We start from the raw sequence: 57671 nt of genomic DNA on the forward strand, positions 1-57671 counted from the left end.
AGACATTGAAGAAGGTATCGTAAAACTACGCCTTATGGGTGCATGCGGAAGCTGCCCAAGTTCTACAATCACACTAAAAGCTGGTATCGAGCGCGCGTTACTTGAAGAAGTACCAGGCGTTATCGAAGTAGAACAAGTATTTTAATTAAAAGCGGAAGCGGCTCGTTCAGAACAGGAGGTCATTGGAGCTCCTGACGAAGAGGCGCTTTTTGCCTCACAGGAAGGCGCGAAATGGCCGACTGTTCTAGCCGCTGGAGCTAGATACTAATCTAAAAGCGGAAGCGGCTCGTTCAAAATGTGAGGGGGATGGAGCTTCTGACATAGAGGCGTTTTTTGCCTCACAGGAAGAAGCGAAGCCACCGAACATTTTAGCCGCTGGAGCTGGATATTATCTAGCGGCTCGTTCAAAGTCACTTGCTAAAAGGAGACCAAATTTGGTCTCCTTTTTTTATTCAAATCACATTTATCCGTTAACATCATAAAACAAAATTGGAAATCCCTCTCAAAAAATGCGATAATTAATACTATATAGTGAATCGTTCACACATATAAAGTAAAAAACATAGGGGGACGACACATGCCAAAAATGGGGAACACTTTTTTAACAATTCAAGAACTAGAAAAGAAAAAAGAGTATTTATTAGGCCTTTCATCCGCTATACCAACGTGGAATACAAGCTATCAATTTTTATTTAAAGAAATCCAGCAAGAATTATTGGGTAAAGTAAATGAAAAGCTCGAAAAGCATCAATTCGTTTTAAATATATGTACAGATCAGCAGGTAGGGGCATAATGTATTACATAAAATTGTGGTATATAAAAAAGAGACCTCACTCGGTCTCTTTTTTATATTTTTAAGATAACCAATCTAATTTTCTAATCCCAAGCTTATCTACTGGTAAACGAAGCGAACCATAAAAATGCTTCATAAATTGCTCTGAGCGGTTCACATCGTGTAAAATGGCTTCTAAGCGATCTCTATATATGCTTTTTTGTTCTTCGTTTCCAGTTTGGTAATATCGTTCGACCGTTTCAAAATAGTGCAGCGGGAACAGGAGCCTTGCAAATAATAAGCGCCAGCCAAATGAGGATAGCGAATAATTCCGTTCATAATCCGTAACAAATTGAACGATTGTTTGCTCCCAGTCTTTCTTTTTTTCTATCGTCATATGGCGGATCCATTCTGCAATATCTCGACTCGGGTGATCATACACCCAATCAAAAGGAAGTTTGAGACGCTTCGTTTGATGCCATAATAAAGGTGTGAATCGTTCTTGGCAAATTGTTGCTGCATCCGTTAGTTGCGGCGTATCATCCATTTCTGTATCGACAACATATTGAATGGCATTTTCTGCAACTCCTAAGTAATACGGGAAGGATTCAATAAACAATTGATCGAATACATCTGAAGGGTGGTTCATCACTTGTGATTGCCAAAACTTTTCTAATTGATCGAGCCTTTTTTCCCATAACGCTTTCCATTCACCAATTCGGCTTAATTGCTCAATTTCTTCTGGAAAGAATGCACCTCGTTTATGGAATATAGAAAGCTCACTTCCTAATGACATAGCATGTCGTTCTAACGTGCGCATACCTTTTAATAAGCAATAATTTTGTTCTTCTATCTCACTTACATAGTAGCCGTGTATAGTCGGAACGAAAGTCGCTACAGTTATATCCCCTTGCTGGTTCATATAATCACTGAGCTTTTTCATCTCTACAAGTACTTCTTCCTCCATTTCTCCAATTGGAACAAGTACATAAATTTTGTTGCGAATCCAAAAGCTTTTATAGGGGCCAAGGGGGATTAATTCTTTAACATGCATGTGATAATGCTCATAAATATGCTGAATCATCGCAGTCGCCACCTATGGTTTTTCTTTATATATATGAGCTTGTGCTCGCCTTTCATTCCTATGCACATGATAAAGCAACGAAACGTATACAAATACTAAAAAGAAAAAAAGGTGATAAACATGAAAGAATCAAATCAACTACAAGAAAGAGCATTAAAACTATTACAAGAACGCGGTGTAACAATTGACGATATTGCTGAACTTGTTCATTTTCTTCAAAAAAAATATCATCCAAATTTAGAGATGTCAGAATGCCGTTACAATGTAGAACGTGTACTATCAAAACGTGAAGTACAAAACGCACTGATTACTGGTATCGAGCTTGATGTCCTTGCTGAAAAGGGAATGCTAAGTGAACCGTTACAAGATATTGTAAAACGTGACGAAGGCTTATACGGAATTGATGAAGTTATCGCACTTTCTATCGTGAATGTGTACGGCTCTATCGGTTTCACGAACTTTGGATATATTGATAAATTAAAACCTGGTATTTTAGAATACTTAAATGATAAATCAACTGGAAAGGTGCATACATTCCTTGATGATATCGTTGGCGGAATCGCTGCCGCTGCTTCAAGCCGTTTAGCGCACCGAGCTGAGCACTCAGAATAATAGTGTTTTCTAGGCCGTCAGGTTCATGCTGACGGTCTTTCATATTCCATCAGCATAAATTCTCTTCCGCGACTCAAAAAAATAGGCCCTTGCTTAAATCCGATATTTTTATATAACGTAATCGCTCTTGTATTAAATGTCGCTACGCTTAATCGAAACATTTTTGCATTAAACTCTTTCGTGGCAAACGCTATTCCAGCTTGGAAGAATTCTTTCCCCATTCCTTTCCCGGTTAACGCCGGCTTCATGCCAAGTCCGATATCAATCACATCTTCTCCACCATATAAATGAGCATCTCTTCCACCTGGTACTTGTGCATTTGCTCCAAAACAAAAATAACCGATGAAGTCTCCTTGATCATCACAACAGCCATAATACGTTCCATCTAATAGCTCTTCCATTACTTCTTTCTCGCCTGAAAAACTATATAAATTATATGGTTCCTCGTACGTCCAAGTATTTATCTCATTTGCTTCTACCTCTGTTAATTTATGTATATCCACTTTCTCTTTCCCCCTATTATATTTCTATTAACAATATTCGATATTCATCTTATAATTCATCTTTCTCAATATATTTTTTTAATTTCTTGCTTCATTTTTATGGAAGATTTTTCTTATTATGTTACGATTAAACAGAATCATTATAAATAAGGTGGTGACAATTTGAATTACTTTTCTTATCTCTCCTCAGAAGAACGGCAAAATTTTTTCTATAAAGAACCTCTTAGTTTTTCAAAAAATATAGGAAAAGAACAACTAGCTTACGCACTAGGCGCTACACTATATACTCCTGGCACGAAAGAAACGATTGCGGAAGATATAATTAGAAGGAAACATGTGGATGCTATCTCAATTATTCTTTGTCTAGAGGACGCTATAAGCGATGAGGAAGTAAAACTTGCAGAGCAAAACATCGTCGTTCAAATACAGCAAATCGCTAACTTAGTCAGTGCCAACATACTAAATCAAGCAGACATCCCACTCCTTTTTATTAGAGTTCGACAGCCAAGTCAAATGAAGAAAATTGTTACTGAATTAGGTAGTGCCGTTCATTGTTTATGTGGTTTTGTCTTTCCAAAATTCACACCGATTAACGGAAAGACTTATATCGATCAGCTTGCATATATAAACGAGTTATACTCATTATCGCTATATGGCATGCCGATTTTAGAATCACCCGAAATTATGTATAAGGAAACACGGGCAGAATCATTATTACAAATAAAGGATTTACTAGATTCTTATCACGATTACATCTTAAATGTACGTATTGGTGCTACTGATTTTTCAAGTATATTTAGTATTCGGCGTAATAAATACACACCTATCTATCATATTACTGTTGTCCGTGATTGTATTTCAGACATTATTAACGTTTTCTCAAGGGCAACAAATGAATATATTATTTCAGGATGTGTATGGGAATATTTTTCTAATGATCATGAAGAAGGGCTTATTCAAGAGGTATCACTTGACCATGCAAATGGCTTAATCGGAAAGACAGTTATTCACCCATCTCATATTAAAGTTGTACAGGCAATGCACATTGTCACAATGGAAGATTATTTAGATGCGAGATTAATTTTACAAAATGCAGATACGTATAATGGAGTGCTAAAAAGCAGTTTTTCTAACAAAATGAATGAAGTAAAACCTCATTATGGGTGGGCTCGCAAAACCATTTTAAAATCTAATATTTACGGGGTGCTACATGAAAACAAACAATTCACCGATCTCCTTATTACAAACGCAAAGCAACACGTATAACGTTTTAAATACTATACAAGTTCATGTAGAAGTACGTGATAATCCATATAATTTAGCGCTAGACAATCTTTTTCAAATGGCTGCGAGAATAAATAAGAAACGTAGTTTTTTATTTGTGAGTACAATCCTTGGAAAGCATCTTCCTATTAAACCTACAGTCTCTCTATCAAGTGGAGTTGCTCTCGCTGCAAGATATATGGAAATACTACATAATATTTCTCATCCATTTCAAAAAGAAATTTTAAATCTCATTTCATTAGAAATTGATGAAATCCCAGAGGAAGTATTTCGTTATCAATATCCTCTGCAAGAAGAAGTTTTGTTCATCGGATTCGCTGAAACAGCGACATCACTTGGTCATTCTATGTTTCAATGCTTTCAAAATGCAAAGTATGTACATACAACTAGGGAATCGATACCCCACCTAGAATCTGTCATTACATTTGAGGAAGAACATTCTCATGCAACATCACACCGTTGTTATGTAGATGAAAGCTTTTTTCAAAACAACAATCCAATTGTTCTCGTAGATGATGAGATGACAACAGGAAAAACAGCATTAAATATTATTAGATCTATTCAAAATAAGTTCCCACGAGAAGAATATATAATTGCTTCTTTGTTAGACTGGCGTTCTCATACTAATAGAAAACAATTTAAACAATTAGAAGAAGAACTTCAAATTAAGGTTCATGTTATTTCTTTATTAGAAGGCAGTATTCATACAACTGGCCAACCATTAAATATTGCAAAAAAAGAGATTCAAATTGAAGAAACAAAACCTGATTTCAAAAAGCATACCCTTACCTGCCTAAAATCACCCTATACATCAAATTATATAAAATATACTGGGCGATTTGGCATTTCAGCATATGAACAAAAGCACATTCATTCTTTCGCCCAAGAAGCAGGAAAAACTTTAAAAAGAGAAAGAATTGGAAAACGAACACTCTGTCTCGGAACGGGTGAATTTATGTATATCCCAATGAAAATTGCTGCTGAAATGGGTGAAAATATTTTATATCAATCTACAACAAGAAGCCCTATCCATCCTGTTTCAAATGATGTGAACTACGCCATTCATAATCATTTCTCATATCCAAGTCCTGAAGATCCTACTATAACAAATTACTTTTATAATATTTCACCTCATGATTACGATGAAGTATTTGTTTTCATTGAGCGTGATTTAGGGGAAGAAGCCCTATCTCCTCTTCTACAGCAGTTACAAACAGTTATTCCTTTTATTCATATCGTCTCATTTTCAAATAGCATAGAAAAGGAAGGTTGATAATTATGGTAAAAGTAAATTCTCATATTAGTAGTTACAATCCAAATGATGCTATTTTTCTATTAAAAGATATTAGTGATTTAATGAAAGAAAGTTCCACGGAAACTAGAGAACAAGCAATTCAAGCTGGCACACATTATTCCGAAATGTTACCAATGGAATATAAACCCTCTAAAGCGTATATGGATTTATTCTTTTCTTCCCTGCAACAATACAAACACAAACTAGCCATCGCTGTTGGAGTTGTCGCCGAACAGATTATACAAACTAAAGGAACTAACCTTGTCCTCGTTTCATTAGCTCGTGCTGGTACACCTATTGGCATTCTTATCAAACGCTACATACGCTATCAATACAACCTTGATGTACCTCACTATTGTATTTCTATTGTTCGCGGACGCGGTATTGATGAAAATGCACTCCATTATATTTTGGAACATCACCCTAAAGAAACAATTCAATTCATTGATGGGTGGACTGGAAAAGGTGCAATAAAAAAAGAATTAGAATATGCAGTACACACATTTAACGAACGAAATAATACACACATTTCTCATTGTATGGCTGTGCTTGCTGATCCCGGTTACTGTACTTCAATTTACGGTACACGTGAAGATTTTCTTATTCCTAGCGCTTGCTTAAATGCAACAGTCTCTGGACTCATTAGCCGCACTGTACTAAATGACACCTATATCGGTCCAAATGATTTTCATGGTGTTAAATATTATAAAGAGCTAGAGCAAGAAGACTTATCAAATTTCTTCGTTGATGAGGTAACAGATTTATTCCCTTCTGTTCATTCTCATATAGATAATCAATTACGTTATATTACTTCAACTTACACTGATCCCTCTTGGCAAGGATTAAAAGATATACAGTCTATCCAAAATCACTTTGAAATTGACGATATTAACTTAATTAAACCAGGAGTCGGTGAAACAACTCGCGTATTACTCCGGAGAATACCGTGGAAAATTTTAATACGTAAGCAAAACAATCCCGATTTAAAGCATATTTTACTTCTTGCTAAAGAAAAGAATGTCCCTATTGAAATCTATGAGAATATGGCTTATTCATGTTGCGGGCTCATTAAGCCTCTTAAGAGGGAAACGATATGATTTTCGCCAGTGATCTTGATCAGACGCTTATTTATTCCCGGAAATCGTTTCGTGCCCCTATAGAAGATGAATCAATTCAACTCATTGAAACTTTAGATGGGAAAGAAATTTCTTTCATATCACATAAAACCATTTCACTACTAAAAAAATTGCAACTGCACTCACATTTCATCCCAGTTACAACAAGAACTATTGAGCAGTTTCAGCGTATTTCTTTATTCCAAGACGAAATCATTCCCGAATACGCCATTACAAGTAACGGCGGTAATATCCTTCATAACGGTAAACAAGATGGTACTTGGAACAGGATAGTAAAAGAAAGACTATCGTTTGAATGTATAGAGGGAAACGACATACTAAAGGAATTTGGACAAATAGCTCATAAAGATTGGGTTATATCACAAAAAACAGCTGATGATCTATTCCATTATTGCATTATTAAACGGGAGAACATTCCTTATGATGAATTATCATCCTTCACTTCCTGGTTAGACAAACAAGGCTGGAATCATTCACTTCAAGGTAGAAAGCTATACTTTGTACCAAAACCAATTAACAAATGGGACGCCGTGCAATATATAAAAGAAATTTTGCAAATAGATACGATTATTACAGCTGGGGATTCTTTACTTGATTTATGCATGCTTGAAAAGGCGAACCATGCCTTTGCACCACTTCATGGTGAGTTAGGGGCAATGCATGATAACTTACAACCTCATATTTTAAAAACAGACGCAATCGGCATATATGCCGCAGAAGAAATCGTAAATAAATCACTTCAAATTATTCACAGTTCATTACCTACCTCATGATCATAATATGCACAATTGCATACGCACCACAATTAAACAAATGGTACAATCTATTTGAATCGCTGTTGCTACACTTCTTGATTAAAGAAAAGGCGTTAACACGGAAATTAGCGTCTTATCAACCTCAAGCAATTGGCACATTTTGTCATCTTAAAAGACACTCCACGAGTGTCTTTTTTTCTATATCCAACAAGGACTTACTCATTTCAAAGTATAAATACATAAAATAATGTAAATCATTACACGCATGAATCACTTTCTAAAAGTTATAAAGTAGATTCAAAATAAAAAAGCACTCTAGTTAAGAGTGCTTTTTACTTTCAAACAAGGAGGCTACATATATGGATAGTACTCTCGTATTTAACTTCGGCATTGGTATTGTCATTATTTTATTTGTCTTTTTTGTACTTTGTATGAGCGGGGTATAAAAAGGCGATTTTCGGGCGTCTTTTTATACATACATATGTATTACTTGACTTCTATAAAGGTAGTAACCATAATAGTTACAGATATACAAATAACTATTCACATATCCACAAATAGGAGGAAGAAAAATGAAACATGTAATCGTTTATGCACACCCGAATACAGAAAGCTTCAACCATGCGATTTTAGAAACGGTAAAAAGTGAATTAGAAGGAAAAGGTCACGAAGTACGCGTTCGCGATCTATACGAATTAAACTTTAATCCAGTATTAGGCGCTTCCGATTTCATCTCATTTTCTAAAGGAAATACACCAGAAGATATTAAAGAAGAACAAGAGCATATCTCTTGGGCTGACAGCATTACATTTATTTATCCAGTTTGGTGGGCGGGACTTCCTGCTATTTTAAAAGGATACGTTGACCGTGTGTTTAGCCATGGATTTGCTTATGCTTACGGTGAAAACGGTATTGAAAAGTTATTAAGCGGTAAAAAAGGATTGTTATTATCTACAATGGGTAATACGAAAGAGGCATACACAGCAGGCGGCATGTTTGATGCAATGAAGAAAACAGCGGATGTTGGTATTTTTGAATTTACAGGCATTGAAACAATTGAGCATACATTCTATACAAGTGTTCCTTCTGTGGATGACAGTGTGCGTAAACAATATCTTGAAGAGGTTAAAGACGTTGTGAATCGTGCGTTCTAATAAAAAACTCCGGTTGTTAAAACCGGAGTTTTTTTATTTCATCATTAATTTCGGAATATATCTTTGAAGAATGCTTTCTAATTCATTCATATCTTCCTGTCTAATAAGTAAATTCACATTGTCATTCATTTTTTCTCGCCCACGATATAAAAATATATTTTCTTTTGGATTTTCCCATGTTGATGTTTTATAGCCTTTCAATTCTTCATATGAATAAAAGTTTAATCCATCTATTACACCTTTTTCATATATTTGTACACTTTTAATAAGGTGTATAGCTATTAAAGTCATAAAACAACTTGCTACAGCATGAATACCTAGCTGAATAAAAAACTGTTCAACTGTATCAATATCGCCACTTACGTACTGAGCATATATATACATACATTGTCCAATGAAATATGCTGGTCCAAGTAATGCAATCCAACGTCTTTTCACCCGAGGATACATTGCAATAAGTTTTCCTGCGCTTTTTTTCATTTCATTTATTTTATATATTTTCCATAGAACAAAGAACAAAACACATAATGTAAAAACAAGCATAATACATGACATCCAGTACATTCTTATCCCTCCTTTATATCAATACATTTAAATTTTACATTCTATATACCTATAGTACATATGCAATTATGCATAAAAAAACAGGTAACCTCTTCGGTTACCTGCATTTCATTACATCTTCTCAATCCACTCCGTCAAGTTATGCACAACTTGCGTTGGTTGTACTTCGTATTCTGTTAACTTCTCCACAGTTGTGACTCCAGTGTGGACAAGAAGGGTATGCATGCCAGCATTTATTCCTGCTAAAATGTCTGTATCGTAGTTATCCCCAACCATTAATGCTTCATTTTTTTCTATGCCAAGTACTTTTAAAGCTTGTTCCATAATGATTGATTCTGGTTTTCCGATAAAGATTGGATCCACACCTGTTGATACTGCTACAACTGATGTTAATGAACCATTACCTGGTAATAATCCGCGCTCAGTTGGGATGGCAATATCCCCATTTGTAGAAATAAACGTCGCGCCATTACGCACAGCAAGACACGCTTTTGCTAACTTTTCATATGTGATGTCACGATCTAAACCAACAACAACGAAATCAGGATTTTCATCCACAAGTTCAAATCCTTTTTCCACAAGTGCATCGTGTAAGCCTTCTTCACCAATCATATATACAGTTGCGTCTTGTTTACGTTCATAAATGAAGTTCGCAGTCGCCATACTCGTTGTGAATACTTGCTCTGCTTTCGCTGGAATATCGAAACGAACAAGTTTTTCTGCCACTTGTTCTGGTTTACGCGTTGAGTTATTCGTAACGAATAAATAAGGAATGCCGCGCTCTCCTAATGCTTTTACGAAGTCGCTTGCCTCTTCAATTTGTTCTTCTCCGCGATACATCGTACCGTCTAAGTCAATTAAGTAACCTTTATACATCGATTATGTCTCTCCTTCTATGCTAACGTTCTCACCTTATCATACCACTCTTATATTACCCGCTTTTTCCAAAGAAAAAAACGCTTTACCTAAAAGCGCCCCATAACGTTCATTTTTTCTCTTTTACTTGGTAAGAACAACTACAATCGCCCTCACACATATTTGCTAACGTCTTTACATCTGCTCCTGCAAATAAACGCTTATACATCTCTTTTTCATCTTTACATACTTGCGGGAATCTCTCTGCAATTTCCTTTAACGGACAGTTTTGTTTTTCAATTACGAAAGAATTCTCTCCATCTCTCTTTATTTGAACCATATAACCGTTTTTCTCTTGCATAGCTGCTATCTCTTGCACTTTATATGCTAAATTCTTTTGATTACTCACTCTCTTTTGTAACTGTTCTTCCATTCGCTTCGTTCTCTCTTTTAAAACGTAACGAAGTATTTTTTCATCACCCATTCGAGCTAAATCTTCTAGCATATCAATCGCAAATTGCTTATACTCTTTCGGGAATGTATCTTCTCCCTTTTCACTTAATCCATACAAATAAGTTGGTCTTCCGACATGTTGCCTTACCATCTTAGAATAAATAAGTCCGTCTTTCTCAAGATTACTTAAATGTCTTCGGATCGCCATTTCTGTAATCTCTAAAACGTCAGCTAGTTCCGCTACCGTGTGCTCTCCCTTTACTTTCAACAATTGTACAATTTCGTCTTTTGTCGTACGTGCTTCCCCCATACTTCACCCTTCTCCCTTTTCTTTCTCACATACAATATAAGATCCCCAAAAGGCATTCTCTGGGGATCTTATAAGCATAATTATTCTGGTACAAATGCAGATACAGGTCCTAATTCCTTTTCTAAATAACTGCGAACATTTGCTGGGTATTTCTCTACCACTGCAATATGTTTTTGAATCGTCTTATATAATTCATCATGATTCATTTGAATATAGTCTTGCGTAAGCATTTTTCGAAGAAGGATAATTTCTTTCATCCCTTGTCCATCTTCTTCACTTATCACTCGCTCGTCCATTAAAATATCAATAATATCTTCATAGCTTCCTGGATCGCGCATAATAAATCCATCAATCATCGCATTCCCGGCATCTAATACACAATCAATAATAAGATGGGCTATGCGCTCTAATGCGTAAAATTCAAACTCGGTTTCATATATCTTTTTCTCTTGAAATGTACTTGTTGCTCGTTCTAAACATACTAGCATTTGTTCTATTTTCTTTCTGTCTACAAAATACATGAATGTCACCTACCTGGAAATTAAAGCATTTACATTTTAATTGTAACGCTTTCTTCTGAAAAAATCGACAATTTTTCGAATTCACCTTTTCTCCGTTATTTGTTATAGTTATATTTGTATGATTTTTGAAATTGGAGGAATGAAATCTTGGAACGTGAACTCGCACTAGAAATTGTCCGTGTAACAGAAGCAGCAGCATTAGCATCCGCACAGTGGATGGGCCGCGGAAAGAAAAATGAAGCAGATGATGCAGCAACTACAGCAATGCGTGATATGTTCGATTCAGTAAACATGGCAGGTACAGTTGTAATTGGTGAAGGAGAACTTGATGAAGCACCGATGCTGTATATTGGTGAAGAACTAGGAACAGGTAACGGTCCAGAAGTAGACATCGCCGTTGACCCATTAGAAGGTACAAACATCGTTGCAAAAGGTCTTGCAAATGCAATGGCAGTTATTGCAATCGCAGACAAAGGGAACCTTCTTCATGCTCCTGATATGTACATGGAAAAAATCGCGGTTGGTCCAAAAGCAGCTGGTAAAATTAGCTTAGATGATCCAATTGAAAAAACAATTGAAATTGTAGCAGAAGCTAACAATAAAAAGATTCGCGATCTAACAGTTATCGTTCAAGAACGTGAACGTCATCAAGATATTATTGACCGTGTTCGTGCAAAAGGTGCACGCGTAAAATTATTTGGTGACGGTGATGTTGGTGCGTCAATCGCAACAGCACTACCTGGAACGGGTATCGACTTATTCGTAGGTATTGGCGGAGCTCCAGAAGGTGTTATTTCTGCAGCAGCATTAAAATGCCTTGAAGGTGAAATGCAAGCTCGTTTAGTTCCAATGAACGAAGAAGAAGAAGCTCGTTGTCGTGAAATGGGATTAGAAGATCCTCGTCAACTTCTTATGTTAGATGACTTAGTATCTGGGGATGATGCAATCTTCTCAGCAACTGGTGTATCTGCTGGTGAGTTATTAGACGGTGTTAAATTCCTTGGTGGAGATTTAGCTGAAACATATTCTATCGTAATGCGTTACAAAACAAGAACAGTACGATTCATTAAAACGCATCACCATTTAGATCATAAGCCACACTTAAACTTAGATATTTAATAAAGGAGCCATGTGTATGGAAGAACGTTTCTTTCTGTACGACGATACTGTCGCTACAAAAACGCGTTTCGTTAGCTTTATGGGAGAAAATGAGCGTCACGATTTAGCGCTTTTATACTCTGATCGTCATTACGGTAAAACAATTGTCCTTGATATGCAGCGCAATAAATTTGCAATCATCGGCGCTGACGATTTAAACGAACCAGGCTACTTAGAGCACGCATTTTCTATGACTGAAGAAATTGCAGAAGAACTACGCTCATTTTTATTTGAACTTATATAATTTATCTTAGGCACCAGCTGTTTTAGCTGGTGTTTTTTCATTGCGAGTATTTTTAATTTTCAAACTAATATGTTATAATTAAGAATAAATCTATTTGGATAGAAAGGACGTTATCTACGTATGCCAACATTTACTTTGTAATGGACCAGCAATTGGATAGCATTACTCTCAAAAAAGCACCACGCTTTTTCAAGGGAGTAGTCTGCCCATTCCCATTACAAAGGAACGTAACGCATCTGTAGTATGATGTTTACGGAGGTTCCTAAGGGAACCTCCTTTTATTTTTGTCTTTTTCTCATGTCTTCATACTACAAGACATCCAAATAGCTGTATTACGTTCCTTTGCCACTACTATAAGAGGTGAAGGAAAATGCAGAAAGTACAACTTTCTTGGAGTTTATATGAAAATGAACAAAACACAATCGAAAAGTATTGTAAAAATTGCAGACGCACTACCCTATTTACCGACACAAATATTCGTAGGCATAACGCCAACGGAAAAAACATATATCGCTTTGCCATTTATAAATGTCCGAAAGATCATACGTGGAATCAAAAACTTCGTATTTATAAATCATTTACTGATCATGTGGAAACAGTCGATATGCCTCAGCAAGATCAAACGGAAACAACTACTACCATTTCCATTACACAGCATATAGAAAGTGGCGTAGCTGAAATTACAATTGTATTAGATATCGTTTTCGGTTCCCACCGAATGGATAAAGCCTTATCCACATATATTTCCGACTGGAGCCGTACACGCATTGTGGATAAAATTAAAAACGGAGATATTCAATTGAACGGACAACAAATGAAACCAAATACAATACTATCTGAAGGAGATTATATCTCGATTTGTTTATAATGCAAAAAATCCTCTTACAATCGTAAGAGGATTTTTTTATTTCTTCATTTTTCGTAATACGAAGTGTGCGCAACCGAAGTTACAGTACTCGTATAAATACTCCGTTAACGTACTAATTTTCGTATCATATGTCGCACGCTGGTTACTATCATCAAAGAATCCGCGCAGTCTAAGTTGCTCATATCCCCAGTCTCCAACGATATAATCATATTTATTTAAAATTTCTGCATAGCGCTCTTTAAATGCTTCTTCACTAAAACCGTCACGAAAGTTTTTAATTACTTCGTACTGCACATTATTAATGCTCACCGTAGCATGAATCTCTTGCTTTTGCTCCATCATTAACTTCCTCTCTAAGCATTCTTCTTTTTATCGTATCACAAAGCATAACAACCAACAATTTCAAATACAAAAAATTGCAAATTAGTACATGCTATGGAGAAGGAGGTGATACATCGTGAAAAAACAAATTTTACTTTCCCTTCTCACTATTTCCTTATTTGCAGGCTGCCAATCAGCGAACAAAGCTGAAATGGAACGTGAAGAAGGAAGCCGTGTTCTTGTTTCCAATAAAAACGACATGTATCATACGGAAAATACAAATACACGGCTCACAAGGGTCGGCTATTCATCTAAACAAAAGCATGAAGTATCTAACAAACAAGTAGGAGCCATTAACCGTGAGAAAGTTGCTGAAATGATTACAAGTATGACAGTCAAACTTCCTGACGTTACAAACGCTGCTACGCTCGTTACCGATGATGAAGTATTTGTTGTATACCGTGCAAACACAACGGATCCAAAACTCGTAGCAGATCAAGTATATAGAGCTGCTTTGTCCATCGTCCCTCGCTATTATAAAGGATATGTATCAACAGACCAAAAGTTGATTTCCCAAATTCAAGGTCTTCAATCTGGCGCATTAAATGATACAGAATATACGCAAAGCCTCGATATGCTAAAACGTGAAATGAGTAAAAATCCTCATTTGAACAATACGGGAGATCAGACTTTGAATGATATGATTAAAAAGTAAAACAGGTGGAGAAAATCTCCACCTGTTTTACTTTTTAATTTTATTACGATCCGCATAAACCTCCATCGCATCACACATAAATTGCGCTAACCCCTCACCAAACTTATCGATATTTTTCGTGAAGCGCTCATCAGCGACGTACATTTGACCGAGTCCTTTAAAAGCATCTAATGAATATGCACCGAAGTTTTGCAAGTAATCGTACCACACTCCAATTGCTTCTTGTGCCTCTTTAGAATCTGGTGCTCCGTGTCTAAGCGCTGCTAACTTTCTATAAATAGCATTAAACTCCTCTTGGTTCTCTTTTGACATACCTTTTGCATATTCGTTCGCTTTATCTACAGCTGCGTCTCCCCATTTTTCACGTGCTTCTTCTTCATATGGGTTATGGCTGAAATCGAATCCTTCAAATTTCTCTTTGTTCGTCATTTCAATCTCTCCTTTTGTATGCTGAATTGTTTTATCAATCGTCGCAATCACTTTATCTAATCTAGCACGCTTTTCAAGAAGCATTTTCTTATGAAGCTCTAGTGCCTCTTCGCGATCAAATGATGGACTCATGATAATCTCTTTAATTTTTTTCAAAGGGAAGCCAAGCTCTTTAAAAAACAAAATTTGCTGCAATGTCTCTAAATTTTCATTGGAATACAGACGATATCCAGACTCTGTCGTCTCGTCTGGGGTTAACAACCCAATTTCATCGTAATGATGCAGTGTGCGCACACTAATTCCAACTAAATCAGCTACTTCTTTTACTCTCATTGTCATTTGTATCTCCCCCTTAGTACATACGATAAAGTATGACGCAACGTTAGAGTCAATAAGTAAATTCATTTTATCTTAAAAAGTTTCATCTCTCCTATATTTGATGCATAATAGTTATGTACATATATTAGAAAGCGGTGAAAGTATGGTTTCAAATACTGTAATTGCCAGCATCATCTTTCAACTCATTGTCTCGATTCTGGTCCCAATTATTGTACTCGTTTATTTCCGTAAAAAATATAATATGAATTGGAAAGTAGTCGGCATTGGTGTTCTTATCTTTATCGGATTTACCCAAATTCTTGAAACACCATTCCACCTATTTATGCGCGGTAATCCAACAATCGCTCCATTTTTAGAAAATCCGTTTGTCTTCGCAATTTATGGCGGATTGACTGCTGGTATTTTTGAAGAATTAGGACGCTTCGTTGCCTTCTTCTTCTTACTAAAAAAATATCTAGAATATAAAGATGGCTTCGCTTATGGAATTGGTCACGGCGGAATTGAATCTATTTTAATTGGCGGTTTTTCTGCATTACAAGCATTAATCTTTGCTAATTCTATTAACGATGGTAGCTTCGCTCGACTGATTGAACAAAAACCCGAGCTGAGCATTTTACAGGACATGTTAATTCAGCAACCTGCCTACTTATACTTCCTTGGTAGCTTAGAAAGAATTATGGCACTCGTGCTTCAAATTGCCTTTACAATGCTTGTTTTATACGCAGTAAAACAGAAGAAATATATCTTCCTAGTATACGCTATACTATTCCACGCATTTGTAGACTTTTTCGCGGCACTTTACCAAACAAAAACAATCAATATCTTCGTTGCAGAAGGAATTACACTTCTTTGTACAATTGGCGCTGTCGTTCTTATTCGCAAAATGAAAGCGAAATTAATGAGTGTACCGGAGTAAAAAATAAACCACCGATTGGTGGTTTATTTTTTATGGATTGTCGCAATGATGATAGCTTTTTCCTTCTTGCAGCTCCCTCTTTGTTTCTGCATCTATAACGATATATTTATGAAACTCTTCTACTTCATTTTGAGAAAAGGAAGCAAAAAAATAAACTTGGCGATCAGGATGAACAAAAAAATCTTGAAGCATCACACTACTCCGACAACCCACGGCTGTTTTTTGTAGGAAATAAAATTCTTCATCGGGCACTTCTTTAAATAAGATTTTTTTTCGAACACTATATGCTGCATTATTGTATTCTTTATAGATTTTCTTATCTAACTGTTTATAAAAAATATCCTCACTCACAAATGACTTATTTCGATTGCTTGGATAATTTACTTTTTGATTCGACTCTGCATAAGTTGTGGACAAGTGTATAAAAAAACAAAGACTAACTACAATACATATCATTTTATTCATGATTGCACCTCAAATGTTCATTATCCACATTACTTTTCCACATATTTAAATCCATATGCCGTTTTACAAGAAAAAGGAATTATTTCCACATTTGTCGAAGTATATAGCGTCAACTTGAAAGATGGGGATGAATTATGAAGAAAATTATTGTAATACGACATTGTTCAGCAACTGGGCAAAAACGTGATGCTGAATTAACGACCGATGGAAAAGACCAAGCAAATACCCTTGCTACATTCCTCTTAGAAAATCATCTACAAATCGATCATATTATTTCAAGCCCGTTTGTCCGAGCTATCGATTCCATTCGGCCCTATGCGCTCCAAGCTAACTTATCTATCCAAGAAGATGAACGATTAACTGAACGCATATTGAGCAACGTTCCAATGGATGATTGGATGCAAAAACTAGAATCTACTTTTACAAATATAGATATTGCCTTTTCAGGCGGAGAGTCAACAAAACAAGCAACAGACCGTGCCATATCGCTTATTCAAGACGTTTTACAATTAAACCATACAACAACACTACTTGTTACACATGGCAATTTACTTACGCTCATTTTAAAGCATTTTGATCATACGATTGGCTTTAATGAATGGAGAACTTTAACGAATCCTGATATTTACGAAATTACAATCGACGAACAATGTATCATAAAACGCTTATGGGAAGCATCATCTAAGTAATATCCCTTTCCAAAACATTCAGTTGACGCCACGAGAAGAAACTGTACTAATAATAGAAAGGGGTATCACTCCATATGTACGAAGATGTACTTGCTCTACTACATAAAACAAATGTTTCTTATGAAAAATTTGAACACGAACCAGTACTCGATTATGAGACAGATAGGATTGTACGTGAGAGACTCGGCTTACAAGGCACTCCAAGTAAAAGCTTATTTTTAAAATCAAAGTCTGGAGATTATTACGTATTTTTTACGTTAGAGGGCACAAGACTCAACCGGGGAGAAATGAAAGAACTAACAGGAGAACGGTTATCTCTCTGTTCTCCTGATGAACTGCGAGACAAAACTGGTTGTACGCCGGGATGTGTGGCTCCTTTCGGATATTCACACGATGTAACAATTATTGTGGATAACGCTATTTATACGTACGATAAAATTTTAATTACACCTGGTGTACCTGAATTTACAATTGAATTATCCACAGAAGAATTAAAAAAGATTTTATTAACATGTCCAAATACCGTTTTAGAGTATAAACAAAAAGAGAGCTAATCGTTAGCTCTCTTTTTTCATTATTTAGCTTCTGCTGTTTTTTCTTTTGCAGAACGTACTTGCTCGTCCGCATGGTAAGAAGAACGCACAAGTGGGCCAGCTTCACAGTGGCTAAATCCTTTGCTAAGTGCAATTTCTTTAAGCTCTGCAAATTCTGCTGGTGGGTAATATTTAAGAACTGGTAAGTGCTTCTTAGATGGTTGTAGGTATTGCCCAAGAGTTAAAATATCCACATTGTTTGCACGTAAGTCATCCATTGCTTCAATTAAATCTTCTCTCGTTTCACCTAAGCCCACCATAATGCTCGATTTAGTTGGAATATCAGGCTGCATTTCTTTCGCTCGACGTAAAAACTCTAATGAACGTTCATATTTTGCTCTAGCGCGAACTCGGTCAGATAATCGACGTACTGTTTCAATGTTATGGTTTAAAATATCTGGTTTTGCATCCATTAACATTTTTAAGTTTTCTTCTACTCCACCCATATCAGATGGTAATACTTCGATTGACGTAAATGGATTTTTACGACGTACAGCGCGTACTGTTTCAGCAAAAACAGCTGCTCCGCCGTCTTTTAAATCATCACGTGCAACCGCTGTTATAACAACGTGCTTTAAGCCCATTTGTACTACTGAATCTGCCACGCGTTCTGGTTCTTGTAAATCAAGCTCAGTTGGTAAGCCTGTTTTAACCGCACAAAAACGACAAGCACGTGTACAAACCGCACCTAAAATCATAAATGTTGCTGTTTTTCTTACAGCCCAGCATTCATGAATATTCGGACATTTTGCTTCCTCACAAACGGTATGAAGATTTTTAGAACGCATCATTTTCTTTAAGCCTGTATAGTTTTCATTCGTGTTTAACTTAATTTTCAACCATTCGGGCTTGCGCTTATATTCTGTTTGTTTTGTCATGGTTATCAACTCCGCACAATATGAAATAGTTTACCGTGTTCGCTTCTTTCAATGTAACATATCTATTCTAACGTATGAAAGCGATTTGCTCAAATGAAGATTCTAAGATTTTTTCCAATCGTTCCCTATAATGAAATACTCCGTATATCCCACACTAAAAAGAGTGATGTTGTGAAAGGAGTCTATTTCATGCTTCGAAAAATTTCTCTTTTGCTTTCTATTTGTTTTCTTCTCCACCAAAACATCGCTTACGGTGAAGATAATCAGCAAAGCATATACGAAAAGCGCATGGCACTATATAAAGAAACCGAGCAGTCTTCAGGCATTCCATGGTATTACTTAGCTGCAATGGATCAATATGAAAGAAATATACGGAGCGTAAGAAAAGATATTCCGAAAAAACCAGATGCCATCATTTCCCTTTATTTCAAACCAGAAATATGGGCTGGACCTATTAATAGTAACGATACTCTTCCCCATACAATTTCTCTATTTGGCGGAATAGGTTTAGATGGTGACAAAGATGGATTTGCAAATGCAAATAGCGACCGTGATCTTCTGCATACCGCAGCGACTATTTTAAGGAAACAAGGAACGTCAGAAGACCGTATTAAAATTATGCTCTGGGAATATTATAGACGTGCCAAAACAGTTGATTTAATTAGCGAATACGCCCAAATTTATAAACATTATGGACGTATTAATTTAGAAGGAAATGCTTTTCCTCTTCCGATCCGTAGTGACCATAGCTACCGTAGTACTTTCGGCGCTGGAAGAAGTTTTGGCGGCAGAAGGATTCATGAAGGAACCGATATTTTTGCCGGATATGGCGTGCCAGTAAGATCGACTTGCTATGGCATTATTGAAACGAAAGGTTGGAACCGCCTTGGTGGATGGCGCATTGGTATTCGCGACCTTCATAACAATTACCATTATTACGCTCATTTAGGCGGGTTTTCAAAAGAAATACAGCTTGGACAAATTGTTGAGCCAGGAAAAGTACTGGGATTTGTTGGTAGCACTGGTTATGGACCTCCTGGTACAGCCGGAAAATTTCCGCCCCACTTACATTTTGGCATGTATAAAGACAATGGCTATACAGAATGGGCCTTCGATCCATACATGCATTTAAGCCTTTGGGAGCGCAAAGAACGAGCAAATACAAAACGATAACCGTAGCTGCATTGCTACGGTTATTTTTTATCCAGTAAAAGCCTGACTGAACCGAGTTTCACTTTATATGCGACTAACTATCTGTTTTCTTTTTATCAGGTACAGCAACACTTCCGCTTCCATAATACGTAGGCACTTCCCCTTGAACGATACGCGTCGCAATCGGAACATTTTGTTTCACCTTTATCTCTTTCGTATGAAATGGAATAATCACTTGCAATGTTACTTCCATTTCCATAACAATTTGAATCGCTGTAGTATTAATCCCATGCGGCTCAATTTTTTGTTTAATATCTGTATTCACATGTCCAACTGGCGTGAAATGAATCGGAATATCTGGTCCTATATTACCAAGAAGTGCATTATCAGTTACACGCCCAAAAGGAACTGCCATAGTCGCGCCGTTTTTTTCAGCAATACCTAGCTCCTTCAACTTCCCTTGTTCTACTTGCTGTAAATATTTTTCTATGTACGTGGTCGTTGATGTTACAATTTCATTTACTTGCTTTGTATTTAAATTAATTGTGGATACTTTTCCGTTTTTATCATTCTGTACTTTCATTAATGAATCTACATCGAATCCTTCATTAATTCGATCCTTTACTGCCTTCGTCATAATTGCCGTCGCCATTTTATGTGTCTCTACTTCCCCATATTTAATTAAGGTCGGCTGAATATTATTATTCACAATCCACAACCCTTGCGTAAGTAATATAACAAAAAGAATAAACGACATAAGCAGTATATACCGAAAGGCAATAGGTCCCCTTCGAAACCGCGAGTTTTTCGAGCGAAATATACTCATAAAAAAACCTCCTTCTTATATCATTTCTATGCAAGAAGGAGGGACGATATATGCTTATCTCATTTTTAATAATGCTTCTTTTCCAATCGTACCTGCTGGAATGCCTAATGCTTCAGCTCCAGTCGTTACCGATTCTAGTGGCGCTTCAAGAAGTTGTTCAATCGTTCTTACACCAACCGCACGGCCAGCAATAATTCCGCGATCACCTAACTTCTCATTTAAAAGACCTACATCTAATGCACCACACATAATATATCCTTTATCGCTCATTACAGCTAGCAAATTCGTCTTTGGAAGTTTCACGCTAACTGCAATAAACGTATAATTATCAATTATAATTGGCTCCACATTAACCATAGTTCACACTCCTCTCTTTCTTATCTGTATGACAAGAGAAAAATGAGTGTTACAAGTTAACTAGCCTATAGTTTAACGGAAGATGTATAAGTTATTAACATATCTGTTAACACATCTCTAAGTAGTTCTGGCATATAATATTGTTTGTCAGAAAGTGTGGATAGCTCTGGGTATAAGTAGCCAAATGTAAACATATCAATCGTTCCTACTGTATATATACGATCTAATTCCAGCGATTCCCCGTTAATTAATACATCTTCGAGTAAAATTTTATTCCCGGGAATCGTATCTGGAATGACTTCTACACCAGCGTAAATCATTTTCCCCATCACTTTTCCCCGAAATCCGAATCCTTTCACCTCAAGATTCTCCATATTCGGCTTACGTGCTTTCAAAATAACTTCTCTTAATATCTTTCCTGGAACTTTCAAAGCACACGGATTAATTGGATGTGGACAAATTCTGTGAATATCTCCGCGCGTTACAACACCCTCTTCTAACCCTTCAAGAAGTACACCAGCGTTCACCATGCCAATCTCTGCATTGCACCATGTTTTCAGCGCACTTGCTAACATGTGAGAAAACGGCGTCTCATGAAACCAATCAACCGGTAATGACTCTTTTAAATGAACGACAGACTCTGCCATTATATGCTCACTTTCTTCCTGCAGTATTTCAATTGTGGATAACGGCTCGCTATAAGCACCTAAACGTTCCGTCTTAATCGCCCTACCGTCTTTTTTCAGCAATTTCTTCATCTCTATATCCACAGTAAGCTGTACGTGACCAACGTAACGCCCCCACTTTTCACAACAACAAAGTAAAGTATTATTCAGTAGAATACCACGCTCAAATAAATGATGCGTATGTGCTCCTAAAATAACATCTATATCATAATGCTCTGCCATATACTCATCCATACTTTTTCCAAGGTGAGAGAGGACAACCGTAATATGAGCCTCATCTTTCACTTCTTCTAAAATAGACTCTAAATGAATAATGGGATCTTCAATATGCCAATCGAGCATCTGATAAAACTCTGGATAAGCTACCGTTAATCCGATAAAAGCAATGGTAATCCCATCCGTCGTTGTATGCAATTTATAAGGCCTTGCCCATGACGGACGTACCCCTTCTTTTTCAAATAAATTTGCGACAAGTATTTCAAATCCAGCATCATCATAGAGCCGATTCAAATGCTCCTTCGCTAACGTAATTCCTTCATTATTTCCGATCGTTACATAATCATATAACGCCTCATTCAAAAGCTTCGTATTCCCAAGTCCATTCGTCGCTTCCGAAATACTATGAAAACGATCCACATGATCGCCGATATCAACCGTCAAAACAGTCTCTCCCGCTTCCTGTCTTCGCTTTTTCTCCCCTAGAACAAACCGAGAAATTTGCGGCCAATTTTCAAAATGACTATGTATATCGTTTGTATGATAAAGGTGGATGATTGTTTCTTTATTTGTATTCAGAGAAAAAACCTCCTCTCAGTTCCTTACTGCCATTTACGCTATGCGCACACAATAATCCTGTAAATACTTTTCGTCTTTTCTTGCTATTTTACATTGTACTCGCATTGTGAGAAAAAGCAAAAGATTGTCCTTTTTATATGAGAAACTTTTGCTAATGCAGGAAAGAATTCCAGATAGTGGAGGGAGGGGGGGGATTTGTCAAAAAGTTTAATAGAGAATTCAGTGGGTGGTTGTTCAAGTGGATTTGTCAGTATCTTTGTCTTAAACCTAGTCGTTCTCTGTTCTTATAAAATGTTTGGGGTATGTGAGGATTTTCTTTTGTCTTATCTTGTCGACAAATCGATATTCCTTGTCGAAACGTTGATATATTGAAATAATCGTTGATATATTCCCGTTTATGATCGATATATTTGAAAAATCGTTGATATATTCAGCTGAACACCCACCCGGGTATCCTCTCCCGAGCCAAGCCAAGACAAATCCGCAAAACAAAAAAGCACCCTGCACAGCAGGACGCTTTCTTCATACATATATTATCCAGTTCCAGCGGCTAGAATAAGCCGCTGCCACTTTTAAATATTGTCCAGCTTCGCCTCCTAGACCCTCATGTCTAAGAACCTTCCGCACGAGAAGATAAAAAGCATCTTCTGTGCGAAAGAACCTTAGCCAACGGGTCTGAACAGTCGGCTCCGCATTTCTATTTAACCAATAGAACCTTCCATCTCAAACTTGATTAGGCGGTTCATTTCAACTGCGTATTCCATTGGAAGTTCGCGAGTGAATGGTTCAATGAAGCCCATTACGATCATTTCTGTAGCTTCTTGCTCAGAAATACCACGGCTCATTAGATAGAATAATTGTTCTTCTGATACTTTAGATACTTTCGCTTCGTGCTCAAGTGAAACGTAATCGTTTTTGATTTCGTTGTAAGGAATTGTATCAGATGTAGATTGGTTATCCATGATTAACGTGTCACACTCGATGTTAGAGCGAGAGTTTTTCGCTTTTGGTCCGAAGTGTACGATACCACGGTAAGTTACTTTACCACCATGCTTCGCAATCGATTTAGAAACGATTGTTGAAGACGTGTTTGGTGCTAAGTGAATCATTTTCGCACCAGCATCTTGGTGTTGGCCTTTACCAGCAATCGCGATAGATAATGTTAAACCACGAGCGCCTTCGCCTTTTAAGATAACTGCTGGGTATTTCATCGTTAATTTAGATCCGATGTTACCGTCAATCCATTCCATCGTTGCGTTTTCTTCACAAACCGCACGTTTTGTAACTAGGTTGTATACGTTGTTCGCCCAGTTTTGGATTGTTGTATAACGGCAATAAGCATCTTTTTTAATGATGATTTCTACTACCGCACTGTGAAGTGAGTTAGTAGTGTAAACAGGTGCTGTACAACCTTCTACGTAGTGTACGTGTGCGCCTTCGTCTACAATGATAAGCGTACGTTCGAATTGTCCCATATTTTCAGAGTTAATACGGAAATACGCTTGAAGTGGTGTATCAACTTTAACACCTTTTGGAACGTAGATGAATGATCCACCAGACCAAACTGCAGAGTTTAATGCAGAGAATTTGTTGTCTGTTGGTGGGATTACTTTTCCGAAATGTTCACGGAAAATATCTTCGTTCTCTTTTAATGCGCTATCTGTATCTTTGAAGACGATTCCTAGAGCTTCTAGGTCTTCTTTCATGTTGTGGTATACAACTTCAGATTCGTACTGTGCAGATACACCAGCTAAATATTTTTGCTCAGCTTCTGGAATACCTAATTTATCAAATGTTGCTTTAATTTCATCAGGTACTTCATCCCAAGACTTCTCAGATTTCTCAGATGGTTTTACGTAGTACGTAATTTCATCGAAATCTAAGTCGTTTAAGTCGCCGCCCCATTGTGGCATTGGCATTTCGTAGAACTTATCCAGTGATTTTAAACGGAAGTCTAACATCCACTGTGGTTCTTCTTTCATACGTGAAATTTCTTCAACGATTTCTTTTGTTAAACCGCGTCCAGCACGGAAAATCGAAACGTCTTTGTCTTTGAAACCATATTTATAATCGCCGATATCTGGCAGTTGCTTCGCCATGTTGGTGTGTCCCTCCTTAGATAACCTCGTTTTTAGGAACCTTTAACATTACTTATCTTCGTTTAAGCCCTTTTCTAACGCTTTCCACGCTAATGTTGCACATTTAATACGTGCAGGGAACTTGCATACGCCTTGTAATGCTTCAATATCTCCTAAATCGATGCTGTCATCGTACTCTTTTCCTAGCATCATGTCAGAGAAAATTTTCGAAAGCTGAAGTGCTTCTTCAATTTTCTTACCTTTTACTGCTTGTGTCATCATTGAAGCTGAAGACATTGAGATTGAACATCCTTCGCCTTCAAACTTCGCCTCTTGCACAATACCTTCTTCTACTTTCATCGTAAGTTGAATACGATCGCCGCAAGTTGGATTGTTCAAGTTAACGGTAACACTATCTTCTAATACGCCATGGTTACGAGGATTTTTATAATGATCCATAATAACTTGACGATATAACGTATCTAAATTATTAAATGACATTTGTGAAATACTCCTTTGTCTTGATTAGCGAGTCAACAAATGTATCAATTTCTTCTTTTGTATTATATAAATAGAAGCTCGCACGTGCTGTTGAAGAAGCTTTTAGCCACTTCATAAGCGGTTGTGCACAGTGATGTCCTGCGCGAACTGCAATGCCTTCTACATCTAATACAGTCGCTACATCGTGAGGATGTACGTCTTCAATATTAAATGTAACAAGACCAGCGCGATGCTTTGGACCATAAATTGTAACGCCATCTACTTCTGATAGTCTTTCTAAAGCGTATTGCGCTAATTCATGCTCATGCTTTTCAATATTATCAAGACCGATTTCTTCTAGGAAATCAATTGCCGCACCAAGTCCGATTGCATTACCGATAATCGGTGTACCTGCTTCAAACTTCCACGGAAGCTCTTTCCAAGTAGATTCTTGTAAATCTACGAAATCAATCATTTCACCACCAAATTCAATTGGCTCCATATTGTTTAGCAATTCTTTTTTACCATATAATACGCCGATACCTGTAGGGCCACACATCTTATGAGCAGATAATGCGTAGAAATCACAGTTTAAATCTTGTACATCTACTTTCATGTGAGGTGTACTTTGTGCACCGTCAACGACCATAATTGCGCCATTTTCGTGTGCAATTGCTCCGATTTCTTTTACAGGGTTAATCGTTCCAAGTACGTTAGAAACATACATGATAGAAACGATTTTTGTATTCGGTGTAATTGTTTGACGAGCATCTTCTATTGAAATTGTCCCATCTGGTTGAAGCGGAAGATATTTTAAAGTTGCACCAGTTTTCTTCGCAACTTGTTGCCACGGAATGATATTACTATGGTGCTCCATGTAAGAAATAACGATTTCATCGCCCTCTTTTACATTTTCAAGACCATAGCTAGCCGCTACTGTATTTAATGCAGTTGTCGTTCCGCGCGTGAAAATAATCTCTTCCATTGATTTCGCATTGATAAACTTGCGAACTTTCTCACGTGCACCTTCATACGCGTCGGTAGCTTTCGTACCGAGCGTATGAACACCGCGATGCACGTTAGAATTATATTCTTTATAGTAACGTTCTAACGTTTCAATGACTTGAATTGGTTTTTGAGAAGTTGCTGCACTATCGAAATAAACAAGTTGTTTGCCGTTCACTTTTTGATCAAGAATTGGAAACTGTTTGCGTATTTCATGAATATTCATTAGCGAACTTTCCTTTCAATTACCTCAACAAGCTGTGCCTTTACTCCTTCAATTGGAAGCTCATTAACTACAGGTGCTAAGAATCCATGGATGACTAAACGTTCTGCTTCGCGTTTTGGAATACCACGGCTCATCAAGTAGTATAGTTGGACTGGATCTACGCGACCTACTGAAGCTGCGTGACCTGCCATTACATCATCTTCGTCGATTAAAAGAATTGGGTTTGCATCACCGCGAGCTTTTTCATCTAACATAAGAACGCGAGAAGATTGTTGTGCATTTGATTTAGATGCACCGTGTTCAATCTTACCAATTCCGTTAAAGATAGATGTTGCACTATCTTTTTGTACACCGTGTTTTAAAATCCAACCTTCAGAATGTTTACCGAAGTGAACAACTTTAGTTGTAAAGTTTTGTGTTTGGTTACCACGGCCAATTGTTACTGTTTTCGTATCAGCATATGAACCGTCGCCCATTAAGTTCGTAACGTTCTCTGAAATTGTGTTTCCGTCATTCATAAGGCCTAGAGCCCAATCAATACGGCCGTCGCGTCCTACAACGCCGCGGCGGTTAACGTAAGTTGTTACGTCTTTTGCTAATAGATCAACCGCACCGAATTTCACTTGTGCGCCTTGTTCCACGATTACTTCTGCTACGATATTTGCAATACCTTTAGCATTTTCATTTGCAACATAGTTTTCTACATAAGTTGCAGTACTGTTCGCATCAGCTACGAATAGTACGTGGTTATATACGTTAGCTTCTTCGCCGTCTACTAAGAATACAGCTTGAAGTGGAGTTTCAAGAACAACGTTTTTCGGAACATATACGAATGCACCACCGTTGATTAATGCAGCATGAAGTGCAGTTAGACGATGCTCGTCTACTTTCACGCCGTCTTTCATTAAGTACTTTTGTACTAGTTCAGCATGCTCAGTTGCTGCTGTTACGATGTCTGTAAAAATAACACCTTTTTCTTTTGCTTCGTCTGCTAAAGAAACGAATGCAGTTGTACCAGTGCGTTGTACTAATACGCTGTTATTTTCATCGATTAAGTTTTTCACTGCTTCTGGAAGTTCAGTTAAAGAACTTACAGGCTCTTGCTTAGCAGCGTCGCCTTTTCCGATAAAGTCCCATTTGTCAATTTTCGTTTTATCAGGCGTTGGCATTGGAAGTTCAGTTGCTTGTGCAAGAGCTTGTAAGCGGAACTCAGTCAACCAAGCAGCTTCGTTTACTTCGCTTGCGCGTTGACGGATTGTTTCTTGATCGAAAGGTAATGTACCGATTGTCATGTTTATGCTCCTCTCTTACGCTTCTTGCTCTGTTGTTTCGTCTTCAATACCTAATTCTTTTTTAATCCAGTCGTAACCTTCAGCTTCTAGACGTTGTGCAAGCTCAGGGCCACCAGATTTAACGATACGACCGTTCATCATAACGTGAACGAAGTCTGGAGTGATGTAGTTTAATAAACGTTGGTAATGCGTAATCATTAGGCAACCGAACTCTTCGCCGCGCATTTCGTTAATACCTTTAGATACCACTTTTAATGCATCGATATCAAGACCTGAGTCGATTTCATCTAAGATTGCGATTTTTGGCTCAATCATCATTAATTGAAGGATTTCATTACGTTTTTTCTCTCCACCAGAGAAACCTTCGTTTAAGTAACGTTGTGCCATTTCTGGATCCATTTCTAGGAATTCCATATTTTTATCTAATGTACGGATAAATTTCATAAGAGAAATTTCATCGCCTTCTTCACGACGTGCGTTAATTGCAGAACGTAAGAAGTCAGCGTTTGTTACTCCGCTAATTTCACTTGGATATTGCATTGCTAGGAATAGACCCGCTTGTGCGCGCTCGTCTACTTCCATTTCTAATACATCTTCACCGTCGATGATGATGCTACCTTCTGTTACTTCATACTTTGGGTGACCCATAATTGCAGAAGATAAAGTTGATTTACCTGTTCCGTTAGGTCCCATAATTGCGTGGATTTCTCCACCTTTTACTTCAAGGTTTACACCCTTTAAAATTTCTTTGCCATCAATTGATACGTGTAAGTCTTTAACCGTTAATGTAGAACCAGCCATCTCAATACCTCCATTAATCCTATATATACATTTTAAAAATTCCTAAAACGTTCATATTCTCATTTTATTCTCATTCTAATTTTATATCAAATAAAATGATATCGCAAACGACGAAAAAAAGTAACCGTTTTTTCACAAATGTATATAAGTATTTCCTTCACATCTTTCTATGATACACCTTTCTTCTTATTTATATAAAGAAAAAAGGACTGGTAATTTTCCAGCCCTTTCCTTATATTTATTCACTTACCGGAAGTACAGCACCTTTATATTCTTTATTAATAAAATCTTGAATTTCTTTTGAATGTAGCACTTCTACTAGCTCTTTAATTTCTTTTTTCTTCTCATCACCTTTACGAACTGCAATGATGTTTGCATACGGAGAGTCTGCTCCTTCAATCGCAATTGCATCCTTTGTTGGATTTAATTTTGCATCAATTGCATAGTTTGAATTAATAAATAAAGCATCACCTTCATTATTTTCATACAGCTTTGGTGACAATCCAGGCTCTACATCTGTTTTAAACTTTAAGTTTTTCGGATTTTCGACTATATCTTTTACTGTTGCCTTAACAACATCTACTCCGTCTTTTAATTTAATAACGCCGCCTTTTTGTAACAGTGCTAGCATACGGCCACGCTCCGCTACGTTATTACTCATAATCACTGTCCCGCCATCTGGTAAGTCTTTTAAGCTTTTATACTTCTTAGAATAAATACCCATCGGCTCTAAATGGATTTTTCCTGCGTTTACAATTTTATATCCCTTTTCTTGAATTTCTTTATCTAAGTAAGGAATGTGCTGGAAGTAGTTCGCATCAATTTCCTTATCCGCTAACGCTTTATTCGGCAGAACATAATCCTGGAACTTTTTAATCTCTAATTTAATACCCTTTTTCTCTAGTATCGGCTGTGCCTTTTCTAAAATAACAGCGTGCGGCACGTTAGAAGCTCCCACAACAAGCTTATTCTCTTCCTTCCCTCCGCAAGCAGCTAATGTAAATACAGATAATGCTGTAACAACTGACAATAGAATCTTTTTCATATGACGTCCCCTTCTCCCTATAGTTATGTAGTAAAAAAGGACCGGCATACACCAGCCCTTTTTCAGCAATTATTCTTTTACAGGAACAACTGCACCTTTATATTCTTTAGTAATAAAGTCTTCAATTTCTTTAGAATGTAATACTTCTACAAGCTCTTTAATCGCTTTTTTATCTTTATCACCTTTACGAACCACTAGTACGTTTGCGTATGGAGAATCATCGCCTTCAATTGCAATTGCATCTTTTTCTGGGTTTAATTTCGCATCAATTGCATAGTTCGAGTTAATTAAAACAGCGTCGCCTTCTTTATTGTTATACACTTGTGGCAACAAACCAGGCTCAATATCCGTTTTGAATTTTAAGTGTTTCGGATTATCTGCAATATCTTTTGGAGTTGCACTAACTGGATCTACTCCGTCTTTAATTTTTAAAATGCCTTCTTTTTGTAAAATTGCTAAACCACGTCCATGGTCAGTAACGGAATTACTCATAATAATTGTCGCCCCGTCTGGAAGTTCTTTTAAACTCTTATATTTTTGAGAATATACACCAATTGGTTCAATATGAATTTTCCCTGCTATTTCAAAATCATATTTTTTATCTTTAATTTCTTTTTCTAAATACGGAATATGCTGGAAATAGTTTGCATCTAATTCCTTATCCGCTAACGATTTATTTGGCAACACGTAATCTTGGAATTTTTTCACTTCTAATTCAATTCCTTTTTTCTCAAGTAACGGTTTTGCTTTTTCTAAAATTTCAGCATGCGGTACGTTAGAAGCACCAACAACAAGTTTCTTTTCATCTTTATCTTTCCCGCCACAAGCAGCTAACCCAAAAATTGAAGTTGAAATAAGTGCCGTAAGTAATAATTTTTTCATTTAAAATATCCTCCCGTTTTTATTATCGTTTATCTATTCGAGTCGTTAAACTATCACCAATCCACTGGATTAAAAATACAACTAGTAATACACAAATTGTCGCAACGATTGTTACATCGTTATTCCCTCTCTGGAATCCTTCTAAGTAAGCAAGTGTTCCAAGGCCACCAGCACCAACAACTCCCGCCATTGCTGTATAGCCTACTAAAGCAATTGTCGTAACCGTAATACCAGATACTAATGCTGGTAATGATTCTGGAATTAACACTTTCAAAATAATTGTGCTTGTTTTTGCTCCCATTGCTTTTGAAGCTTCAATTACACCTTTATCAATTTCGCGAAGTGCAATTTCAACCATTCTCGCGTAGAATGGTGCGGCTCCAATAATTAAAGCCGGCAGAGCTGCACTTGCTCCAAGAATTGTTCCAAGAAGAATCTTTGTAAATGGGATTAATAAAATAATTAAAATGATGAACGGTATAGAGCGGAATATATTTACGAATGCTCCAATCACCGTATTAATTGATTTGTTTTCCCATAAATTATCTTTTGCTGTCATGAAGAGTAACAATCCTAAAATTAGTCCTAAAACAAATGTCGCAAGAGCTGCGATTGCCGTCATATATAACGTTTCACCAGTTGCTTCTAACATTTGATTCCAATCAACATTTGCGAGTAACTTATCCATGTGCAATCACCTCCAGCTCTACTTGATCTTGATGAATTCCTTCTATTGCTTGCTGGATCGCTGTTTCCTCACCATTTAAATGAACAACTAAACTACCGTAAGAACCGTTATTCGTTTGTGCAATATTTCCTTGCAAAATGCTAACTTCTATATCACTGCGTTGCATTAATCGTTGAAGCACTGGTCTTTCTACAGCCTCACCGATAAACTGCAAACGAATTACTTTTCCATCTGGATATTTTTCAATTAAACTTTCAATTGTTTCATTTGTATCTTCAGAATCTGTTAACTGCTGTACAAATCGTTTCGTAATATCTTGCTTCGGATTACGGAATACATCAAGTACTGGACCTGTTTCTACAATCTTTCCTCTCTCCATTACCGCTACTCGGTTACATATCTTTCGAATCACGTGCATCTCATGTGTAATGAGTACAATTGTTAAACCAAGGCGCTTATTAATGTCTAATAGTAAATCCAAAATTTGATCTGTCGTTTCCGGATCAAGCGCTGACGTTGCTTCATCACATAAAAGCACTTGTGGATTGTTAGCTAATGCTCTTGCAATCCCAACGCGTTGCTTTTGTCCTCCACTCAGCTGAGATGGGTATGCGTCTCCTCTTCCTTCTAATCCAACAAGATGAATTAATTCATCAACACGTTTTCTTCTCTTCGCTTTATCAACACCTGCAATTTCAAGTGGAAACTCTATATTTTCACGTACAGTTCGCGACCAAAGTAAGTTGAAGTGTTGAAAAATCATTCCGATTTCTTGCCTTGCCTTACGAAGTTCACTTCCTGTAATTGCTGATATAACACGATTCGCAATTGTAATTTGGCCAGAAGTCGGTTTCTCTAACTGATTAAACAATCTGATTAAAGAACTTTTCCCAGCGCCGCTATATCCAATAACACCAAATATTTCACCTTTTTCTATTTTTAAATTGGCGTTATCTACAGCAGTGACATCACCGCTTTTTGCTTTATATATTTTCTTTACATTCTCTAATAGAATCATGGTGTATCACCCCTTTTTTGTTTGGATCGACTCCGCAATTTTTTATTTTTAATGCGTGTAGTCCACTGTTATCATTACTTTTATTATTTGAATGTCCTCCACATTCAAACAATAAAAAAACCTTTCTGCTTTAGAGAAGCAGAAAGGTTTATATGCGTATATAACAACATTATCCCTCTCTCTCATCTCTCAAAGCATTCGCTTTGCAGGAATTGGCACCATTTCAACATAAGTTGACGGTTGCCGGGCTTCACAGGGCACAGTCCCTCCACCTCTCTTGATAAGAGAAATCAGATTCAATTTTCGTCTGATTTGAAATTTATGAAATTGTCTATATTTTATGACTTGAATTGTATCAATATACACTCACCATGTCAACAGAAATTTTCGCAAAAAATGAAACTTCAGAATTTTAAGCACCTACTGACATCGGTTTACATATATGAAACATCGATTCCACTAATAACATCGTTCGGTACGTTCCTGAATATTGTACACGTCCATCGTTCATTAACATTTGCAATCGTACATTTCCATTCACCAATTGTTCTATATCCTTTTCATCTAAGCAAATGATTTGTTCCGTTCCTCTTTCCTCATGTACCAGCTCTATATAATCTCTTGAAATTTGTAACGAACAACTTTCATCTCCAAAGCGAAAATTAACAGTTTTTTCTTCTTGTCTTAAAAGCGGTTCTAAATGATATTGACCATTAGCGTAATTTACAAATGATTGAAGCAAAGAATATAATCTCACCCTAAATCACATCCTTCATATCACTTTCTATTACATACCATTCCCTCTCACTAAAGAGCAATCCTGTTATTTTCGCTCGACAAATACTGTATCCACCCTGCATCTCGACATATTTCCCAAGAAATATGTCGAGGCGGCAAAAATTTTGCCGCCTACTTTAATTCCGTATATAAATATTCAACCGAATGAAATGCGTATATCTTCTTCATCAGTGTCCCATTTTCAAAAACAAGTAAACAAGGTACACTTTCAATCCCATACTCTTTCGCTAAATACGGAGCATAATTTAAATCTAACATCCCAATTTTGAGGCCTTCAATTGTCATCTCAACAACTGTTAACATCTTTTTTGCTAATTGGCATGTTCCACACATTGGAGTATATACATATAATACTGTTTTTTCTTCGTTCTCTATTAGGGCTGTAGCTTCGGCTCCTGTCCAATCAATCACTTCTATCATTCCTTACCGTAAATATTCTGTATAAACGTCAATGTCGGCTCCCCATAATACATTTGCTAAGTGTGTAGATGGCGCAGTTGCCACTTCTCGGTACGAGCGATCAATATAGATATGCTCGGCTTGCGGAAATTCTTTTCGAAATTGTTTCCTTAACTTTTCTCCAGCATCATCAGCATCCACTAGCACATACACTTCCTTATCAAAAAACTGATCAACGAGCTCATCCATTTTCGACAAACCAATTGTACCATTTGTACAAACAATTTCCACCGGTTCACGAATAATAGATTCAATCTTTCTTCTATCTGATGTACCTTCTACAATAATGACTTTTTCTACATAAATCATATGTCATCACCCGATCACCATATACTATATAACCTTGAACTTAGTATATAGTATATTCGTTATTTTCATGTTGTTTCCTGTTTATTTTTGCAAAAGAAAAGCGGAAGCGGCTCGTTTAGAACAGGAGGGCACCCGAACTCCTGAACTAGAGGCGCCTTTTGCCTCAAGTGAAGGAGTGAAATGACCGACTGTTCTAGCCGCTGGAGCTAGACAACGAAAAGCGGAACCGACTGTTTAGCCCTGTTGGCTAAGGTTCTTTCGTACAGAAGACGCTTTTTGTCTTCTCGTACGGAAGGTTCTTAGACATGAAGGGCTAGGAGGTGGAGATGGACAATGAAAAGCGCAAGCGGCTCTTTCAGATTGTGAGGGGGATGGAGCTTCTGACGTAAAGGCGCTTTTGGCCTTACAGGAAGAAGCGAAGCCACCGAACAATCTAGCCGCTAGAGCTGGACAATGAAAAGCGCAAGCGGCTCGTTTAGATTGTGAAGACTTATGAAACCTTACCACAAAACAGTTTTTCTCATAATAGCTTATTTATTTACATATAACTTGAATTTCATTATTTCACACAAAATAAAAAAGGACAGCACAAAGGCTGTCCTTTAGTCGACTATAATTAGTCTTGATTTGTCATTTCTGCATATTTTTCTGCAGTTAATAACTTCTCAACTTGGCTTGCATCAGAAAGTTCAACTTTAACCATCCATGCACCCTCGTATGGAGATTCGTTAACAAGTTCTGGTTGGTCACTTAATTCTTCGTTTACTGCTACAACTTTACCGCTTACAGGTGCGTATAACTCAGAAACTGTTTTAACAGATTCTACGCTTCCGAATGGCTCGTCAGCTTCGATTGTTGCACCTACTTCAGGAAGTTCAACGAATACGATATCGCCTAGCTCACCTTGTGCAAAGTGAGTGATACCGATAACAACTTCATTACCTTCAGTTTTTACCCATTCGTGTTCTTCAGAGTAACGTAAATTATTTGGAATGCTCATGACTGTACCTCCAGTGAATGTATTAATTATGTAAAAATACCTTATTGGTACTTTTTCCACACACTTTCAAACTGCTCTTCGTTAAAACCAAGTGTTACATTCGTTCCATCTGTTACAATTGGACGTTTAATCAACATGCCATCAGATGCTAAAAGCTCATACATTTCGTCTTCGCTTGCATCTTTCAACTTATCTTTTAGACCAAGTTCACGGTAACGCATTCCACTTGTATTAAAGAATTTTTTTAATGGTAATTCACTTTTTTCATGTAAATTACGTAAATCTTCTTTTGATGGTGGATTTTCAACAATATGAATCATCTCATATGCTACATCGTTTGCCTCAAACCATTTCTTTGCCTTTTGACATGTGCCACACTTTGGATATGAATAAAATGTTACTGTCATAAATTCACCTACTTTTTTACTAACCTTTACCTTTATCATATAGAAAACGTTTTATTATTTCAAACCATTATTCGCTAAACTTTTACTTATTTCGTGATAATTTTTAATAATCCTGCGAATTTTTCTTATTTTTCCGCCATTTGTTAAGAAAAAAATAAATATATAAATTTTTTAGATTCTGCACCAAACATATATCTTAAACAAGCGTTTGATTAATTCTCCATTTTTCTTTCTTAACCTTTGAACTACAGGAGTTTCTTCCTACCGAACATACAGCTTAAACAAACGTTTGATTAATTCTCCATTTCTCTTTGTTAACCATTGAGTTACATCAGTTTCTTCCTACCGAACATACAGCTTAAACAAACGTTTGATTAAAAAATAAGAAGCCTCGTTTACAGACTCCCTCATCATCTATTCAAATAATCTGCGATGGTTTGAAATACGACGATATACATATTATGAATACTTTCTTCTGTATTTCCACCATTAGATAAACCAATTGCCCATTGTTGCCCTTCACCACTTCCGATATTTGCAAAGCCTTGCGTATACATAGCATTTACATCTTTTCGTGCACTGTTATACTCTATTCCTTTTGTAATAAAAATTGAATATGATTTATCTTGTAAACCGATAAAAAACACTGGTTTCTTTAGCGATGAAAATACATTTTTATACTGCTCTGTTGAGGCTTCTTGAAAGTGATCTTTCATTATTAGAAAACCATCCACTTCCTTAGATTTCTTTTCCAGTTCCTCTAACTTCATTTCTTCAAACTTTACATTCCTAAACGTATCTTTCGGCTTTTCTCCAACAACTCCAATTACGAGTGCTCTTCCGTTATATTCTAATTTCTCTCCTGCTTTATCCTTTGCACACCCAGCACCTACTAGGCATATCAATATAAAAAATAAGAAATACGATAAACGCTTCATTTAGCACCCTCTCCTTCTTTTTAGTCAAGTGACAAAAACGTAAGGTTAATTCAAGAAAATGTAAGTAAAATCGATAGCCCAATTCACGTTTCTATATTATAATCAATTGAATTTACTTACATTACTAAACATAGGAGATCAACATGAAGAAATTTAAACTTTCATCTTTTCTTCCGTTAAGTTATATACTTCTACTCGTGCTCGTAAGTCCCCTTTACGACGTATTAAATAAATCGACTGTTCACGCAGTAGACGTTACAACTGTAGTAGATGATTGGATTCCATTTGTAAAAGCATTTATTATTCCTTATTTACTTTGGTTTCCATACTTATACGGCGCACTTATTTATTACTGCTTTGCTGACCGAAAGCAATATTATGTCACTTTAAGTAGTGTTATTTTTGGAAAGCTTGCTTGTTTTTCTATTTATTATTTTTGGCAAACAACTGTACCGCGTCCGACTGTCGTTGGAACAGATGTATTTTCTGAACTAGTTCGCTATATTTATAGTATCGATCAACCTGTAAACTGTTTCCCTAGCATTCACGTTCTTACTACATTCGTAATTATGTTAGCTGCCTTTAAGCGTAGAGAACAGCATGCTTTTGAATATTACATCCTTACTTTCTTCGGTACACTTATTATTTTATCAACGCTATTTACGAAGCAGCATGCCTTTGTAGATGCCGTTTCTGGAATGACGCTTGCAAGCATACTTTACTTCGGCGTTCAGCTCTTATTGGCCAAAGAACCGATAAGAGTTCCAGTAAAACAAAATCATAGAATGTAGCATGACAAAAAAGCAGACTGTGGCTTATCAGTCTGCTTTTATCTATTATTAAGGAGATTTTCAATTTAAGATTGCGGTACAGTCATATCACCAGAGTGAATACGACCTGCTTTTTTAAGAGCAATGTAAAGTATATAAGAAACAGCTACTGGAATGACGATATAAGTAATTACCATCGCCGGGAGAACTTCCCATCCTTGGCTGGAAATTAAATTAATTGGTGCGATAAGAGAACTTAATCCAAGACCTGCAATTTCCTTTCCTGCTTCCAGTTGGAAAATTAATGCGGATACTGGACCGACTATAGCACTGGCAACGACAGTTGGGACGAGAATCATTGGATTTTTAGTGATATTTGGTAACTGTACTTTCGGAGTACAAAGTGCTTGAGCTAATATGCCACCTAAATTATTTTCTTTCGCTGAGATGACAGAGAATCCGATAAACTGAGCGACGCATCCGGCAAGAGCAGCACCACCTGCAACACCGTCTAAGCTAAGTGCAATTGCTAACGCAGCTGATGAAGCTGGAGAGATAAGTAATAGCCCCCAAACGACTGCAATGACGATAGAAGCGATGAATGGGCTACCAGCTGAGCTATCTTTAATAAACGCTCCAACTGTATTTAAAACAGGAGTAATATTATGAGATAACCAAATACCAACTAAACCAGAACCTAATATGGCCGCAAATGGAACGAGCATCATATCTAACGCAGTTTTTCCACTTAAACGTTTACCAATATATACAGCTAAAGTTGCTGTTAATAATGCACCGATTGGCTCACCTGTTTTAATAATTAGACCAGCTTCAGTAATTGAAATGGATCCGGCACCAATTGCTCCGGCTACCATCGCTGAGAAGATTACAAGACCGTTTGCACCGAGCATAAAAGCAATTCCGGCACCAATTGCCGGTGCCATTAGTGATTTTGCAACAACTCCGATTGTAATAAGTAATGGTATATCAACAATTCTTCCTATATTTTCGATCAGTAAACCAATTCCGAGGGATACGAAAATACCTTGTGCGATTCCAGCAGATGCTTTAAATACACGAGACATTATATATTCCTTCATTTGTTTCACCTTCTTCTATAAGTTAGTAACCAATTGTTTTCATATAATCACGTAAAATATCGTTTGATTTTGCGAATCGAGATTCTTCATCCTCTGTTAAATTGAGTTCTACAACTTCTCTTATACCGTCTCTAGTAATAATAGCGGGTACTCCTGTACAAATATCATATTCACCATACTCACCATCTAAAATGGCTGATACAGCAATGACACGGTGATCATCATTAAAGATGGAACTCGCAATATATGCTAGAGAATTTCCAATTCCGTAATAAGTAGTTCCTTTACGTTTATAAATTTCCCAACCAGCTTTTGCAGTCTTCTCAACAATTTCATCTAAATCTATTTCACCAAATCGTTCTTTTTGTTCTTCTAAAATTTGCAGAATTGGCTTTCCACCAACAGTTACATGAGACCAAGCAACCATTTGAGAATCACCATGTTCTCCTAATGAATACCCATGAATACTACGAGGGTCTACATGTAACATTTCAGATAAAATTGTTCTTAAGCGAGAAGAATCTAGTGATGTACCAGTACCGATTACGCGATTTCTAGGTAATCCAGATAATTTCCACACTTCATATGTAATAATATCAACTGGGTTCGATGCAAGTAAGAAAATACCATCAAATCCACTTTCCATTACGCCGCCAACAACACTTTCCATAATCTTCGCACTCGCTCCTAAAGTATCTAAGCGACTTTGTCCAGGTTTTGGTGCTGGCCCTGCTGTAATAATAACGATGTCCATATCTTTGCAGTCTTCATAGCTTCCTGCATATACTTTTGTTCTTGTATTTGTAAAGTTAATGCAATGTGATAAATCCATCGCTTCCCCAACTGCACGTTCATGATTTATATCAATTAATAATAGCTCTTCGCAAATTCCTTGATTTACAATGGAATACGCACAACTTGATCCAACTAATCCAGTACCGATAATTGCAATTTTTCTTGTATGTCTTTTCATAGCAATCTCTCCTAATTGATCATATAATCTATTTCTTTTGCTCTTTACACTTCTAATTATAGAGGTTATCACGATAGAAACCATGGATGCTTTGTGAAATATTGAACAAAGTATTTGTCCTTTTTGTGAATTGTTATATTCCATTTTCGTCATATTTGTTACAATTGGAAAAATATTTATTATGTATTTATTGACATATAAAAAAGAAGACGAGCGAATAAATTCGCTCGTCTTCTTTTTCCTGTTATTCCGCACTTAATTGACTTTTTAATTGCTGCACAATCATCGGATTCGCAGGTGCTGCCGGTTTGTAATAACTTTTTTGCTTTGCGTACTCATACATATTACGTTGGCGCATTTCATCTTGATTACGAATTTGAATTAAAGTTTGGTGTAACTGTTCATTATCAGACTGAGCAATATAATTTGCATAACTTGTTAAACTTGCATTTAATCCTGCTAAATAATCATTTACCATATCTTTTTCATTCATGTTCCGCTTCCTCCTATCCTAGGAAAGTCATTAATTGTTGCTTCGTATTTCGTGCATCTTGCGCATCCTTTTGTAACATTTGTTTCAATTGTGGATCTGTACACGTCTGTGCATACTGTTCCAACTTGTTAATAATTGTTGCGTGTCCACCGATCAAATGACGTAAATTTTCTACTTCAAGCTCTGTTAAATTTTGCATGGAATACTCCTACCTTTCTTCTTTCATTCTCCTTTAGTATTCTGTTCTTTTTAAATCGTATTCATGAAAAAGCTTTCTTACATTTCAAATCAATCACATCTATTTATAAATACAAAAAAATGTTATAGTTACAGAAAAATACAAATATTCAAAAGCTAACCTTATAATAACAGTATAATCCTCAAACAAACCATGGTAGGAAGGCATGCTCATGCAAAAATATGTTAAAGTTATCTTCTTTATCATTTACGCAAGCTTCTATGTAAAACTGTTGATTGATATATTAAATTTAAAACCAATATTCACTTCTATACCTTTACATATGTTATTTCTCATTTGTTTTCTATTTATAGCACTTAACAATTATAAAAATCGTAACACTACATTTTTATAATTGTTTATTAGTGCAACTCTATTAGTAAGTATTAGCTTCATTAAAAGTATTCTTATATAAAGGAGCAATGAACATGAAAACACATGACTTCCTTACAGAAATCCAGAAGGGCTCTGAGCCTAGTCCCTATCAAGACCCCATCGTATTCAGTTTCGTTTGCTTTTCCTTAGCGATATATACATTTTTCAAACCTGCAAAATAATATCATTTCATAAGAAAAAGCCTACCATTCTTTTCGAATCATATGCACTAAAAAACCTTGCTTCTTATTCACGTAACCCTTTAATAAACGTTTCCAATAATACATGTAAACTTATATCTAGATCTAACGGCAAACCAAATCCGCCTTGCTGTTCAATCGAAGCAAATCCATGACAAATACTTCTGAATCCGCGTGTCGCATGAAGTGCATTCTCTCCTTCTAAGCCATACTGTTGTAATACTTGAAGACAAAGCTTTACAATTCCGTCACCTGCTTTTCTTACTTCTTCATCTCGTAAAAAAGTTGCTTCATATAGTCCAGGATGTTTTCGGACAAATGCTACATACGCTTCTCCTAATGCATGAATTGCTTCATCCATACGTTTATCCTCGGCCGCTTCTTCCAGTTTGTTATGCAGCTGTTTTATTCCGTAAATACCAAGATTTTTCCGTACATCTTGTAACCCTTTTACATAATTATATAGTGAGGGCGAACGTATCCCTAACCTTTGCGCTAATGAAGCTAACGTTACTTCTTGTATTCCATTTGTATCTGCAATTTCTGCAGCTGTTTCTACAATTTTTTGTAATGTAAGTCCGATTCTCGGTGACATAAATTAACCCTCTTTCTTACTTTCTATATTCCGTTTCGCTTCCTTAATAGCAAGCTCTATGACAGTCCCTGGATTCTTTATCATTTCCCCATGCCCTGCCGCAAGTAAGGAAGGCTCATATTCGCTTAACTTCTCTGCACTTTGTAATGATATTTCTTTGCTCCACGTTGCCATCGCAGGAAACGGAAACCAAAATTTCATTTGTCCCGAAACAGCCATACCTCCTCTTGTTTGGAATGCATCCCCAACAATAAGAGCTTTATTCCGTACATCAAGAAACGACATGGATCCTGGTGTATGTCCCGGTGTCATAATTGCAAGAAGCGATCCAACTCGGTCGCCATCTTCTAATAAAACATCAGGTACCGTTTTTACTTTTTTAGGTACACCGCCTTTTATCGGTATATTCGGTTCATCCTTTTGTAACGTCGTATCTCCTTCTAACAGCTTTGCGTCCCGCTTAGAAATATAGACTGGAACATGAGGAAGTACTTCCTTTAATGCGTCTAATGCACCGATGTGATCATCATGCGCATGTGTTAATACAATTTTAGTAATTGGTTTTCCTATTTTCTCAGCCGCCTGTAAAATACCTTTTGCGCTATATGGCAAAGCCGCATCAATTAAAGTTAAACCATCTTCTTCCTCTACAAAGTAACAATTTACAGGAAACGCTCTTGGCAAAAATGACAATTGATATAACGTTTTTTCATGTATCATCCTCATAGTCCCATCTCCCTTTTCACGAAAACTAATACCATTAGTTTTATTATACTAATGGCATTAGTTTTGTGTCACTAAAAAATTTCTTTTTTTCAAAAAAAAGAACAGTAGCCGTATAAACGACTACTGTTCTTTAAAGATATTAAACTGTGTAACGCTCATCTTCTAAAATTTTCGCAGCGATTTCACGTTTCTTCGGAATTACGTTAAGTGGTGTGTGACGAGTTAATTTACGTAATGATGATAACATCATGCGCAGCATGTCGCCGTTTTCAACTGCGATAAGTGTTTCTTTCGCATCTGCTTCGATTTCGTTAAATGCTTCTTGGCAGAATACTTCAGTGTATAACACTTTTTGTTTATTCTTTTCAAGACCAGTTGTTTTGATCGCTTTTTCTGTACGAAGAACAGCTGATTCCATTGCGTATAGATTGCTTACGATGTCAGCGATATTTACAAGAATTTCTTGCTCTTTATCTAATGCTTTACCGTATTTTTGAGCTGCTAATCCAGCTACCATTAAGCCGATTTTCTTCGCATTAGTTACTAAATACTTTTGAAGTGCTAATGGCTCATCGCCTACTTCTTCTGGCATCATCATCATTAACTCTTCTTGTAATTTTTGTGCTTTTTGAAGAAGTGGTAATTCACCTTTCATCGCTTTACGTAAGAACGTACCTGGTACGATTAGGCGGTTAATTTCGTTCGTTCCTTCGAAAATACGGTTAATACGAGAATCGCGGTACATTCTTTCAATCTCGTACTCTGCCATAAATCCATAACCACCGTGAATTTGAACACCTTCATCTACTGTATAGTCTAATACTTCAGAACCGAATACTTTGTTTAAAGAGCACTCGATTGCATATTCAGCGATAGAAGCTGCTACTGCTTTACCGTCTTTTACTTCTTCTTCAGATAATGTGCTCATGCGGCTTTCGAATAAACCTACTGTACGATATACAGAGCTTTCAGCTGCATATGTTTTTGCTGCCATATTCGCAAGTTTCTCTTGAATTAATGGGAAGCGAGCGATTGGTTGTTTGAACTGTTGACGTTGGTTTGCATATTGTGCTGAAATTTCTACTGCACGTTTCGCAGATCCAACTGTACCAACACCTAATTTATAACGACCGATATTTAAAATGTTGAATGCGATAATATGACCTTTACCGATTTCGCCAAGTAAGTTTTCTTTCGGTACTAACGCATCTTCTAAAATTAACGTACGAGTTGAAGAACATTTAATACCCATTTTCTTTTCTTCTGGGCTTGTAGATACGCCAGCGTAGTCTTTCTCTACGATAAATGCTGAGAAGTGCTCGCCATCAATTTTTGCATATACAACGAATACGTCAGCGAATGCAGAGTTTGTAATCCATTGTTTTTCACCGTTTAATACATAATGTGTACCTTCTGCATTTAAACGTGCAGTTGTTTTTGCGCCTAATGCATCAGATCCTGAACCTGGCTCTGTTAATGCGTATGCAGCTAATTTTTCACCAGTTGCAAGCAATGGTAAATATTTTTTCTTTTGCTCTTCGTTACCGAATAATACGATTGGTAAAGATCCGATACCTACGTGAGCACCGTGAGTAATTGCAAAACCACCAGCGCGAGAGAATTTCTCTGCGATTAACGCTGAGCTTACTTTATCAAGACCAATTCCGCCGTACTCTTCTGGTACGTCAGCGCCTAATAAACCAAGTTCTCCAGCTTCTTTTAAAAGACGAACTGAACGATCAAACTCATGTTGCTCTAAATATTCAAGCTCTGGAAGAACTTCATTTACGATAAAGTCCTCTGTCGTTTTAGCAATCATTTTATGCTCAGATGAAAAATCTTCTGGCGTAAACACTTGATCAATCGTAATCTCATCTACTAAAAAGCTACCGCCTTTAACCGCATTTCCTACTGTTTTTTCCATGAAAATTTCCTCCTTCATATTTTCATGAGCCGCTTCTCTCTTTTTGAAAGAAGCTAGCTCTCCCTTTTTTTATAAACCTTTGTTGCTTCCATTTTTTTTATAATCCAGTTCCAGCGGCTAGAATGTTCGGTGGCTTCGCTTCTTCCTGCGAGGCAAAGAACGCCTCTACGTCTGAAGCTCCATCCCCCTCACATTCTGAACGAGCCGCTTCCACTTTTTTTCATAATCCAGTTCCAGTGGCTAAAACAGTCGGTCGTTTCACCCCTTCCTGTGAGGCAAAAAGCGCCTCTTCGTCAAGGCTTCCAACGCCCTCCTGTTCTAAACGAGCCACCTGCACTTTTTAAAGTAATTCAAATACTCCCGCTGCTCCCATTCCGCCGCCGATACACATTGTTACGATACCGAATTGTTCGTTGCGGCGTTTCATTTCGTGAATAAGAGATAGTGTTAGTTTTGCTCCTGTACAGCCAAGTGGATGTCCAAGTGCGATTGCACCACCGTTTACGTTTACTTTTTCTTCATCTAAACCAAGTTCACGAATAACTTGGATCGATTGAGAAGCAAATGCTTCATTTAGTTCGAATAAGCCAATATCAGATAACTCTAAGCCAGCTAGTTTTAACGCTTTTGGAATTGCAGCGATTGGGCCGATTCCCATTACTTCTGGTGGTACGCCAGCTACTGCAAATGAACGGAATTTCGCAAGTGGCTTCATGCCATCGCTCACTGCTTTTTCGCGATCCATTAATAATACAGATGCTGCACCATCACTCATTTGTGAAGAGTTACCAGCCGTTACAGAACCGCGAACGTTAAATGCTGGACGTAATTTTCCTAAAATGTCTAGTGTCGTCTCTGCTCTTACACCTTCGTCTTGTGCGAAAGTGATTGTTTCTTCTTGAAGTTTATTGTTTGATCCAACCGAGCGTAACGTCACATCTACAGGTACTGTTTCATCAGCAAAGTTTCCTGCAGCTAATGCTTTCGCAGCACGTTGATGACTTCTTACTGCAAATGCATCTTGCTCTTCACGAGAAATTCCATATTTCACAGCAACTTGCTCTGCTGTATGTCCCATACCCATATAATATTCTGGAGCCGCTTCTACAAGGCGACTATTCGGACGAACAACGTGTCCCATCATTGGAACTAAACTCATTGATTCTGCTCCGCCTGATAATACAGCTTCAGAGTGACCAAGCATAATACGCTCAGCTCCGTAAGCGATACTTTGTAAACCTGAAGAACAGTAACGGTTAATCGTAATAGCTGGAACATCGTAAGAAAGTCCTGCTAATCCGCCGATATTACGAGCCATATTTAAACCTTGCTCTGCTTCTGGCATCGCACAACCGAAAATTAAATCATCGATTGGTCCTTCATAATTCGCACGCTTTAACGTTTCCTTTACTACTAACGCCCCTAGATCGTCAGGACGAACTGTTTTTAATGAACCCCTCTTTGCTTTTCCAATTGGTGTTCTTGCTCCCGCAACAATGACAGCTTCTCTCATGAACGATATCTCCCCTCGTTATTAGTTACGTAATGGCTTTCCTTTTACAAGCATGTGCTGCATTCTTGCTTGTGATTTCATCTCACTTACTAAGCTAATAAATGCTTCACGTTCTACATCTAATAAATATTGCTCATCAACCTCTGTTCCGTACGGCACTTTTCCGCCCGCAATGACATATGCAAGTTTCTTAGCAATGTGAAGATCGTACTCTGAAATGTAACCAGATAAATGCATTGCTTCCGCACCAAGTACAAGAGTTGCATATCCTGTTTCCCCAACAACTGGTATCTTTTTACGGATCGGCGCTTTATAACCAGCTTCATATAAAGCAAGTGCTTTCTGTTTCGCATCGTATAGTAAGTGATCACCATTCACACTAATACCATCTTTATCACCTAAGAAGTTATGAGAAACTGCTTCTTGTCCTGAAGTTGAAACTTTCGCCATTGCGACTGTTTCGAACACTTTATTTGCAACTTTTTGCAGATCAAACTCTACACCTTTTGGCATTTTGTTTAAGTGTTTAATGTATAGCTCTTTATTACCGCCTCCGCCAGGGATTAAGCCAACACCAACTTCTACTAAGCCCATATACGTTTCGCTAGAAGCTTGAATGCTCGCTGCTGGTAAACAAACTTCTGTACCTCCGCCAAGCGTCATACCATATGGTGCTGCTACAACTGGCTTAGAAGAGTATTTAATTTTCGTCATTGCATCTTGGAAGTTTTTCACAACTAACTCAATTTCAAAGTAGTTGTCATCTTGTGCTTCCATTAAGATCATTGCTAAGTTCGCACCAACGCAGAAGTTCTTCGATTGGTTACCGATAACAAGACCTTTATAATTCTTTTCTACTTCATCAACAGCGTAGTTAATCATTTGCGTAATATCCATACCGATTGCATTGCTCTTCGAATGGAACTCTAAGCAAAGGATGCCGTCGCCTAAATCAATTAAGCTCGCTCCGCTATTTTTCTTTAAGACACCATTTTTCGCTTTTAATTGCTTAAGAGAAATTGCTTTTTTATTACGTTCGATTAGCTTATATTCGCCATTATCGTAATAGTAGCTATCGCCGTTATCATGTTTATAGAAAGTAGTGAAACCTTTCTCTAACATTTCTTTCACCCAAGTAGGAACGACTACGCCGTTTTCTTCCATCTTTTGAACAGATTTTTCAACTCCGATTGCATCCCAAACTTCAAACGGTCCTTGCTCCCAGCCGAAGCCCCACTTCATCGCTTGGTCAATTGCAACGATATCGTCAGCAATTTCTTTATGCAGTTTTGCAGAGTATAAAAGAGTTGGTGTAATGATGTTCCATAATAACTCTCCTGCGCGGTCTTTTGCGTATACAAGCGCTTTCAATTTATTCGCTAATCCTTTTTCTTGTTTACTTAACTCTACGGATGCAGCTTTTAATTTTTTACGCGCTTCATATTCCATCGTTTCAGGATTTAGTTCTAAAATTTCTTTTCCTTGTTTTAAGAAGAAGCCTTGACCTGTTTTGCTTCCAAGCCATTTTTTCTCAAGCATGTCATGCATGAAAGCTGGTACTTTAAATACATCACGCTCTTCTTCTTGCACATTTTCATATACGTTATTTGCAACGTGTACGAATGTATCTAAACCGACAACATCTAATGTGCGGAACGTTGCGCTCTTCGGACGACCAATAAGTGGGCCTGTTACAGAATCAACTTCCCCAATGCTATAGCCGCGTTTTACCATCTCTTGAAGAGTAACAAGTAAACCGTACGTACCGATGCGGTTTCCAATAAAGTTTGGTGTATCTTTTGCGATAACAACGCCTTTTCCAAGAACGTCTTCGCCAAATAGTTTCATGAAGCTTAATACTTGTGGATCTGTTTCTTTCGTCGGTATTACCTCTAGAAGTTTTAAATATCGTGGTGGGTTAAAAAAGTGTGTGCCTAAGAAGTGTTTCTGGAAGTCGTCTGAACGACCTTCTGCCATTTTTTCAACTGAAATGCCTGACGTATTCGAGCTTACAATTGAGCCCGGTTTACGAACAGCGTCTACTTTTTCAAATAATTTCTTTTTAATATCTAAGTTTTCAACTACTACTTCAATAATCCAATCTACATCAGCTAGACGCTCAAGATCATCTTCTAAGTTACCTGCTTCAATCAGTGCTAGATTTCCTTTCACTGTCAGAGGAGCTGGTTTTTGCTTTAATAGTTTTTGCACAGCCGTATTACTAAAACGATTTCTCACACTTTTATGTTCTAATGTAAGTCCCTTCGCTTCTTCTTCTTTCGTAAGCGCAGGTGGTACAATATCAAGCAATAATGTCGGAATACCAATATTAGCTAAGTGTGCCGCAATTCCCGAACCCATTACGCCTGAACCTAGAACAGCAGCCTTTTTAATTTGGAACATCCAATTCTCCCCCTATTCTTGAATGAATGCTCATTCAATTTTTCGACATAAGTCGCAATCAATGAGTGAGCCTCTACTAATAAATATATGATACTGTTTAAATTTTCGCAATATATTTATTGATAAAATTTTCTGAAATAAATATTTTTCTTTCATTTGGCCATGCTATATATGTATTTTCTTCACTAAAATACACTTTCCCTTTTTATAATCTGACGAAACTGGAGGAATATATATGGCAAAACTTAAGAAGAACCCTTCAAAGGCTGGAATTAGTGCAGCTAGTGTAACTGGAAATGCAGGTCCGCATAACCACGGCGTGGAAAAAGGACGTCAAGGTAATAACCAACAATATAAAAAGCATAATATGGGCGAAAAATAACGCTATATTTTTGGGCAGAGAACGTGGCATAATGATTAATGGCTGCTTTTTCTGCCCAATTTATTTGTAACAAATGAGGGAATTATAATGAAACGAACAATAGTTATGATTGTAATGATTGCTACACTATTTACAGGGATGATTTTCTTCTCTTATGCACAAAGGCAACAATCTGTAAGAGCTGATCAACCTAATATTACTGGGCAATACGGAGTTACAATCGATGCAGACACAGGTGAAATTTTGTATGGGAAACGTGAAGACGAACGCTCTTATCCGGCTAGTATAGCCAAAATGATGACAACCCTTCTTTTACTAGAGAATGTAAAAGAAGATGAAGAAATTACAGTTACAGAAAACGCAATTAAAACAGAAAGTCAAAGCAAGAAAATTAAACTTCGTGCTGGAGAAAAATTAAAGCGTGATGAGGCATTAAAACTTATGCTTATCATTAGTGCAGATCCAATAGCTGAATCAATTGCAGAACATATCGCAGGATCAAAAAATGAATTTGTGAAAATGATGAATGCTAGAGCGAAGGAACTTGGTACAAAGCATGCGACTTTCAAGAACGCAAGTGGTGCTGATGCACTTGGAAATAAAGTATCGCCATATGACATTGCTATTATTACGAAAGAAGCATTAAAGTATCCAGTTGTTTTAGAATATATGAATTCAACACGTACAACTCTACATACTTCAGAACGCTCTCCAAACATCGCAAACTACGGACGAGAAGAACTATATGACGATCCATATGCGATTGGAAGTAAAAGCGGTCTATCAGCACTTGGCAAATATACAGTCGTAACAGTGGATGAAAAAGACGGTAAACGTGTCATTAATGTTGTATTATCTTCTACCCGCAAGCAACTGTATCCTGATACGAAGAAAATGGCACATTATGCATTTCAGCAATTAAAATAACCAAGGAGTATTTTCTCCTTGGTTATTTTTTAACCATACCTTTTAATACGAACGCAACGTTTGCTGGACGCTCTGCTAGACGACGCATGAAATATCCATACCAGTCGTTTCCATAAGGTACGTAAACTCGCATTTTGTAGCCTTCTTTTACTAGCTCAAGTTGACGCTCATTACGAATACCATATAACATTTGGAATTCAAATTGATCCCTTGGAATGTTGTGTTCTTCAGCAAGTTTTTTTGTATATTCAATAATCGCTTCGTCATGTGAAGCAATTGCAGTATAATTTCCATTTAATAAGTGCATTTTAATAATTTTTTTATAATTGTCATCTACATCTTTCTTGTCTGGGAATGCCACTTCTTCAGGTTCTTTATAAGCACCTTTTACAAGACGTAAATTAGGATTATAAGCATTTAAATCTTCAATATCTTTTTCTGTACGATATAGGTAAGCTTGAATAACAGTACCAATATTATCGTATTCAGATTTTAATTGTTTAAAGATATCAATTGTTTTCCCGCAGCGTGTATAGTCTTCCATATCAATGGTAACGAACACACCATTTTCTTTCGCCGCTTCTAAAATACGGCGCATATTGTTCATTACGATTTCATCAGAGATATCTAATCCCATAGAAGTCATCTTTAAAGAAAGCTGCGAATCAAGACCTTCTCTTCCAATTGCACGGATTGCTTCAATCGATTGGTTAGCCATTTCATTTGCTTCCGCTTCATTATCAACGAATTCCCCTAAATAATCGATTGTTACACAAAGTCCTTGCTTGTTCAATTGTTTAATAGCTGCTGTCGCTAATTCAATTGTCTCCCCTGCGACAAAGCGACCTGCACCAAAGCGTAAACCGTACTTTTTAGCCAGTTTTGTTAGCGCTTTATTTTTTGACAAGAAAAGAAACGAATTTCGCATTAATTGTTCCATGTAATTCACCCCTATGACTGTAATTTATCTGTTTTTTACCCCTCTTCAAAATTATATCATTGTTTAAAATTATTGGATACAAATAATTATTTAGATAATTTATAAAATACTATAAAAACATTTAAAAACCTATATTTCTGCTTATAAATATACCTGAAATATTTTTCGACATTTAGAAAAATGGAGTTTAATAGGCATAAAATAGGCATGTCGAAAATATTCGACATGCCTATAAAACCCTTAATATTCCATGTAAATTATATAAGGATATTAATACAGAAAACTTACGATTATATTTCCCTCAAGTTTTTTTATTGCTCATTTCGCTTCTCTTCATTCAGCCTTTTAATATCCGTAATTAACTGCACCATCTCTTCTTTCGCATCGGGATACGTCTCATTCCAATGCTTCACTAAAGCTGGCATCGTCTTCGCTATGTAAGAATAAAGTGCCCACTTCTGTACCTGTTCTTTTCTCTCTTCATTGCTCTCTCCAAGTAACAGTTCCGTGTATTTCTCTAACAACCCGTCAAATTGTTCGTTAAACTTTTCACTCATCTTATTTACCTCCTATATGAAAAAAGCAGCGAAAATCGCTGCTTTTCTTTATAATTTTGATCGAACAGAGTTTAATTTTTTCTCCATTGTGCTTACTTTATCACGACGATCATCAATACGAATTGTTGTTGCAACACGCTGTGCACCTTTCGTATATGGAACTTCATGCATTTGTTGAATTACTTCTAGAATGACAGGAAGATCTCCTTCAATAATTGTATTCATCGGTGTTAATTGATACTTCACGCGATCCGCATTTTTCTCTAGCACCTTTTGTACTTCTGCTACATATTCACTAACACTTGGATTACCTGTTCCTACTGGAATAATCGATACATCAACAATTGCCATAGTAGTCTTCCTCCTATAATCGTTTCTTATATATCCATTGTCTATTTTACCGAAATCCTCATCATTTTACTAATATGTTACTCTTCCACTTTAAACTGCTCGACTAATCTTTCTAAATCTCTCATATGTTCTGTCAAACTTTCCATCGTGTGAGCTACCTTTTCTAAATGATTCACCTGTGATTCCGTTGCAGCATGTACCTCTTCAGAAACAGCTGCACTTTCTTGACTCGTACCAGCAATTGTATGCATTACCGCTGTAATTTCCCCTTGCTCGTAACCTATGTTATGTACCTCTTCTACAATTTTTTCAACTGAAGTACTAATCGTATTTACGACTGACATAATTGTGCGGAACTCTATTTCCGCCTCTGTCGTCACTTTATTTTGCACATCTGCAATGTCTTTCAATTTACTTACAACTTCTACAACCCTTTTTACTTCTAATTGTACATCACCAATCATCGTTGTGATTTCTCCGGTTGCCTCTTTTGATTGTTCCGCTAATTTCCGAACCTCTTCAGCAACAACCGCAAATCCCTTACCTTGCTCACCTGCACGGGCAGCTTCAATCGATGCATTTAAAGCAAGTAAATTTGTTTGATCCGAAATGCCTTTTATAAGCTCAACAACATTTTGAATCGATCCAACTCTTTGTTCTAACTTATCCGATGCTTCTTCTGTATGAACAACAATCGAAGATGATTGTCCCCTCGTACGGATTAAATTCCTCATTGTATTTAATCCTTGCTTAGATGCCTCTTCCGCTTTGCCAGCCACTCCTTTTATTTCACCAACGGAGCTATTCATTTGTTCCACTGACTCCGCCATATTCTCGAGCTGAGCTGAAACTTCATCCACACTATTCGCAAGAGTAGAAGCTCCTCCGCTCACATCATCCATTGCTCCTGAAACTTCTCTACTAGCCGCTACTGTTTCGTTCGTTAAATAATGTAAACTATTCGTTGATTGTTGCACCGTTGATACGCTGTTTTTAATTTTACTTACCATTTCATTCATTTGTTCAACCATATCATTAAAGTGCTTAGTCAACTCTCCAACTTCATCTTTACTTGTCACTTTCATTCGCAGCGTTAAATCGCCTTCTGCTACTTTTTGCACGTGATTCTTTAATAGTTGCAGTGGTCTTGCTAATCTTCTTGAGAACAAGTAGGAAGCTACGATTCCAACTAATAAACTAATACATGCCATTATAATAACTGTATTTCTCGTACTATTTAATAGCCCATCGATCGTTTCTTTCGGATAAAAGATTCCTATCGTCCATTTCATCGTATCAAATGATTGACTGTAAACAACTACATCTTCACCTTTTATTGTAGTGACCGCATATTTTGTTACCTCTTTATTTAAGCTCTTTATAAGTGGCTCTTTAGAAACATCTTTTCCTATCTTTTCTGGATAAACAAGAGCCATATTTTTATCATTTATAATAAACATTTCTCCGTCATTATTGTATTGAATATTGTGAAGCAACTTCTGAATCGTCCCAAGCGATACATCCATCGCAACAACGCCTAATACAGATCCATCTTGAGCTGTAATTGCTTTAGAAACACCTACACTTAACTTTCCTGTTGCAATTTCATAAGAAGGTTGTCCCCAATGGACCTTTTTTACATCAGCCTCTGAATCTTTATACCATGGTCTTGTCGTTGGATCGTATCCTTCTGGCACTTGCCCACCTTCAGCAAGATTGGCACTTAATGTTTTTTTATCTTTCGTACCAATATATAAATCTAAAATACCAGGATGATTCTTTTTATACTCCGCAAACTCTTTCGTTAAAAACGCTTCCTCTTCTGGAGTAACCCCACCTTGAAGTATATTACGAATCATCTCACTGTTCGCGTAATACCCCATATCTTCATCCGTTCTTTGAACAAATGTCGTAAGTTGCTCTGTTACAAGATCCATCGCATTTTGAGAATACTCGTCTAAGGAACGCACTTCCTTTTCTTTCTGTAATTGATACACAGCTGTACCCAATATTACGAACATCATAGAAATAAGAACTGAAAACACTACCGCAATTTTTAAACGTAAACTTCTTAACATCTTCCCCCCAGCATCCCCTTCGCATTAAATTAAAATCTTATTAATCATTATATTAAGTATAATAGATAAAATTAAAAAATTGAAATTAATTCTCACCTTAATACAATTAGAAAACGGACTACCACTTGTGCAAAAACAAATAGTTCATTATCCTTAAAATATAATCTCATTCGTTCGGAGGGAACTATGTTACAAAAATTCGGTTTCTCACAATATGAAAGCCAAGCTTATGAAGTTGTCGTATCAAGCAATGAACCATTAGATGCTACAACAATTGTGAAGCATTCAGGTGTTCCAAAGGCAAAAATATATGAAGTGCTAGCACGCCTAATCGATAAAGGAATGGTAATGGATTCTGTTTCAGAAAAGAAAAAACTGTATACAGCATTACCACTAAAGCTAGCAATTGAAAAATTAACGACAGAATTCCAATCAAATATTAAAGAACTGGAAACAAATATATCAAAAAAATCATTTACAGATGACCGTGTGTGGAGCTTAAAGATGCAATCTTCTATTCGAGTTCAAAGTAAGGAACTCATTGAAAGTGCAAAAGAATCAATCCGTATTTCAGCTTGGAATGATACTCTTTTAGAATATCTTCCTTTACTAGAACAAAAAGCAAAACAAGGTGTTCAAATTGAATCCCTTATTGTTGGAGAAGTAGAAACAGACTTAGAAAACATGCATTTTCTAATCCCAGCTGAAGAACCTAATGCATTAGAGCGCTACTTGCTACTCATCGTTGACGATCGTGAAATTTTATTTGCTGGCGTAGAACAAGAGTCATGGCAAGCGATGAAAACAATGTCACAACCTTTCGTAAAGTTCTTTACAGAATTTTTCTATCATGACGTTGCACTTGCAAAGATTACCCAGAAACACCATGACCTCTTTATGGAAGATGAGGAAATTAAGAGTTTGTTAATGAAATTAAGATACTAATTAAATAATAAAAAGGAGTCTAGTTTTTCACTTAGACTCCTTTTCGTTTTGTTCCTTTATCTCCATCAACAGCTCAATGATTTTCTCATTTTGCTCTACCTGTTTCTCTGAATTTTTATAGATGAAACGAACCCATCTAAGTGCAAGAATAATAAGAAACAAGGGGAGCATTGAAATTAGAAGACCAATAATTGAAAAATTCGTATACATATACATCACCTCGCTACATACAAATTCTCCACCTTTCTACTAAAACCTGCAATTTTTTACAAATAAAAAAAGAACCTATCAAACGATAGATTCTTCTTTCACGAACTGAGTAGAGCGTCCTCTCGTAATCGAGAAAATCGCGCAAAGCAGTGCTAATACAATAAAGCCACCGCCTACCCAAGCATTATATATAACAGATGATTTTTCGATAACAACTCCGCCTACTGTTGAACCAAGTGCAATTCCTAAATGAAGGGCAGAGTTATTTAAACTTTGCTGAATACCAGCTGATTCTGGTGCAATTTCAATTAAATAGTTTTGTTGCGCTGGTGAAATCGCCCAGCTCAGCATACTCCAAAGTCCCATCATAATGATGAAGAGCGGGAATGAGAATGTCATTAATGGCAGTATGAAGATTGCACACGCAAATACGATAATGATGGAAATAATACTTTTCTTCGATCCCCATTTATCAGCAAGCCATCCACCGAATCCGCCACCAATTACTGCTGCGATTCCGAAAATAAAGTAAAACACACTAATCCAGTTTGCTTCAACATGCATGACATCTTTTAAAAACGGTGTTAAATATGCATACAATGTTAAATGCCCTGTTAAAAACAAAAATGATGTTAACTGTGCACTTACAATTTTTTTATCTTTTAAAGTAGCAAGTTGTTCTTTTATTGATAATACCGATGTCGGTGGTACTTTCGTTAAGAATAATGAAATACAAGCAATTGCCATAACTGTTAATACCGAAATTAATACAAATGGTGCACGCCATCCATATGCATTTCCGAGTACAAGACCAAGCGGTACTCCAAGTACAAGTGATCCACTAATTCCCATAAAAATGATTCCAATTGCACGCGCACGAAAATGCGGTTCTACTACACTAGAAGCAAGTGTTACCGATAGTGCAATAATTAATGAACCACTCGCCGCACAAATAACCCTTGAGAACATCAGCATTCCGTAATTCACACTAAATGCCGAAATAATATTTCCGATTAAGAAAATCGATAATGCTCCAACATACAATGTTTTTCTTTCAAACTTCCCTGTCAAAGCTAATAAAACTGGACCTGACAAAGCAAATACTACCGAAAATATTGTTATAAGCTGACCAGCTGCACTAATAGATACTCCTAAATCATTGGCAACTAAATCGAGCGTTCCTCCTATAATTAGCTCAACCGTTCCGACTACAAAAGCCGCGATAGCTAAAATATAAACACGAAAATTCAAGTCTTTCCCCACGCTTTCTATTTTGGTTACTACAATCATAGTAACCAAAATAGAAAGCGGAAGCAAGTACAATTTTTTATAATAAAAAACTTCCCTCTTATGATATATCTCCAACATTTAAATAAAGATCCTTATCTGAAAAATTATCACTACTTCTATCCAATTTGTAATCAAACTAAGAAATATTAATAAAAAACAACATTCATTATTAAATTTACATATATAAATTTAATTTATAATAAACTTGATTAAATTCCCTATTATTTACAAACAAATTGTACCAAATAAGATTTTTCTTTACTAGACTTGTATTAAAATTACAGAAAAATTATTATTTTCTTGTAGAGTAAATACTATACTTTACAAACACACAATAGTTTGGAATATCAAAAAACTTAGGGGGAAAAGAAATGAAAAAATTAACTGCACTAACTTTGACAGCAAGTATTTTAGCTTCAGCTGGGCTTGTGCCTACATCATCTTTCGCAGCAAGTAACGAACTTCCGTATTTAAATGAGATTAAGAAATTGCAGCCAGACGTAAGTACAGAAGAGTTAATTTCAGATATTATTGAAGTTGCAAAAAATACGCGCAATACAAAAGAAGCTTTAGCAGAACAAATTTATAAAGAATTAAAAGCAAATCATGAACAAGGAGAACGAGAAGCTACTCAACGAAATAATAAAGATACTACTAATGTTCAATATGGTGCTAGCGGCGGAAATGTAAAAGTAGGAAATTCTAATATGGGCGACTTTTATTATACTGGATCTACAACTGCTTATATGAATCACGGACATGTCGGTATGTACTATAGTAAAGACTTGATTGTTGAATCTGTACCAGACAAAGGTGTGCGCACAATTGCTACTAATAAACGCTTAGTTGATAAAGGTGATGCAGTTGTCAAATCTGTAAATACTTCTTGGCAAAATAAAAATGACGCAGCTTGGTGGGCGAAAGATCGTGTAGGAAAGGATGACTATTCTTATAATTTCGCAAACAATAGAAATACTAGCCATTATGGCGCGAAGAATTGTTCTAAATTGATATGGTCTGCTTATAAATTACATGGTGGTTTAGATTTAGATAAAGATGGTGGAGCAGGTGTATATCCTCGAGATGTTAGAGATGCGCAAAAAACATCGTTAATTCGTAATATATAATTTTAAAACTGAAAGTGAAACAATTTATTTGTTTCACTTTTTGGTTATTTGAGGAGCAGAAGTGAAAATGAAAAATCACCGGAAAATAATTCTATTTTTTACGATTATTATAACGATTGCAGTATTAGCTTACTATTTATGTATAAAAGATAAGAATGCAAGCTTAATATCAGATAAAGAAATACAAAATAAAAATTTTTTAGATGATAAAAAGGCTGTGCTTTACTTCTCATCCACTGCCGATCAAGATTTAGATGGTAAAGGCATTAGTTATGCCATATTTATAAATAAACAAGGCGTTGCTAGCGGATATAAAATGGGTGGTCTAGAGCTCGGCGGTATTGGTGTATCTGACGATAAAAAACAAGTTCTATTAGAGAGTAAAAATACTATAACATTTCTAGGAGAAAATCCTACTACTCATAAAATAAAATACCAACATACCGGTGATTTTAATGGATATTTAGCAAACCAAAAGATATTTGTTACTATTTACAATTCAGGAATGGACAAAGAGAACGGGAACTATAATTCAAATGTTTTATTCGGAAATGAAAAAGTTATTCATAAAAGTAATATCCCTCATTTCATTATTAGCTCTGGATTAGATGGGGAAAATATTTTAGTAGCCACTCAAGAATTAGTTACTAATAAATACGAATTGAAAAAATTAACGTTTAATGATGCAACAATGAATATAGAGAATATTACAGCGCTTAATATAAATGGAAAAGAGGACCATGCTAATCTTTCACCTATTTTAGTAGATTCAGAGAATTACTACATGGTTATGAGTACAATTGATAAGGATGATCCGCTAAAAGGGGAAACATTCTTGTTACGTACTAATAAAGCCACTTTAGAACAAAATACAATATTTATGTATAAAGAAGAAAACTCAACTGCAACCAGCCCATTTTCATTAGATAATTCCGCATATATATATAACAACGAATTATATTTTTTAAACGGTCTTGGTGATATATATACATATAACCCTAAAAATAATACGATGAGCCATAAATTCACCATAGATTACCATGTTAAAGATGGTGTTAGATATAATGAACAAACTTATTTCGAAAACGACTCATTATATGTTCTACGTTATGATGCAAAGCGCAATAATAAATACTATATAGAAAGATACAACTTAACAAACGGAAGAAAAGTATCCGAACAAGAAATACAAGGTATAGAATCTATACTCGCCACTGTGAAAGGCGGAAAGAAAGTTTATGCTTATGACTTTAAAATGTTACTACCCAAAACAGATAATTAACTATACTTAATTACCTGTTTCTAGGTTATAGAATAGGGTAATGTAATTCCCCATAATTCTAATTTTATACTTTCAAATTTTTTCATATAAAAAACAGGCGTATGATACGCCTGTTTTC

Annotated in this window: 65 protein-coding genes and 1 riboswitch (1 of these 66 only partly in view); of the genes, 22 read left to right on the top strand and 43 right to left on the bottom strand. The window is 36.6% G+C overall.

Annotated features, from left to right (window positions below; all coding sequences use genetic code 11):
- Together BHV55_RS24735 and BHV55_RS24740 are read left to right on the top strand one after the other, a co-directional pair.
- On the top strand, nt 1-145 hold the 3' portion of the coding sequence (locus BHV55_RS24735; protein ID WP_000431159.1) for a NifU family protein. It extends 92 nt beyond the left edge of the window; 145 of the gene's 237 nt are visible here — the last part of the coding sequence; its start codon lies off the left edge, out of view; the stop codon is at nt 143-145.
- A 432-nt stretch (nt 146-577) separates the two neighbouring features.
- Nucleotides 578-793, top strand: coding sequence for a hypothetical protein (locus BHV55_RS24740; RefSeq protein WP_001125494.1), 216 nt, complete (start codon nt 578-580; stop codon nt 791-793).
- Between the two features lie 61 nt (nt 794-854).
- Here BHV55_RS24740 and yutH read toward each other — a convergent pair whose 3' ends face one another.
- Entirely contained in the window at nt 855-1856 is a 1002-nt protein-coding gene (gene yutH / locus BHV55_RS24745; protein ID WP_000614218.1) for a spore coat putative kinase YutH, read from the bottom strand.
- Between the two features lie 120 nt (nt 1857-1976).
- Here yutH and BHV55_RS24750 point away from each other — a divergent pair, with 120 nt between their 5' ends.
- Nucleotides 1977-2468 (top strand): phosphatidylglycerophosphatase A family protein, encoded by a 492-nt coding sequence (locus tag BHV55_RS24750; RefSeq protein ID WP_000665094.1) that lies wholly within the window; start codon nt 1977-1979, stop codon nt 2466-2468.
- Nucleotides 2469-2491: 23 nt separating this feature from the next.
- On the opposite strand, the gene BHV55_RS24755 is transcribed toward BHV55_RS24750, so the two are convergent.
- Nucleotides 2492-2971, bottom strand: a complete 480-nt coding sequence (locus BHV55_RS24755; RefSeq protein ID WP_048568472.1) for a GNAT family N-acetyltransferase — start codon at nt 2969-2971, stop codon at nt 2492-2494.
- A gap of 162 nt (nt 2972-3133) precedes the next feature.
- On the opposite strand from BHV55_RS24755, the gene BHV55_RS24760 reads away from it, so the two are divergent.
- The 5 genes from BHV55_RS24760 (at nt 3134) to BHV55_RS24780 (ending at nt 8594) form a co-directional block, all read left to right on the top strand.
- Nucleotides 3134-4237: an HpcH/HpaI aldolase/citrate lyase family protein gene (locus BHV55_RS24760; protein WP_001106091.1), complete on the top strand. Its 1104-nt coding sequence runs from the start codon at nt 3134-3136 to the stop codon at nt 4235-4237.
- Nucleotides 4182-5528 (top strand): phosphoribosyltransferase family protein, encoded by a 1347-nt coding sequence (locus BHV55_RS24765; protein WP_070757768.1) that lies wholly within the window; start codon nt 4182-4184, stop codon nt 5526-5528. The genes BHV55_RS24760 and BHV55_RS24765 overlap by 56 nt, the downstream gene beginning before the upstream one ends.
- Nucleotides 5529-5533: 5 nt before the next feature.
- Nucleotides 5534-6646 (top strand): cysteine protease StiP family protein, encoded by a 1113-nt coding sequence (locus tag BHV55_RS24770; RefSeq protein WP_000241504.1) that lies wholly within the window; start codon nt 5534-5536, stop codon nt 6644-6646.
- A complete protein-coding gene (locus BHV55_RS24775) occupies nt 6643-7458 on the top strand; it encodes an HAD family hydrolase (protein ID WP_000575383.1) in 816 nt (271 codons plus the stop codon). The genes BHV55_RS24770 and BHV55_RS24775 overlap by 4 nt, the downstream gene beginning before the upstream one ends.
- A 554-nt stretch (nt 7459-8012) precedes the next feature.
- Nucleotides 8013-8594, top strand: coding sequence for an NAD(P)H-dependent oxidoreductase (locus BHV55_RS24780; RefSeq protein ID WP_000683436.1), 582 nt, complete (start codon nt 8013-8015; stop codon nt 8592-8594).
- Between the two features lie 33 nt (nt 8595-8627).
- On the opposite strand, the gene BHV55_RS24785 is transcribed toward BHV55_RS24780, so the two are convergent.
- The 4 genes from BHV55_RS24785 to BHV55_RS24800 form a co-directional block, all read right to left on the bottom strand.
- Nucleotides 8628-9158, bottom strand: coding sequence for a hypothetical protein (locus tag BHV55_RS24785; protein WP_000289910.1), 531 nt, complete (start codon nt 9156-9158; stop codon nt 8628-8630).
- 111 nt (nt 9159-9269) lie between these two features.
- Nucleotides 9270-10034, bottom strand: a complete 765-nt coding sequence (locus BHV55_RS24790; RefSeq protein ID WP_000276467.1) for a TIGR01457 family HAD-type hydrolase — start codon at nt 10032-10034, stop codon at nt 9270-9272.
- A 109-nt stretch (nt 10035-10143) separates the two neighbouring features.
- Complete coding sequence (locus BHV55_RS24795) at nt 10144-10776, bottom strand: helix-turn-helix transcriptional regulator (protein ID WP_000503350.1); 633 nt, start codon at nt 10774-10776, stop codon at nt 10144-10146.
- A gap of 80 nt (nt 10777-10856) precedes the next feature.
- Complete coding sequence (locus tag BHV55_RS24800; RefSeq protein ID WP_000274000.1) at nt 10857-11297, bottom strand: DUF86 domain-containing protein; 441 nt, start codon at nt 11295-11297, stop codon at nt 10857-10859.
- Between the two features lie 147 nt (nt 11298-11444).
- On the opposite strand from BHV55_RS24800, the gene glpX reads away from it, so the two are divergent.
- The 3 genes from glpX (at nt 11445) to BHV55_RS24815 (ending at nt 13567) form a co-directional block, all read left to right on the top strand.
- Nucleotides 11445-12416 (top strand): class II fructose-bisphosphatase, encoded by a 972-nt coding sequence (glpX, locus tag BHV55_RS24805; RefSeq protein ID WP_000439090.1) that lies wholly within the window; start codon nt 11445-11447, stop codon nt 12414-12416.
- Nucleotides 12417-12432: 16 nt separating this feature from the next.
- Complete coding sequence (locus BHV55_RS24810) at nt 12433-12699, top strand: DUF3055 domain-containing protein (RefSeq protein WP_000392606.1); 267 nt, start codon at nt 12433-12435, stop codon at nt 12697-12699.
- A 370-nt stretch (nt 12700-13069) separates the two neighbouring features.
- The gene (locus tag BHV55_RS24815; RefSeq protein WP_070757765.1) at nt 13070-13567 is read left to right on the top strand and encodes a cytoplasmic protein; all 498 of its coding nucleotides are present in this window, start codon (nt 13070-13072) and stop codon (nt 13565-13567) included.
- A 36-nt stretch (nt 13568-13603) separates the two neighbouring features.
- On the opposite strand, the gene BHV55_RS24820 is transcribed toward BHV55_RS24815, so the two are convergent.
- Nucleotides 13604-13906: a YutD family protein gene (locus tag BHV55_RS24820; protein WP_000435942.1), complete on the bottom strand. Its 303-nt coding sequence runs from the start codon at nt 13904-13906 to the stop codon at nt 13604-13606.
- 118 nt (nt 13907-14024) lie between these two features.
- Between BHV55_RS24820 and BHV55_RS24825 the strand changes: the two genes are divergently transcribed.
- The gene (locus BHV55_RS24825) at nt 14025-14603 is read left to right on the top strand and encodes a YhcN/YlaJ family sporulation lipoprotein (RefSeq protein ID WP_000744129.1); all 579 of its coding nucleotides are present in this window, start codon (nt 14025-14027) and stop codon (nt 14601-14603) included.
- 27 nt (nt 14604-14630) lie between these two features.
- Here the strand turns inward: BHV55_RS24825 and BHV55_RS24830 are convergent, their stop codons facing one another.
- Nucleotides 14631-15371, bottom strand: a complete 741-nt coding sequence (locus tag BHV55_RS24830) for a MerR family transcriptional regulator (RefSeq protein WP_069605098.1) — start codon at nt 15369-15371, stop codon at nt 14631-14633.
- A gap of 100 nt (nt 15372-15471) precedes the next feature.
- Between BHV55_RS24830 and BHV55_RS24835 the strand changes: the two genes are divergently transcribed.
- The gene (locus tag BHV55_RS24835) at nt 15472-16287 is read left to right on the top strand and encodes a YhfC family intramembrane metalloprotease (RefSeq protein WP_002101508.1); all 816 of its coding nucleotides are present in this window, start codon (nt 15472-15474) and stop codon (nt 16285-16287) included.
- A 30-nt stretch (nt 16288-16317) separates the two neighbouring features.
- On the opposite strand, the gene BHV55_RS24840 is transcribed toward BHV55_RS24835, so the two are convergent.
- Complete coding sequence (locus BHV55_RS24840; protein WP_061139660.1) at nt 16318-16752, bottom strand: hypothetical protein; 435 nt, start codon at nt 16750-16752, stop codon at nt 16318-16320.
- A 134-nt stretch (nt 16753-16886) separates the two neighbouring features.
- Between BHV55_RS24840 and BHV55_RS24845 the strand changes: the two genes are divergently transcribed.
- Entirely contained in the window at nt 16887-17441 is a 555-nt protein-coding gene (locus BHV55_RS24845) for a histidine phosphatase family protein (RefSeq protein WP_000721049.1), read from the top strand.
- 74 nt (nt 17442-17515) lie between these two features.
- Nucleotides 17516-17995, top strand: coding sequence for a YbaK/EbsC family protein (locus tag BHV55_RS24850; protein ID WP_000272747.1), 480 nt, complete (start codon nt 17516-17518; stop codon nt 17993-17995).
- Nucleotides 17996-18015: 20 nt separating this feature from the next.
- Here BHV55_RS24850 and lipA read toward each other — a convergent pair whose 3' ends face one another.
- Nucleotides 18016-18912 carry a lipoyl synthase gene (lipA, locus tag BHV55_RS24855; protein ID WP_000166372.1) on the bottom strand — a complete coding sequence of 299 codons (897 nt, stop codon included), beginning with the start codon at nt 18910-18912 and terminating at the stop codon, nt 18016-18018.
- 189 nt (nt 18913-19101) lie between these two features.
- Between lipA and BHV55_RS24860 the strand changes: the two genes are divergently transcribed.
- The gene (locus BHV55_RS24860; RefSeq protein WP_044584957.1) at nt 19102-20085 is read left to right on the top strand and encodes a M23 family metallopeptidase; all 984 of its coding nucleotides are present in this window, start codon (nt 19102-19104) and stop codon (nt 20083-20085) included.
- Between the two features lie 73 nt (nt 20086-20158).
- Here BHV55_RS24860 and yunB read toward each other — a convergent pair whose 3' ends face one another.
- The 18 genes from yunB to BHV55_RS24950 form a co-directional block, all read right to left on the bottom strand.
- The gene (yunB, locus tag BHV55_RS24865; protein WP_000021802.1) at nt 20159-20890 is read right to left on the bottom strand and encodes a sporulation protein YunB; all 732 of its coding nucleotides are present in this window, start codon (nt 20888-20890) and stop codon (nt 20159-20161) included.
- Between the two features lie 54 nt (nt 20891-20944).
- Nucleotides 20945-21247: a YunC family protein gene (locus BHV55_RS24870; protein WP_000248466.1), complete on the bottom strand. Its 303-nt coding sequence runs from the start codon at nt 21245-21247 to the stop codon at nt 20945-20947.
- A 65-nt stretch (nt 21248-21312) separates the two neighbouring features.
- Nucleotides 21313-22728, bottom strand: coding sequence for a bifunctional metallophosphatase/5'-nucleotidase (locus BHV55_RS24875; protein WP_153580208.1), 1416 nt, complete (start codon nt 22726-22728; stop codon nt 21313-21315).
- A 701-nt stretch (nt 22729-23429) separates the two neighbouring features.
- Entirely contained in the window at nt 23430-24827 is a 1398-nt protein-coding gene (gene sufB, locus BHV55_RS24880; protein WP_001118827.1) for a Fe-S cluster assembly protein SufB, read from the bottom strand.
- 48 nt (nt 24828-24875) lie between these two features.
- On the bottom strand, nt 24876-25307 hold the full coding sequence (sufU, locus tag BHV55_RS24885) for a Fe-S cluster assembly sulfur transfer protein SufU (protein ID WP_000009523.1): 432 nt from the start codon (nt 25305-25307) through the stop codon (nt 24876-24878).
- Nucleotides 25297-26517 carry a cysteine desulfurase SufS gene (gene sufS, locus BHV55_RS24890; protein WP_001020760.1) on the bottom strand — a complete coding sequence of 407 codons (1221 nt, stop codon included), beginning with the start codon at nt 26515-26517 and terminating at the stop codon, nt 25297-25299. Before sufS ends, sufU begins: the two co-directional genes overlap by 11 nt.
- Nucleotides 26517-27809 (bottom strand): Fe-S cluster assembly protein SufD, encoded by a 1293-nt coding sequence (sufD, locus tag BHV55_RS24895; protein WP_000152167.1) that lies wholly within the window; start codon nt 27807-27809, stop codon nt 26517-26519. Before sufD ends, sufS begins: the two co-directional genes overlap by 1 nt.
- Nucleotides 27810-27824: 15 nt before the next feature.
- Complete coding sequence (gene sufC / locus BHV55_RS24900) at nt 27825-28610, bottom strand: Fe-S cluster assembly ATPase SufC (protein ID WP_000929160.1); 786 nt, start codon at nt 28608-28610, stop codon at nt 27825-27827.
- 238 nt (nt 28611-28848) lie between these two features.
- Nucleotides 28849-29655 (bottom strand): methionine ABC transporter substrate-binding lipoprotein MetQ, encoded by an 807-nt coding sequence (gene metQ / locus BHV55_RS24905; protein ID WP_070757763.1) that lies wholly within the window; start codon nt 29653-29655, stop codon nt 28849-28851.
- Between the two features lie 69 nt (nt 29656-29724).
- Entirely contained in the window at nt 29725-30537 is an 813-nt protein-coding gene (gene metQ / locus BHV55_RS24910; protein WP_000735096.1) for a methionine ABC transporter substrate-binding lipoprotein MetQ, read from the bottom strand.
- Nucleotides 30538-30559: 22 nt separating this feature from the next.
- Nucleotides 30560-31225 (bottom strand): methionine ABC transporter permease, encoded by a 666-nt coding sequence (locus BHV55_RS24915; RefSeq protein WP_000359401.1) that lies wholly within the window; start codon nt 31223-31225, stop codon nt 30560-30562.
- On the bottom strand, nt 31218-32243 hold the full coding sequence (locus BHV55_RS24920; RefSeq protein WP_000601780.1) for a methionine ABC transporter ATP-binding protein: 1026 nt from the start codon (nt 32241-32243) through the stop codon (nt 31218-31220). The genes BHV55_RS24915 and BHV55_RS24920 overlap by 8 nt, the downstream gene beginning before the upstream one ends.
- A 179-nt stretch (nt 32244-32422) precedes the next feature.
- Nucleotides 32423-32530, bottom strand: a riboswitch (SAM riboswitch).
- Between the two features lie 125 nt (nt 32531-32655).
- Complete coding sequence (locus BHV55_RS24925; protein ID WP_001242139.1) at nt 32656-33000, bottom strand: hypothetical protein; 345 nt, start codon at nt 32998-33000, stop codon at nt 32656-32658.
- Between the two features lie 152 nt (nt 33001-33152).
- Nucleotides 33153-33461, bottom strand: coding sequence for a thioredoxin family protein (locus BHV55_RS24930; protein ID WP_002062684.1), 309 nt, complete (start codon nt 33459-33461; stop codon nt 33153-33155).
- A 3-nt stretch (nt 33462-33464) separates the two neighbouring features.
- Nucleotides 33465-33809, bottom strand: coding sequence for a toprim domain-containing protein (locus BHV55_RS24935; protein WP_000640870.1), 345 nt, complete (start codon nt 33807-33809; stop codon nt 33465-33467).
- Nucleotides 33810-34425: 616 nt separating this feature from the next.
- The gene (gene gcvH, locus BHV55_RS24940; RefSeq protein ID WP_000026896.1) at nt 34426-34809 is read right to left on the bottom strand and encodes a glycine cleavage system protein GcvH; all 384 of its coding nucleotides are present in this window, start codon (nt 34807-34809) and stop codon (nt 34426-34428) included.
- Between the two features lie 41 nt (nt 34810-34850).
- Nucleotides 34851-35216 (bottom strand): arsenate reductase family protein, encoded by a 366-nt coding sequence (locus tag BHV55_RS24945; protein ID WP_000218968.1) that lies wholly within the window; start codon nt 35214-35216, stop codon nt 34851-34853.
- A gap of 410 nt (nt 35217-35626) precedes the next feature.
- The gene (locus tag BHV55_RS24950) at nt 35627-36154 is read right to left on the bottom strand and encodes a hypothetical protein (protein ID WP_000826869.1); all 528 of its coding nucleotides are present in this window, start codon (nt 36152-36154) and stop codon (nt 35627-35629) included.
- Between the two features lie 143 nt (nt 36155-36297).
- On the opposite strand from BHV55_RS24950, the gene BHV55_RS24955 reads away from it, so the two are divergent.
- On the top strand, nt 36298-36945 hold the full coding sequence (locus BHV55_RS24955) for a phosphatase PAP2 family protein (protein WP_000713772.1): 648 nt from the start codon (nt 36298-36300) through the stop codon (nt 36943-36945).
- Between the two features lie 65 nt (nt 36946-37010).
- Here the strand turns inward: BHV55_RS24955 and BHV55_RS24960 are convergent, their stop codons facing one another.
- The 9 genes from BHV55_RS24960 to BHV55_RS25000 form a co-directional block, all read right to left on the bottom strand.
- Nucleotides 37011-38024, bottom strand: coding sequence for a PTS sugar transporter subunit IIC (locus BHV55_RS24960; protein ID WP_000666178.1), 1014 nt, complete (start codon nt 38022-38024; stop codon nt 37011-37013).
- A gap of 22 nt (nt 38025-38046) precedes the next feature.
- The gene (locus tag BHV55_RS24965) at nt 38047-38997 is read right to left on the bottom strand and encodes an L-lactate dehydrogenase (RefSeq protein WP_000820650.1); all 951 of its coding nucleotides are present in this window, start codon (nt 38995-38997) and stop codon (nt 38047-38049) included.
- 244 nt (nt 38998-39241) lie between these two features.
- Nucleotides 39242-39490 (bottom strand): spore coat protein, encoded by a 249-nt coding sequence (locus BHV55_RS24970; protein WP_001002987.1) that lies wholly within the window; start codon nt 39488-39490, stop codon nt 39242-39244.
- Between the two features lie 13 nt (nt 39491-39503).
- A complete protein-coding gene (locus BHV55_RS24975) occupies nt 39504-39689 on the bottom strand; it encodes a hypothetical protein (protein WP_001180555.1) in 186 nt (61 codons plus the stop codon).
- A 660-nt stretch (nt 39690-40349) separates the two neighbouring features.
- Nucleotides 40350-40898, bottom strand: coding sequence for a TetR/AcrR family transcriptional regulator (locus BHV55_RS24980; protein WP_000074942.1), 549 nt, complete (start codon nt 40896-40898; stop codon nt 40350-40352).
- 3 nt (nt 40899-40901) lie between these two features.
- Nucleotides 40902-41624, bottom strand: a complete 723-nt coding sequence (locus BHV55_RS24985; protein WP_001242324.1) for an MBL fold metallo-hydrolase — start codon at nt 41622-41624, stop codon at nt 40902-40904.
- Between the two features lie 139 nt (nt 41625-41763).
- Nucleotides 41764-43548: an acyl-CoA dehydrogenase family protein gene (locus tag BHV55_RS24990; protein WP_000416291.1), complete on the bottom strand. Its 1785-nt coding sequence runs from the start codon at nt 43546-43548 to the stop codon at nt 41764-41766.
- Nucleotides 43549-43888: 340 nt separating this feature from the next.
- Entirely contained in the window at nt 43889-45061 is a 1173-nt protein-coding gene (locus BHV55_RS24995) for an acetyl-CoA C-acetyltransferase (RefSeq protein ID WP_001206324.1), read from the bottom strand.
- A 21-nt stretch (nt 45062-45082) separates the two neighbouring features.
- Nucleotides 45083-47464, bottom strand: a complete 2382-nt coding sequence (locus BHV55_RS25000; RefSeq protein WP_070757761.1) for a 3-hydroxyacyl-CoA dehydrogenase/enoyl-CoA hydratase family protein — start codon at nt 47462-47464, stop codon at nt 45083-45085.
- A 235-nt stretch (nt 47465-47699) separates the two neighbouring features.
- Between BHV55_RS25000 and BHV55_RS25005 the strand changes: the two genes are divergently transcribed.
- Together BHV55_RS25005 and BHV55_RS25010 are read left to right on the top strand one after the other, a co-directional pair.
- Complete coding sequence (locus BHV55_RS25005; RefSeq protein WP_001096344.1) at nt 47700-47846, top strand: YuzL family protein; 147 nt, start codon at nt 47700-47702, stop codon at nt 47844-47846.
- Between the two features lie 87 nt (nt 47847-47933).
- Nucleotides 47934-48773, top strand: a complete 840-nt coding sequence (locus BHV55_RS25010; protein WP_000831483.1) for a D-alanyl-D-alanine carboxypeptidase family protein — start codon at nt 47934-47936, stop codon at nt 48771-48773.
- A 22-nt stretch (nt 48774-48795) separates the two neighbouring features.
- Here BHV55_RS25010 and BHV55_RS25015 read toward each other — a convergent pair whose 3' ends face one another.
- The 4 genes from BHV55_RS25015 to BHV55_RS25030 form a co-directional block, all read right to left on the bottom strand.
- A complete protein-coding gene (locus BHV55_RS25015) occupies nt 48796-49713 on the bottom strand; it encodes a proline dehydrogenase family protein (protein ID WP_000436772.1) in 918 nt (305 codons plus the stop codon).
- Nucleotides 49714-50024: 311 nt separating this feature from the next.
- Complete coding sequence (locus BHV55_RS25020; RefSeq protein WP_001290594.1) at nt 50025-50270, bottom strand: YusU family protein; 246 nt, start codon at nt 50268-50270, stop codon at nt 50025-50027.
- Between the two features lie 48 nt (nt 50271-50318).
- Complete coding sequence (locus BHV55_RS25025; RefSeq protein WP_001018860.1) at nt 50319-50621, bottom strand: MTH1187 family thiamine-binding protein; 303 nt, start codon at nt 50619-50621, stop codon at nt 50319-50321.
- Between the two features lie 77 nt (nt 50622-50698).
- Entirely contained in the window at nt 50699-52699 is a 2001-nt protein-coding gene (locus tag BHV55_RS25030) for a methyl-accepting chemotaxis protein (RefSeq protein ID WP_070757759.1), read from the bottom strand.
- 186 nt (nt 52700-52885) lie between these two features.
- Here BHV55_RS25030 and BHV55_RS25035 point away from each other — a divergent pair, with 186 nt between their 5' ends.
- Complete coding sequence (locus tag BHV55_RS25035) at nt 52886-53644, top strand: TrmB family transcriptional regulator (RefSeq protein ID WP_000939479.1); 759 nt, start codon at nt 52886-52888, stop codon at nt 53642-53644.
- A 27-nt stretch (nt 53645-53671) separates the two neighbouring features.
- Here BHV55_RS25035 and BHV55_RS25040 read toward each other — a convergent pair whose 3' ends face one another.
- Complete coding sequence (locus tag BHV55_RS25040) at nt 53672-53854, bottom strand: hypothetical protein (protein WP_000288473.1); 183 nt, start codon at nt 53852-53854, stop codon at nt 53672-53674.
- Nucleotides 53855-53932: 78 nt separating this feature from the next.
- Entirely contained in the window at nt 53933-55117 is a 1185-nt protein-coding gene (locus BHV55_RS25045; protein WP_002001400.1) for an MFS transporter, read from the bottom strand.
- A 398-nt stretch (nt 55118-55515) separates the two neighbouring features.
- Between BHV55_RS25045 and BHV55_RS25050 the strand changes: the two genes are divergently transcribed.
- Nucleotides 55516-56271, top strand: coding sequence for a YiiX/YebB-like N1pC/P60 family cysteine hydrolase (locus BHV55_RS25050; RefSeq protein ID WP_070757757.1), 756 nt, complete (start codon nt 55516-55518; stop codon nt 56269-56271).
- Between the two features lie 67 nt (nt 56272-56338).
- On the top strand, nt 56339-57553 hold the full coding sequence (locus BHV55_RS25055; protein WP_070757755.1) for a hypothetical protein: 1215 nt from the start codon (nt 56339-56341) through the stop codon (nt 57551-57553).
- Nucleotides 57554-57671: the final 118 nt, after the last annotated feature.

It is taken from the genome of Bacillus sp. RZ2MS9, from assembly GCF_001816185.2.
Classification (GTDB): Bacteria; Bacillota; Bacilli; order Bacillales; family Bacillaceae_G; genus Bacillus_A; species Bacillus_A cereus.

What these genes read in the sequence shown, in the direction of transcription:
- sufU (WP_000009523.1), bottom strand. Translation starts at nt 25,307, where the DNA reads ATGTCATTTAATAATTTAGATACGTTATATCGTCAAGTTATTATGGAT.
- BHV55_RS24990 (WP_000416291.1), bottom strand. Translation starts at nt 43,548, where the DNA reads ATGGAAAAAACAGTAGGAAATGCGGTTAAAGGCGGTAGCTTTTTAGTA.
- BHV55_RS24975 (WP_001180555.1), bottom strand. Translation starts at nt 39,689, where the DNA reads ATGCAAAATTTAACAGAGCTTGAAGTAGAAAATTTACGTCATTTGATC.
- BHV55_RS24965 (WP_000820650.1), bottom strand. Translation starts at nt 38,997, where the DNA reads ATGAAAAGACATACAAGAAAAATTGCAATTATCGGTACTGGATTAGTT.
- sufC (WP_000929160.1), bottom strand. Translation starts at nt 28,610, where the DNA reads ATGGCTGGTTCTACATTAACGGTTAAAGACTTACACGTATCAATTGAT.
- BHV55_RS24775 (WP_000575383.1), top strand. Translation starts at nt 6,643, where the DNA reads ATGATTTTCGCCAGTGATCTTGATCAGACGCTTATTTATTCCCGGAAA.
- BHV55_RS24955 (WP_000713772.1), top strand. Translation starts at nt 36,298, where the DNA reads ATGAAGAAATTTAAACTTTCATCTTTTCTTCCGTTAAGTTATATACTT.
- yutH (WP_000614218.1), bottom strand. Translation starts at nt 1,856, where the DNA reads ATGATTCAGCATATTTATGAGCATTATCACATGCATGTTAAAGAATTA.
- sufD (WP_000152167.1), bottom strand. Translation starts at nt 27,809, where the DNA reads ATGACAATCGGTACATTACCTTTCGATCAAGAAACAATCCGTCAACGC.
- gcvH (WP_000026896.1), bottom strand. Translation starts at nt 34,809, where the DNA reads ATGAGCATTCCAAATAATTTACGTTACTCTGAAGAACACGAATGGGTA.
- BHV55_RS24740 (WP_001125494.1), top strand. Translation starts at nt 578, where the DNA reads ATGCCAAAAATGGGGAACACTTTTTTAACAATTCAAGAACTAGAAAAG.
- BHV55_RS25020 (WP_001290594.1), bottom strand. Translation starts at nt 50,270, where the DNA reads ATGAGTGAAAAGTTTAACGAACAATTTGACGGGTTGTTAGAGAAATAC.
- BHV55_RS24770 (WP_000241504.1), top strand. Translation starts at nt 5,534, where the DNA reads ATGGTAAAAGTAAATTCTCATATTAGTAGTTACAATCCAAATGATGCT.
- BHV55_RS24915 (WP_000359401.1), bottom strand. Translation starts at nt 31,225, where the DNA reads ATGGATAAGTTACTCGCAAATGTTGATTGGAATCAAATGTTAGAAGCA.
- BHV55_RS25035 (WP_000939479.1), top strand. Translation starts at nt 52,886, where the DNA reads ATGTTACAAAAATTCGGTTTCTCACAATATGAAAGCCAAGCTTATGAA.
- BHV55_RS24785 (WP_000289910.1), bottom strand. Translation starts at nt 9,158, where the DNA reads ATGTACTGGATGTCATGTATTATGCTTGTTTTTACATTATGTGTTTTG.
- BHV55_RS24860 (WP_044584957.1), top strand. Translation starts at nt 19,102, where the DNA reads ATGCTTCGAAAAATTTCTCTTTTGCTTTCTATTTGTTTTCTTCTCCAC.
- BHV55_RS24815 (WP_070757765.1), top strand. Translation starts at nt 13,070, where the DNA reads ATGCAGAAAGTACAACTTTCTTGGAGTTTATATGAAAATGAACAAAAC.
- BHV55_RS24765 (WP_070757768.1), top strand. Translation starts at nt 4,182, where the DNA reads ATGAAAACAAACAATTCACCGATCTCCTTATTACAAACGCAAAGCAAC.
- BHV55_RS24810 (WP_000392606.1), top strand. Translation starts at nt 12,433, where the DNA reads ATGGAAGAACGTTTCTTTCTGTACGACGATACTGTCGCTACAAAAACG.
- BHV55_RS25015 (WP_000436772.1), bottom strand. Translation starts at nt 49,713, where the DNA reads ATGGAACAATTAATGCGAAATTCGTTTCTTTTCTTGTCAAAAAATAAA.
- BHV55_RS24935 (WP_000640870.1), bottom strand. Translation starts at nt 33,809, where the DNA reads ATGATTTATGTAGAAAAAGTCATTATTGTAGAAGGTACATCAGATAGA.
- metQ (WP_070757763.1), bottom strand. Translation starts at nt 29,655, where the DNA reads ATGAAAAAGATTCTATTGTCAGTTGTTACAGCATTATCTGTATTTACA.
- BHV55_RS24985 (WP_001242324.1), bottom strand. Translation starts at nt 41,624, where the DNA reads ATGAGGATGATACATGAAAAAACGTTATATCAATTGTCATTTTTGCCA.
- BHV55_RS24830 (WP_069605098.1), bottom strand. Translation starts at nt 15,371, where the DNA reads ATGACAATGAGAGTAAAAGAAGTAGCTGATTTAGTTGGAATTAGTGTG.
- BHV55_RS25040 (WP_000288473.1), bottom strand. Translation starts at nt 53,854, where the DNA reads ATGTATACGAATTTTTCAATTATTGGTCTTCTAATTTCAATGCTCCCC.
- metQ (WP_000735096.1), bottom strand. Translation starts at nt 30,537, where the DNA reads ATGAAAAAATTATTACTTACGGCACTTATTTCAACTTCAATTTTTGGG.
- BHV55_RS24870 (WP_000248466.1), bottom strand. Translation starts at nt 21,247, where the DNA reads ATGGTTAATGTGGAGCCAATTATAATTGATAATTATACGTTTATTGCA.
- BHV55_RS24980 (WP_000074942.1), bottom strand. Translation starts at nt 40,898, where the DNA reads ATGTCACCGAGAATCGGACTTACATTACAAAAAATTGTAGAAACAGCT.
- BHV55_RS25000 (WP_070757761.1), bottom strand. Translation starts at nt 47,464, where the DNA reads ATGTTCCAAATTAAAAAGGCTGCTGTTCTAGGTTCAGGCGTAATGGGT.
- BHV55_RS24795 (WP_000503350.1), bottom strand. Translation starts at nt 10,776, where the DNA reads ATGGGGGAAGCACGTACGACAAAAGACGAAATTGTACAATTGTTGAAA.
- BHV55_RS24960 (WP_000666178.1), bottom strand. Translation starts at nt 38,024, where the DNA reads ATGAAGGAATATATAATGTCTCGTGTATTTAAAGCATCTGCTGGAATC.
- BHV55_RS24970 (WP_001002987.1), bottom strand. Translation starts at nt 39,490, where the DNA reads ATGAATGAAAAAGATATGGTAAATGATTATTTAGCAGGATTAAATGCA.
- BHV55_RS24950 (WP_000826869.1), bottom strand. Translation starts at nt 36,154, where the DNA reads ATGAAGCGTTTATCGTATTTCTTATTTTTTATATTGATATGCCTAGTA.
- BHV55_RS25010 (WP_000831483.1), top strand. Translation starts at nt 47,934, where the DNA reads ATGAAACGAACAATAGTTATGATTGTAATGATTGCTACACTATTTACA.
- BHV55_RS24930 (WP_002062684.1), bottom strand. Translation starts at nt 33,461, where the DNA reads ATGATAGAAGTGATTGATTGGACAGGAGCCGAAGCTACAGCCCTAATA.
- BHV55_RS24800 (WP_000274000.1), bottom strand. Translation starts at nt 11,297, where the DNA reads ATGTATTTTGTAGACAGAAAGAAAATAGAACAAATGCTAGTATGTTTA.
- BHV55_RS24750 (WP_000665094.1), top strand. Translation starts at nt 1,977, where the DNA reads ATGAAAGAATCAAATCAACTACAAGAAAGAGCATTAAAACTATTACAA.
- BHV55_RS24945 (WP_000218968.1), bottom strand. Translation starts at nt 35,216, where the DNA reads ATGACAGTAACATTTTATTCATATCCAAAGTGTGGCACATGTCAAAAG.
- BHV55_RS24995 (WP_001206324.1), bottom strand. Translation starts at nt 45,061, where the DNA reads ATGAGAGAAGCTGTCATTGTTGCGGGAGCAAGAACACCAATTGGAAAA.
- lipA (WP_000166372.1), bottom strand. Translation starts at nt 18,912, where the DNA reads ATGACAAAACAAACAGAATATAAGCGCAAGCCCGAATGGTTGAAAATT.
- yunB (WP_000021802.1), bottom strand. Translation starts at nt 20,890, where the DNA reads ATGAGTATATTTCGCTCGAAAAACTCGCGGTTTCGAAGGGGACCTATT.
- BHV55_RS24850 (WP_000272747.1), top strand. Translation starts at nt 17,516, where the DNA reads ATGTACGAAGATGTACTTGCTCTACTACATAAAACAAATGTTTCTTAT.
- BHV55_RS25030 (WP_070757759.1), bottom strand. Translation starts at nt 52,699, where the DNA reads ATGTTAAGAAGTTTACGTTTAAAAATTGCGGTAGTGTTTTCAGTTCTT.
- BHV55_RS24845 (WP_000721049.1), top strand. Translation starts at nt 16,887, where the DNA reads ATGAAGAAAATTATTGTAATACGACATTGTTCAGCAACTGGGCAAAAA.
- BHV55_RS24780 (WP_000683436.1), top strand. Translation starts at nt 8,013, where the DNA reads ATGAAACATGTAATCGTTTATGCACACCCGAATACAGAAAGCTTCAAC.
- BHV55_RS25055 (WP_070757755.1), top strand. Translation starts at nt 56,339, where the DNA reads ATGAAAAATCACCGGAAAATAATTCTATTTTTTACGATTATTATAACG.
- sufB (WP_001118827.1), bottom strand. Translation starts at nt 24,827, where the DNA reads ATGGCGAAGCAACTGCCAGATATCGGCGATTATAAATATGGTTTCAAA.
- BHV55_RS24840 (WP_061139660.1), bottom strand. Translation starts at nt 16,752, where the DNA reads ATGAATAAAATGATATGTATTGTAGTTAGTCTTTGTTTTTTTATACAC.
- BHV55_RS25025 (WP_001018860.1), bottom strand. Translation starts at nt 50,621, where the DNA reads ATGGCAATTGTTGATGTATCGATTATTCCAGTAGGAACAGGTAATCCA.
- BHV55_RS24835 (WP_002101508.1), top strand. Translation starts at nt 15,472, where the DNA reads ATGCATAATAGTTATGTACATATATTAGAAAGCGGTGAAAGTATGGTT.
- sufS (WP_001020760.1), bottom strand. Translation starts at nt 26,517, where the DNA reads ATGAATATTCATGAAATACGCAAACAGTTTCCAATTCTTGATCAAAAA.
- BHV55_RS25050 (WP_070757757.1), top strand. Translation starts at nt 55,516, where the DNA reads ATGAAAAAATTAACTGCACTAACTTTGACAGCAAGTATTTTAGCTTCA.
- BHV55_RS25005 (WP_001096344.1), top strand. Translation starts at nt 47,700, where the DNA reads ATGGCAAAACTTAAGAAGAACCCTTCAAAGGCTGGAATTAGTGCAGCT.
- BHV55_RS24820 (WP_000435942.1), bottom strand. Translation starts at nt 13,906, where the DNA reads ATGGAGCAAAAGCAAGAGATTCATGCTACGGTGAGCATTAATAATGTG.
- BHV55_RS24790 (WP_000276467.1), bottom strand. Translation starts at nt 10,034, where the DNA reads ATGTATAAAGGTTACTTAATTGACTTAGACGGTACGATGTATCGCGGA.
- BHV55_RS24920 (WP_000601780.1), bottom strand. Translation starts at nt 32,243, where the DNA reads ATGATTCTATTAGAGAATGTAAAGAAAATATATAAAGCAAAAAGCGGT.